50 protein-coding genes (1 of these 50 running past the window's edge) are annotated in these 57,671 nt (G+C 62.4%); 26 read left to right on the forward strand and 24 right to left on the reverse strand.

Features of this window, described 5'->3' with window-relative positions:
• Nucleotides 1-192: 192 nt before the first annotated feature.
• From rfbD to BMX62_RS04970, 3 genes are all read right to left on the reverse strand, one after another.
• A complete protein-coding gene (gene rfbD, locus BMX62_RS04960; protein WP_090205213.1) occupies nucleotides 193-1,101 on the reverse strand; it encodes a dTDP-4-dehydrorhamnose reductase in 909 nt (302 codons plus the stop codon).
• Nucleotide 1,102: 1 nt separating this feature from the next.
• Nucleotides 1,103-2,173, reverse strand: coding sequence for a dTDP-glucose 4,6-dehydratase (gene rfbB / locus BMX62_RS04965; RefSeq protein ID WP_090205216.1), 1,071 nt, complete (start codon nucleotides 2,171-2,173; stop codon nucleotides 1,103-1,105).
• A gap of 86 nt (nucleotides 2,174-2,259) precedes the next feature.
• Complete coding sequence (locus tag BMX62_RS04970; protein ID WP_090205219.1) at nucleotides 2,260-2,721, reverse strand: RT0821/Lpp0805 family surface protein; 462 nt, start codon at nucleotides 2,719-2,721, stop codon at nucleotides 2,260-2,262.
• Nucleotides 2,722-2,900: 179 nt separating this feature from the next.
• Between BMX62_RS04970 and BMX62_RS04975 the strand changes: the two genes are divergently transcribed.
• Nucleotides 2,901-3,467, forward strand: a complete 567-nt coding sequence (locus tag BMX62_RS04975; RefSeq protein WP_090205222.1) for a nucleoside deaminase — start codon at nucleotides 2,901-2,903, stop codon at nucleotides 3,465-3,467.
• 15 nt (nucleotides 3,468-3,482) lie between these two features.
• On the opposite strand, the gene phoU is transcribed toward BMX62_RS04975, so the two are convergent.
• The 8 genes from phoU to BMX62_RS05015 form a co-directional block, all read right to left on the reverse strand.
• Nucleotides 3,483-4,214, reverse strand: a complete 732-nt coding sequence (gene phoU / locus BMX62_RS04980; protein ID WP_090205225.1) for a phosphate signaling complex protein PhoU — start codon at nucleotides 4,212-4,214, stop codon at nucleotides 3,483-3,485.
• A gap of 130 nt (nucleotides 4,215-4,344) precedes the next feature.
• Nucleotides 4,345-5,202, reverse strand: a complete 858-nt coding sequence (pstB, locus tag BMX62_RS04985) for a phosphate ABC transporter ATP-binding protein PstB (RefSeq protein ID WP_090205229.1) — start codon at nucleotides 5,200-5,202, stop codon at nucleotides 4,345-4,347.
• Between the two features lie 24 nt (nucleotides 5,203-5,226).
• Nucleotides 5,227-6,906: a phosphate ABC transporter permease PstA gene (gene pstA / locus BMX62_RS04990; RefSeq protein ID WP_090205232.1), complete on the reverse strand. Its 1,680-nt coding sequence runs from the start codon at nucleotides 6,904-6,906 to the stop codon at nucleotides 5,227-5,229.
• A gap of 60 nt (nucleotides 6,907-6,966) precedes the next feature.
• Entirely contained in the window at nucleotides 6,967-9,264 is a 2,298-nt protein-coding gene (locus BMX62_RS04995) for an ABC transporter permease subunit (protein ID WP_238375863.1), read from the reverse strand.
• A gap of 109 nt (nucleotides 9,265-9,373) precedes the next feature.
• Nucleotides 9,374-11,851: a bifunctional diguanylate cyclase/phosphodiesterase gene (locus BMX62_RS05000; protein ID WP_202906205.1), complete on the reverse strand. Its 2,478-nt coding sequence runs from the start codon at nucleotides 11,849-11,851 to the stop codon at nucleotides 9,374-9,376.
• A complete protein-coding gene (locus BMX62_RS05005; RefSeq protein ID WP_162273496.1) occupies nucleotides 11,848-13,077 on the reverse strand; it encodes an urea ABC transporter substrate-binding protein in 1,230 nt (409 codons plus the stop codon). The genes BMX62_RS05000 and BMX62_RS05005 overlap by 4 nt, the downstream gene beginning before the upstream one ends.
• 162 nt (nucleotides 13,078-13,239) lie before the next feature.
• The gene (locus BMX62_RS05010) at nucleotides 13,240-14,211 is read right to left on the reverse strand and encodes a PstS family phosphate ABC transporter substrate-binding protein (protein WP_090205419.1); all 972 of its coding nucleotides are present in this window, start codon (nucleotides 14,209-14,211) and stop codon (nucleotides 13,240-13,242) included.
• A gap of 161 nt (nucleotides 14,212-14,372) precedes the next feature.
• Nucleotides 14,373-16,430, reverse strand: a complete 2,058-nt coding sequence (locus BMX62_RS05015) for a transglycosylase SLT domain-containing protein (RefSeq protein WP_090205240.1) — start codon at nucleotides 16,428-16,430, stop codon at nucleotides 14,373-14,375.
• 576 nt (nucleotides 16,431-17,006) lie between these two features.
• On the opposite strand from BMX62_RS05015, the gene BMX62_RS05020 reads away from it, so the two are divergent.
• The 5 genes from BMX62_RS05020 to BMX62_RS05040 all read left to right on the forward strand — a co-directional run bounded on the left by BMX62_RS05020 (nucleotide 17,007) and on the right by BMX62_RS05040 (nucleotide 23,052).
• Nucleotides 17,007-18,797: a hypothetical protein gene (locus tag BMX62_RS05020; protein ID WP_143339659.1), complete on the forward strand. Its 1,791-nt coding sequence runs from the start codon at nucleotides 17,007-17,009 to the stop codon at nucleotides 18,795-18,797.
• Nucleotides 18,798-18,859: 62 nt separating this feature from the next.
• Complete coding sequence (locus tag BMX62_RS12815) at nucleotides 18,860-19,798, forward strand: hypothetical protein (RefSeq protein ID WP_156055374.1); 939 nt, start codon at nucleotides 18,860-18,862, stop codon at nucleotides 19,796-19,798.
• Nucleotides 19,799-19,917: 119 nt separating this feature from the next.
• Nucleotides 19,918-20,775 (forward strand): HDOD domain-containing protein, encoded by an 858-nt coding sequence (locus tag BMX62_RS05030; protein ID WP_090205250.1) that lies wholly within the window; start codon nucleotides 19,918-19,920, stop codon nucleotides 20,773-20,775.
• Between the two features lie 37 nt (nucleotides 20,776-20,812).
• Nucleotides 20,813-21,742 (forward strand): pentapeptide repeat-containing protein, encoded by a 930-nt coding sequence (locus tag BMX62_RS05035; RefSeq protein ID WP_090205253.1) that lies wholly within the window; start codon nucleotides 20,813-20,815, stop codon nucleotides 21,740-21,742.
• Between the two features lie 92 nt (nucleotides 21,743-21,834).
• Complete coding sequence (locus tag BMX62_RS05040; RefSeq protein WP_090205256.1) at nucleotides 21,835-23,052, forward strand: TraB/GumN family protein; 1,218 nt, start codon at nucleotides 21,835-21,837, stop codon at nucleotides 23,050-23,052.
• On the opposite strand, the gene BMX62_RS05045 is transcribed toward BMX62_RS05040, so the two are convergent.
• The 3 genes from BMX62_RS05045 to BMX62_RS05060 all read right to left on the reverse strand — a co-directional run bounded on the left by BMX62_RS05045 (nucleotide 23,049) and on the right by BMX62_RS05060 (nucleotide 26,788).
• On the reverse strand, nucleotides 23,049-24,122 hold the full coding sequence (locus BMX62_RS05045) for a hypothetical protein (RefSeq protein ID WP_090205261.1): 1,074 nt from the start codon (nucleotides 24,120-24,122) through the stop codon (nucleotides 23,049-23,051). The genes BMX62_RS05040 and BMX62_RS05045 overlap by 4 nt on opposite strands.
• Entirely contained in the window at nucleotides 24,119-25,549 is a 1,431-nt protein-coding gene (locus BMX62_RS05050) for an adenylate/guanylate cyclase domain-containing protein (RefSeq protein WP_090205264.1), read from the reverse strand. The genes BMX62_RS05045 and BMX62_RS05050 overlap by 4 nt, the downstream gene beginning before the upstream one ends.
• 294 nt (nucleotides 25,550-25,843) lie before the next feature.
• A complete protein-coding gene (locus BMX62_RS05060; protein ID WP_090205270.1) occupies nucleotides 25,844-26,788 on the reverse strand; it encodes a GGDEF domain-containing protein in 945 nt (314 codons plus the stop codon).
• 53 nt (nucleotides 26,789-26,841) lie between these two features.
• On the opposite strand from BMX62_RS05060, the gene BMX62_RS13245 reads away from it, so the two are divergent.
• A complete protein-coding gene (locus BMX62_RS13245; protein ID WP_274377156.1) occupies nucleotides 26,842-26,976 on the forward strand; it encodes a hypothetical protein in 135 nt (44 codons plus the stop codon).
• Between the two features lie 20 nt (nucleotides 26,977-26,996).
• Here BMX62_RS13245 and BMX62_RS12625 read toward each other — a convergent pair whose 3' ends face one another.
• The gene (locus BMX62_RS12625) at nucleotides 26,997-27,179 is read right to left on the reverse strand and encodes a hypothetical protein (RefSeq protein WP_143339661.1); all 183 of its coding nucleotides are present in this window, start codon (nucleotides 27,177-27,179) and stop codon (nucleotides 26,997-26,999) included.
• Between BMX62_RS12625 and BMX62_RS05065 the strand changes: the two genes are divergently transcribed.
• Entirely contained in the window at nucleotides 27,165-29,072 is a 1,908-nt protein-coding gene (locus BMX62_RS05065; protein WP_090205273.1) for an ATP-binding cassette domain-containing protein, read from the forward strand. The two genes, BMX62_RS12625 and BMX62_RS05065, sit on opposite strands and share 15 nt — an antisense overlap.
• 9 nt (nucleotides 29,073-29,081) lie before the next feature.
• On the opposite strand, the gene BMX62_RS05070 is transcribed toward BMX62_RS05065, so the two are convergent.
• The 3 genes from BMX62_RS05070 to BMX62_RS05080 are packed head-to-tail and all read right to left on the reverse strand — an operon-like array spanning nucleotide 29,082 to nucleotide 30,967.
• Nucleotides 29,082-29,504: a flagellar basal body-associated FliL family protein gene (locus BMX62_RS05070; protein WP_090205276.1), complete on the reverse strand. Its 423-nt coding sequence runs from the start codon at nucleotides 29,502-29,504 to the stop codon at nucleotides 29,082-29,084.
• Nucleotides 29,505-29,528: 24 nt separating this feature from the next.
• Nucleotides 29,529-30,062 (reverse strand): DUF2058 family protein, encoded by a 534-nt coding sequence (locus BMX62_RS05075; protein ID WP_090205279.1) that lies wholly within the window; start codon nucleotides 30,060-30,062, stop codon nucleotides 29,529-29,531.
• Between the two features lie 26 nt (nucleotides 30,063-30,088).
• Entirely contained in the window at nucleotides 30,089-30,967 is an 879-nt protein-coding gene (locus BMX62_RS05080) for a M90 family metallopeptidase (protein ID WP_090205281.1), read from the reverse strand.
• Between the two features lie 113 nt (nucleotides 30,968-31,080).
• Here BMX62_RS05080 and gshA point away from each other — a divergent pair, with 113 nt between their 5' ends.
• A complete protein-coding gene (gene gshA / locus BMX62_RS05085; RefSeq protein WP_090205285.1) occupies nucleotides 31,081-32,652 on the forward strand; it encodes a glutamate--cysteine ligase in 1,572 nt (523 codons plus the stop codon).
• Here gshA and BMX62_RS05090 read toward each other — a convergent pair.
• The 4 genes from BMX62_RS05090 to BMX62_RS05105 are packed head-to-tail and all read right to left on the reverse strand — an operon-like array spanning nucleotide 32,649 to nucleotide 36,884.
• Nucleotides 32,649-32,948 (reverse strand): circadian clock KaiB family protein, encoded by a 300-nt coding sequence (locus BMX62_RS05090; protein ID WP_090205288.1) that lies wholly within the window; start codon nucleotides 32,946-32,948, stop codon nucleotides 32,649-32,651. The genes gshA and BMX62_RS05090 overlap by 4 nt on opposite strands.
• Complete coding sequence (gene kaiC / locus BMX62_RS05095) at nucleotides 32,945-34,615, reverse strand: circadian clock protein KaiC (RefSeq protein ID WP_202906206.1); 1,671 nt, start codon at nucleotides 34,613-34,615, stop codon at nucleotides 32,945-32,947. Before kaiC ends, BMX62_RS05090 begins: the two co-directional genes overlap by 4 nt.
• A gap of 2 nt (nucleotides 34,616-34,617) precedes the next feature.
• Nucleotides 34,618-35,772 carry a glycosyltransferase gene (locus tag BMX62_RS05100; RefSeq protein WP_090205296.1) on the reverse strand — a complete coding sequence of 385 codons (1,155 nt, stop codon included), beginning with the start codon at nucleotides 35,770-35,772 and terminating at the stop codon, nucleotides 34,618-34,620.
• Nucleotides 35,769-36,884, reverse strand: a complete 1,116-nt coding sequence (locus BMX62_RS05105) for a glycosyltransferase (protein ID WP_238375864.1) — start codon at nucleotides 36,882-36,884, stop codon at nucleotides 35,769-35,771. Before BMX62_RS05105 ends, BMX62_RS05100 begins: the two co-directional genes overlap by 4 nt.
• A gap of 21 nt (nucleotides 36,885-36,905) precedes the next feature.
• Between BMX62_RS05105 and BMX62_RS05110 the strand changes: the two genes are divergently transcribed.
• The gene (locus BMX62_RS05110; RefSeq protein ID WP_162273497.1) at nucleotides 36,906-38,051 is read left to right on the forward strand and encodes a glycosyltransferase; all 1,146 of its coding nucleotides are present in this window, start codon (nucleotides 36,906-36,908) and stop codon (nucleotides 38,049-38,051) included.
• Here the strand turns inward: BMX62_RS05110 and BMX62_RS05115 are convergent.
• Both BMX62_RS05115 and BMX62_RS05120 read right to left on the reverse strand, forming a co-directional pair.
• Nucleotides 38,048-39,310 (reverse strand): O-antigen ligase family protein, encoded by a 1,263-nt coding sequence (locus BMX62_RS05115; protein WP_162273498.1) that lies wholly within the window; start codon nucleotides 39,308-39,310, stop codon nucleotides 38,048-38,050. The genes BMX62_RS05110 and BMX62_RS05115 overlap by 4 nt on opposite strands.
• Nucleotides 39,303-40,865, reverse strand: a complete 1,563-nt coding sequence (locus BMX62_RS05120) for an ATP-binding protein (protein WP_090205312.1) — start codon at nucleotides 40,863-40,865, stop codon at nucleotides 39,303-39,305. The genes BMX62_RS05115 and BMX62_RS05120 overlap by 8 nt, the downstream gene beginning before the upstream one ends.
• Before the next feature lie 160 nt (nucleotides 40,866-41,025).
• On the opposite strand from BMX62_RS05120, the gene BMX62_RS05125 reads away from it, so the two are divergent.
• The 16 genes from BMX62_RS05125 to BMX62_RS05200 all read left to right on the forward strand — a co-directional run.
• Nucleotides 41,026-42,939 (forward strand): polysaccharide biosynthesis protein, encoded by a 1,914-nt coding sequence (locus BMX62_RS05125; RefSeq protein ID WP_238375865.1) that lies wholly within the window; start codon nucleotides 41,026-41,028, stop codon nucleotides 42,937-42,939.
• Between the two features lie 102 nt (nucleotides 42,940-43,041).
• Entirely contained in the window at nucleotides 43,042-44,730 is a 1,689-nt protein-coding gene (locus BMX62_RS05130) for a GspE/PulE family protein (protein WP_090205423.1), read from the forward strand.
• Nucleotides 44,723-45,955: a type II secretion system F family protein gene (locus BMX62_RS05135; RefSeq protein WP_090205316.1), complete on the forward strand. Its 1,233-nt coding sequence runs from the start codon at nucleotides 44,723-44,725 to the stop codon at nucleotides 45,953-45,955. Before BMX62_RS05130 ends, BMX62_RS05135 begins: the two co-directional genes overlap by 8 nt.
• 81 nt (nucleotides 45,956-46,036) lie before the next feature.
• Nucleotides 46,037-46,462, forward strand: a complete 426-nt coding sequence (gene gspG, locus BMX62_RS05140; protein WP_090205427.1) for a type II secretion system major pseudopilin GspG — start codon at nucleotides 46,037-46,039, stop codon at nucleotides 46,460-46,462.
• Nucleotides 46,440-46,916 (forward strand): GspH/FimT family pseudopilin, encoded by a 477-nt coding sequence (locus tag BMX62_RS05145; protein ID WP_162273499.1) that lies wholly within the window; start codon nucleotides 46,440-46,442, stop codon nucleotides 46,914-46,916. The genes gspG and BMX62_RS05145 overlap by 23 nt, the downstream gene beginning before the upstream one ends.
• Nucleotides 46,913-47,293: a PulJ/GspJ family protein gene (locus BMX62_RS13075; protein ID WP_238375866.1), complete on the forward strand. Its 381-nt coding sequence runs from the start codon at nucleotides 46,913-46,915 to the stop codon at nucleotides 47,291-47,293. Before BMX62_RS05145 ends, BMX62_RS13075 begins: the two co-directional genes overlap by 4 nt.
• The gene (locus BMX62_RS05155) at nucleotides 47,290-47,901 is read left to right on the forward strand and encodes a prepilin-type N-terminal cleavage/methylation domain-containing protein (protein WP_143339662.1); all 612 of its coding nucleotides are present in this window, start codon (nucleotides 47,290-47,292) and stop codon (nucleotides 47,899-47,901) included. The genes BMX62_RS13075 and BMX62_RS05155 overlap by 4 nt, the downstream gene beginning before the upstream one ends.
• Nucleotides 47,901-48,773, forward strand: coding sequence for a type II secretion system protein GspK (locus tag BMX62_RS05160; protein WP_090205325.1), 873 nt, complete (start codon nucleotides 47,901-47,903; stop codon nucleotides 48,771-48,773). Before BMX62_RS05155 ends, BMX62_RS05160 begins: the two co-directional genes overlap by 1 nt.
• On the forward strand, nucleotides 48,746-49,777 hold the full coding sequence (locus BMX62_RS05165) for a PilN domain-containing protein (protein WP_090205330.1): 1,032 nt from the start codon (nucleotides 48,746-48,748) through the stop codon (nucleotides 49,775-49,777). The genes BMX62_RS05160 and BMX62_RS05165 overlap by 28 nt, the downstream gene beginning before the upstream one ends.
• Nucleotides 49,774-50,340 carry a type II secretion system protein GspM gene (gene gspM / locus BMX62_RS05170; protein ID WP_090205334.1) on the forward strand — a complete coding sequence of 189 codons (567 nt, stop codon included), beginning with the start codon at nucleotides 49,774-49,776 and terminating at the stop codon, nucleotides 50,338-50,340. Before BMX62_RS05165 ends, gspM begins: the two co-directional genes overlap by 4 nt.
• A 25-nt stretch (nucleotides 50,341-50,365) precedes the next feature.
• The gene (locus BMX62_RS05175) at nucleotides 50,366-50,833 is read left to right on the forward strand and encodes a hypothetical protein (protein ID WP_090205338.1); all 468 of its coding nucleotides are present in this window, start codon (nucleotides 50,366-50,368) and stop codon (nucleotides 50,831-50,833) included.
• A gap of 28 nt (nucleotides 50,834-50,861) precedes the next feature.
• Entirely contained in the window at nucleotides 50,862-53,039 is a 2,178-nt protein-coding gene (gene gspD, locus BMX62_RS05180; protein ID WP_090205343.1) for a type II secretion system secretin GspD, read from the forward strand.
• Between the two features lie 249 nt (nucleotides 53,040-53,288).
• The gene (locus BMX62_RS05185; protein ID WP_090205346.1) at nucleotides 53,289-54,353 is read left to right on the forward strand and encodes a hypothetical protein; all 1,065 of its coding nucleotides are present in this window, start codon (nucleotides 53,289-53,291) and stop codon (nucleotides 54,351-54,353) included.
• A gap of 175 nt (nucleotides 54,354-54,528) precedes the next feature.
• Nucleotides 54,529-56,274, forward strand: coding sequence for a sialidase family protein (locus BMX62_RS05190; RefSeq protein WP_090205349.1), 1,746 nt, complete (start codon nucleotides 54,529-54,531; stop codon nucleotides 56,272-56,274).
• A gap of 120 nt (nucleotides 56,275-56,394) precedes the next feature.
• Entirely contained in the window at nucleotides 56,395-57,189 is a 795-nt protein-coding gene (locus BMX62_RS05195) for an ABC transporter permease (RefSeq protein ID WP_162273500.1), read from the forward strand.
• Nucleotides 57,179-57,671 carry the start of an ABC transporter ATP-binding protein gene (locus BMX62_RS05200; protein ID WP_090205357.1) on the forward strand. 707 nt of this gene lie beyond the right edge of the window, so only the first 493 of its 1,200 coding nucleotides appear in the window; the start codon lies at nucleotides 57,179-57,181; the stop codon falls past the right edge of the window. The genes BMX62_RS05195 and BMX62_RS05200 overlap by 11 nt, the downstream gene beginning before the upstream one ends.

Below are 57,671 nucleotides of genomic sequence, written 5' to 3' on the forward strand. Positions count from 1 at the left end.
GTCTGCAACCGGCTCCCGCTTTCGCGGCGGCTGGAACCTTCGGCGCTTTACCTTTCGCCAGCATGATCCCAGCCTTCCAGAGCGGCGGACTGAGGCAGCATCCGCCGGTGGGTCTTGACGACCTGTTGCAAACGTAGCGGACTTTCACCGCTCTCCCTGGTCAACCTGGCTTGCTCTCACAAGCCCCCGACTTCAGTCGGGGGTAGTTGACAGTCTCTCCGCAGACAGGCATTCCATCAGGGTCAACTGCAGCTGAGGTTCCCAATGGGGCAGTTGGATACCCAGATCAGCCTCCAGTTTGTTTACACATAACCGGGAATTATTGGGCCGTTTTGCCGGGGTCGGGTAGTGCTTGCCGGGGATGGCGGTCACCTGCTCCGGGGTTAATGTCAACACCATGCCCAGGGTCTGGGCCCGCCGAAAAATTTCACAGGCAAATCCGTGCCAACTGGTTTCTCCGTGAGGGGCAAGATGATATAGCCCTTCGATGCCCTGTCCCAGCTGTTGCCGGTAAACCGCCAGGGCAGTGACCTGGGCAATCAGCCGGGCCGGTGTCGGTGCCCCGATCTGGTCATGGACCACATTGAGGTGATCCCGCTCCTGGCCCAGCCGCAGCATGGTGCGCATGAAATTATTGCCCCGGGCACCATATACCCAGCTGGTGCGAAAAATCAGATATCCAGCCCCGCTGGCCATCACTGCCTGATCACCCGCCAGCTTGCTTGCGCCGTATACGGATAAAGGCCCGGTAGCACTGTCTTCCTGCCAGGGGCTTTCCCCATCGCCGGGATACACATAATCACTGGAATAGTGGATCAAAGGAATCCCGGCAACGTTGGCAAAGTGTGCCAGTTGTTCCGGCAGTTCAGCATTCAGGCGAAAGGCGGCCTCTTGCTGGGTTTCAGCGGCATCCACCCCGGTCCAGGCAGCGGCATTGACAATCAGTGCCGGACGGATGGTGCGCAATACGCCGGCCACGGCATCAGGACTGGACAGATCCAGCTGGGCACGGGTGGGGGCAATCAGTGCGCCCAGTGGGGACAGGGTGCGCAGCAATTCAAATCCTACCTGGCCTGTAGCGCCCAAAATCAGGATATTCATGTCACAACACCCCCAGTCGTTGGCTCTGATAGCTGCCGTCCAGTACATGCTGCCACCAGGATGGATGGTCCAGATACCACTGGACTGTCTTGTGCAAACCGGACTCAAAGGTTTCCTGTGGTGTCCAGCCCAGTTCCCCCTCGATCTTGCCGGCATCAATGGCATAGCGCCGGTCATGGCCGGGACGGTCCTGCACGAAGGTGATCAGATCTCGATAATGCCCGCCGAAGGCGGGGGGGTGCAGCGCCTGCAGCAGGTTACACAGGGTATGCACCACTTCCAGGTTGGTCTTTTCATTATGGCCGCCGATGTTGTAGGTCTGGCCGGGTTGCCCCTGGGTGGCCACCAGGATCAGGGCGCGGGCATGGTCCTCCACATACAGCCAGTCGCGGATCTGACCGCCGTCACCATAGACCGGCAGGGGTTTGCCCGCCAGGGCGTTGAGGATCATCAGCGGGATGAGTTTTTCCGGGAAATGGTAGGGGCCGTAATTGTTGCTGCAGTTGGTGACCAGGGTCGGCAGGCCGTAGGTGCGCTGCCAGGCCCGCACCAGATGATCGGACCCGGCCTTGCTGGCGGAGTAGGGGGAACTGGGGGCATAGGGCGTGGTTTCGGTGAACAGGCCGTCCGGGCCTTCCAGATCACCGTAGACCTCATCGGTGGAGATGTGATGAAAACGAAACCCGGCGGCCTTGTCTGGCTGGTGATGCTGTAGGTGTTTCCAGTAGCTGCGGGCCGCTTCCAGCAGGGTATAGGTGCCAACAACATTGGTCTGGATAAACGCTGCCGGGCCGTCGATGGAACGATCCACGTGGCTTTCCGCAGCCAGGTGCATGACAATATCCGGGGTCTGATCCCGAAAAACCGCCGCCATGGCCGAGGCATCGCAGATGTCGGCATGAACGAAGTGATAGCGGTCACTGTCGGCCACGGGGGAGAGGGATTCAAGATTGCCCGCGTAGGTGAGTTTATCCACCACCACCACCTGATGGCTGGTGGTCTGGATGAGTTCACGAACCACGGCGGAGCCGATGAAACCGGCGCCGCCAGTGACTAGAAAGGTTTTGGGCATGTGCGCAATCCGTCCGGGGATGACCCGACATGATAACCCACCCCCCCGCCGGGTTTCGATAACGGCTGCCTGTGCCGGATGGCAGGTTATTGATTCACCCAGCGCCCCTGGGCATCCCGGCAGGCGACACCGGTGATGGTCTCCCGTGATCCACTCATATTGCCCACCACGGTATATTCCCGACAATCTTGACCTGCGCTCTGGAAAGTGCGGGTGGGTGTGGCCTGAAAGGTGTGTCCTGTGTTGGGATTCTGCCAGGCCACCGGGCGATGGTCGGGGGAAGTTTCCAGTGCCCTGGAGACTTTCATCCGGTCCACTTCATCCATGGTCCGTCCTACGGAACCACCAATGGCAGCCCCGGCCAGGGTGCCGGCGATGATGGCAGCGGTGCGGCCCCTGCCGGCCCCCACCTGACCGCCCACCACACCCCCCAGGGCGCCGCCGAGTACGGCACCTGCCTGCTCCTGGGTGGGGCCTGTGGCGCATCCGGTGAGGGTGAACGCCATGCCCAGAATGGCGACTATACTGATCTTTCTCAGCGTTGACATGAGGATACTCCCGGTATCGTGGAAGAATGATTCTCTGGACAAGGTACAGTGGATTTGAGTTCTCGCCACGAGTATAGAGCAGGCCGCCTGAACCCAGCCTGACTCAAGGCAGAAAGACCGGAACCATTGCAACCACAGGCGGTATGGCGTTGCGCTTGCATCACCGCTAGGAGCGACTGATGGCATTACCTCAATTGACATTTGACCTGCCCGACTGGCTGCAGCGGCAACTGCAGGACCAGCCAGCCCCGGTGCTCACTTCTCCCGCCGCTCAGGTCCAGTTTGCCATTGCATTGTCCCGGCAGAATGTGACCCACCACACTGGCGGACCTTTTGGGGCCGCCGTGTTCGATGAAACCGGCACCCTGGTGGCTCCAGGGGTGAATCTGGTGGTCAGTCAGGGCTGTTCCATCCTCCACGGAGAAATGGTGGCCCTGGCTCTGGCCCAGCAGGTGGTGGGACGACATGACCTCAGTGAAGGTGGACGCCACCGCTATCGATTGGCGGTATCCGCCGAACCCTGTGCCATGTGTCTGGGTGCCCTGCCCTGGTCCGGCATCAGGGAACTGGTCTACGGGGCTTTGGATCAGGACGTTCGGGCCATCGGGTTTGACGAGGGGGACAAGCCGGCCCATTGGCAACAGGCTCTGGAACGGCGGGGCATTCAGGTGACAGGAGGGGTGCTGCGGGAGGAGGCGGTGGCCGTGCTTCATCAGTATCGGGCCGCCGGTGGTCAGGTGTACTGACCACCGGCCCAGCGGCTATTCCGCCCCGGGTGTCTCCCCCCGGGCTGCCCGTTCCATTTCCTCCAGGCTGACGTGGCGCACATCCTTGCCCTTGACCAGATAAATCACGTATTCACACATGTTGCGGGCATGATCACCGATGCGCTCCAGCGCCCGCAGGGCCCAGATCACATCCAGGGCACGGGTGATGGTGCGGGGGTCTTCCATCATGTAGGTGATGTGCTGACGCATCACGGACTCGTACTCCCGGTCCACGTTCGCATCTTCCCTGGCCACCGACAGGGCCACTTCCACATCCATGCGGGCAAAGGCATCCAGGGCTTCATGCACCAGCCGGGCCACCCGCTCTCCCAGGGACTGAATATCCGCATACTGGTTCTTGGGTCGGTCCTTTTCCGCCAGATGGACCGCCATGCGGGCCACTTTTTCTGCCTGATCGCCAATGCGTTCCAGATCGGTGATGGTCTTGACGATGGAGATGATAAAGCGCAGGTCACTGGCCGCTGGCTGATGGCGGGCCAGAATTTCGGCACATTGTTCATCGATGATGACTTCCAGGCTATTGACCCTGGCGTCGTTCTTGATGACCTGATCCGCCAGACGCACATCGGCACTCACCAGGGCATTGACTGCATCGGTCACCTGGGCTTCCACCAAGCCGCCCATGGCCAGCACCCGGTTACGCAGGGTTTCCAGTTCCTCGTTGTACTTTTCCAGGTAGTGGCCACCCAGTTTGTTCTTATCCATTGCTGTTGCCTCGAAAAACGTCGCTAAGGAACACGGCCCCGGACATCCGGAACACCGATCCCATGATTGAATCATCCGTCCCATCACGCCCTCCCTGGGGCCAGCCTGTCCAACAATCAGCCAAGGTCCGTCAGCCGTAGCGACCGGTGATGTAGTCCTCGGTGGCCTTCTTCCTGGGATTGGTGAACAGGGTCATGGTGTCACCGTACTCGATCATCTCGCCAAGGTACATGTAGGCGGTGTAGTCGGACACCCGGGCCGCCTGCTGCATGTTGTGGGTGACGATGAGGATGGTGTAGTCCTCCTTGAGTTCGTAGATCAGCTCTTCGATCTTCGCGGTGGAGATCGGGTCCAGGGCCGAGGCCGGTTCATCCAGCAGGATCACCTCCGGCTCGATGGCGATGGACCGGGCGATGACCAGACGCTGCTGCTGCCCCCCGGACAGCCCGAAGGCGTTCTGATGCAGACGGTCCTTGACCTCATCCCACAGGGCCGCGCCCCGCAGGGATCGCTCCACCACCTCGTCCAGCACCTTGCGGTCCCGCACCCCCTGCAGACGCAGGCCGTAGGCCACGTTCTCGTAGATGGACTTGGGGAAGGGGTTGGGTTTCTGAAACACCATGCCCACCCGGCGACGCAGTTCGGCCACGTCCACCTTGCGGTCGTAGATGTCCTCCCCCTCCAGCAGGATCTTGCCCTCGATACGGCAGGCATCCACCAGATCGTTCATGCGATTGAAACAGCGCAGCAAGGTGGACTTGCCGCAACCGCTGGGGCCGATGAAGGCGGTGACCCGCTTGGCGGCCACCTTCATGGAAATGCGCTTCAGGGCCTGGGCCTCACCGTAGTAGAGGTTGAGGTCCTGCACTTCCAGGGCAATGGTCTCGTCGGCCAGGCGCAGACGCTTGCGCTCGGTGTTCTCGAAGAGACCGGCGGTGACGCCGTGGGTCATGGTGTTCTGCTCTGTCATGGTTGTCATGCCGTCCATATTCTTGAATCTCTTCGACCGGGATCAATCCGACTCGCCGCGATATTTCTCGCGCAGATGGTTGCGAATGCTGATGGCGGTCAGGTTCAGTACCACGATCAGGACCACCAGGGTCAGGGCGGTGGCGTAAACCAGCGGCTGGGCCGCCTCCACGTTGGGACTCTGGAAGCCCACGTCAAAGATGTGGAAGCCCAGATGCATGATCTTGCGCTCCAGATGAATGAAGGGGAAGTTACCGTCGATGGGCAGGGTCGGCGCCAGCTTCACCACCCCCACCAGCATCAGCGGCGCCACCTCGCCCGCGGCCCGGGCGATGGCCAGGATCAGGCCGGTCATCATGGCGGGCGTGGCCAGGGGTACCACCACCTTCCACAGGGTCTCCGCCTTGGTGGCACCCAGGGCCAGACTGCCGTGACGGATGGTGCTTGGAATCCGTGACAACCCCTCCTCCGTGGCCACGATCACCACCGGCAGGGTCAGCAGGGCCAGGGTGAAGGAGGCCCACATCAGACCCGGCGTGCCGAAGGTGGGCGACGGCAGGGCCTCCGGGTAAAAGTTACGGTCAATGGCCCCGCCCATGAAATAGACGAAGAAGCCCAGGCCGAACACCCCGAAGACGATGGAGGGTACCCCCGCCAGGTTGTACACGGAGATGCGGATCACCCGCAGCAGCGGCCCCTGGCGGGCGTATTCCCGCAGGTAGATGGCCGCCAGCACACCGAAGGGGGTGACGATGATGGACATGATGAACACCATGGTCACGGTACCGAAAATGGCCGGAAAAATGCCGCCCTCGGTGTTGGCCTCACGGGGATAGCCGCTCATGAACTCCCAGAACTGCTTGAGATACAGGCCCGTCTTGCTCAGCACATTCATGTCGTTGGGCTGAATGGCGCGAATGATCTGGGCCATGGGAATTTCCCATTCCCGACCATCCATCACCTGGGCCACCAGCGTATCCCGGCGCACATCCTTGTACAGCGCGTCCAGACGCGCCTGCAGCACGGCGTATTCCTGGTCCAGCACCAGCCGCTGGGCCGCCAGGTCAGCCATGGCCTGATCCCGCTCGGCCACGGTGATGCGGCCTTCACGCAGTTGCAGGTCCAGGCGCCGCTCGCTCAGACGCACCCGCTCCATGCGGTGATTGACGTTGCCGATCTCCCGTCGCTCGATGCGGCGGATTTCATCAAAGATATCGTTGGCGCGGCGAATGCGCTGCTGCAGCTCCGGCCACAGCTGGTCTCCTTCCGCCACGGTGCGGCCCTGTTCCAGGATGCGCACGGGGAAGCCGTAGAAATCGCCCCATTCACGCCGCTCCAGGCGCATGGCATCCCTGGGATAGGTCCACTGGGTCATGCCCAGTTCCGGGTACCAGACAAAATCCCGCCCCCAGACATCCCGGTTACCCTGTTTGATCAGATGACGGGTGACCAGTTGGATATCGTCATCGATGGGCACCCCCGCGTCCCGCAGTACCTGGGCCGGCAGCACCTGGGAACGGGACAGTTCGCCAACGATGCGCATTTCACGACCATCATGGGTGGTCAGATCCGTCATCAGGATCGGCGAGGGCCAGAAGTGGGAGAAACCACGCACCATGATGAGGGCCAAAAGGCCCACCACCATGATCATGCTGATGGCGATGGCGCCGGCATTGAGCCACACCCAGGGGCTGCCGCTCTTGAACCAGTTCTTGAGAGTCATTGGCGTGTTCCCGGCAGGTTCCGGTCCAGTTCCAGAAAAATCATCATGTCATGCCCTCCCCTACAGATTGCTGTAACGCTGACGCAGGCGCTGGCGGATGATTTCCGCCGCCGTGTTCACCACAAAGGTGAGGATCAGCAATACCAGCGCAGAGAAGAACAGGATGCGGTAGTGGGTGCTGCCCACGGCGGTCTCGGTCAGTTCCACGGCGATATTGGCCGAGAGGGTGCGCATGCCTTCGAAGATGTTGAAATTGATCACCGGACTGTTGCCGGTGGCCATCAGCACGATCATGGTCTCGCCCACGGCCCGACCAAAGCCCATCATCACGGCGGCGAAGATACCGGGGCTGGCGGTGGGCAGTACCACCCCCACCACCGTCTGCCAGGGGGTGGCCCCCAGAGCCAGGGAACCCTGGGTCAAATGCTTGGGCACGTTGAACACCGCGTCCTCGGCGATGGAGAAGATGGTGGGAATGACGGCAAAGCCCATGGCGATCCCCACCACCAGGGCATTGCGCTGGTCGTAGGTGATCCCCACCTCGGTGAGCCATTGGCGCATGCTGCCGCCAAAGAACAGCACTTCCATCAGGGGACTGGCGGCAATGGACAGCCAGCCCACCAGCAGGATCACCGGCACCAGTATCAGGATTTCCATGCCCAGGGGAACGTACTGGCGCACGCTCATGGGCATTCGGGTCCAGGCGAAGCCTGCCACCAGCATGGCCAGAGGCATGAGAATGAGGATACTGAACACCGCCGGCAGATGGGACTCGATGAACGGTGCCAGCCACAGGCCCGCCAGGAAGCCCAGGATCACGGTGGGCAGGGCCTCCATGATCTCCACCGTGGGCTTGACCACGGTGCGCAGGTGGCGCTGCATGAAATAAGCGGTATAGATCGCACCCATGATGGCCAGGGGGGTGGCGAACAGCATGGCAAAGAAGGCGGCCTTCAGCGTCCCCAGGGTCACGGGAATCAGGCTGAACTTGGGTTCGAAGTCATCGGTGGCGCCGGAGGACTGCCAGATGAATTCGGGCTGGCTGCGCCCCTCGTACCATACCCGGCTCCACAGGGCCTGCCAGGACACCTGGGGATGGGGATTGCGCAGGTCCAGCAACAGCATGTTGTCGGCGTCATCCCGCACCAGCATGGCCTGGTTCACCGGGGACAGGCCGATGTCCCGGATCGGGCCATCGGTCACCTGACGCTTGAGCAGGGTCCGGTGGGAGGTGGCGTAGTGAATGCCCAATACCCCGGAAGCATCGCCCACATAAAAACCCTTGCGGGCCAGTTCCGGGGTGATGACGGTGATGGGCGCGGCATGGGACTGAAACTCCCGTACCCTGGTCAGATGATGCTGGTTGCGGTCATCCCGTACCAGAAACCATTGGGACACCGAACCATCGGACCCGCCCACAATGATGGACAGGGTGCCTACCAGAAAGTCCATGGCGGTGATCTGATGTCCTTCGGGCACCACCTGGCCGGAATCCACCCGCCGGGCCTGGGTTGGTGTAGAGATATCGTAGTAGTGGAGTTGTCCCAGATCATCGGCCACGAACAGGCTGCGATGATCCCCGGACACCAGAATCTGCCGGGTGTTACCGGGAGGCGAGGGCAACTGGAAAGCGTCCCGCCGAATGTCTACCGCCCCGGTAAACAGATTGGTGGTGCTGCGGACCCGGCTCATGAGCAGCCGGTTATCCTCGGTCAGCGCCGCCAGCACAAACCCCTGGGGGCCTTCCTGAATGGCGATCTGGATGATGGCGCTGCCTTGGGGGTCCACCACCACCGGCGCCTCTCCCAGGGGAAACTCTACCTTGGGTGTAATGTAACGGACATCATCGGGATAGCTCAGGTCATAGGCATGACGGCCAACAATGGCCCTGCCATCGGACAGACCATAGGCCACCAGCCGCTGACGGGCTTCGCCGTGGGCAAAACTGGTAATGGCCACCCCTTCAGGGATGGGCAGGGCAATCTGACGACGAATATGCCCATCATCGGCCTGAAAAAATGTCGCCACCCCCTGACTGGAGAAGCGCACCCCCAGTTCCTGATAACGCTCCAGGGTCAGAAACAGGGTATCGGCCTCTCTGTCGCCGGGAACGGTGTACCGGGTTTCCACCGAGACATCCGCCGGCACCAGCAGGGGGAACACCTCATAAAACAGGTACACAAAAATCAGGCCCAGGGCGAACACCACCCCGATGCCGCCGGCTCCCACGCCATAGCGGGACACACCGTCCTTGAAGTAGCGCCACTTGCGCAGGCGGGCGCGTTTTTCACCGCTGGGGAGCAGCGTGGCCGATGGCCTGCTGTCCTTGCCCGGGGCTGTGATGGATGCATCAGTCATGGGGAAATCGTCGTCCGAAGAGAGTGCACGTTGCGCGCACGGTACCCCATGAACATGACAGTATGTTGACATCCTGGCCCCGGCGGTCGCCGGGACTGAGTAGACCGGGTCAGACCTGGGTCAGGGTGGCTGCCCACTGGTCTGCTGGCAGGGGGCGACCATAAAGATAGCCCTGGAGCAAATCACATTGCAGCGATCCCAAAAAATCCGCCTGGGCCGTGGTTTCCACCCCCTCGGCCACCACCTGGATTCCCATGGTGTGCGCCAGGGTGATGGTGGCGGCACAGATGGCCCGGCTATTGCGGTTATCGGGGATATCCCGCACAAAGGACTTGTCCAGTTTCAGGGCCTGTACCGGCAGATGCTTGAGATAGCTCAGGGATGAATGACCGGTGCCAAAATCATCAATGGACAGACGGATACCCAGGTCCCGCAATGACTGCAACTGGCGCAGGCTGGAGGTGGGTTCCCGCATGGCGGTGGACTCGGTAATTTCCAGCTCCAGCCGATCCGGTGTCAGGTGATGGTATTCCAGCAGTCGGCTCACATGGCCAATGAGGGTATCGGACACCAATTGCCGGGCAGACAGATTCACCGCCACCCGCTCAATCCTCTGGCCCTGCTGTTGCCAAAGGCGCATTTGTCGGCAGGCCTCTGCCAGCACCCATTCACCCAAAGGCAGGATCAGGCCGGTTTCCTCGGCCACCGGAATGAAACGATCCGGGGGGATCAGCCCCTTTTGGGGATGCTCCCAGCGCAACAGGGCTTCGGCACTGACAAAACAGCCCTGCTGGCGATCCATCTGGGGTTGATAGACCAGATGAAACTGCTGTTGCTCCAGGGCCTGACGCAGATCGTTTTCAATTTCCATCCGGGCCTGGGCTGCGGTATTCATCTCTGCACAGAAGAAACGGAAGGTATTGCGGCCCTCGGACTTGGCCTGATACATGGCCGTGTCGGCATGTTTCATCAAGGCTTCAACGCTGGTGCCGTCATGGGGCGACAGGCTGATACCAATGCTGGGGCTGGAATGGAGCACCAGATCCATGATTCGGAAGGGTTTGGATAAACGGCCCTGAATCTTGTGGGCCACCATCCCGGCCTGGTCGGGGGTGTTGATCTGGGTCAGTATCACCATGAACTCATCCCCACCCAGACGGGCCACCACATCACTGTCCCGCACACAGTCCCGCAGTCGCTCGGCCACCTGGATCAGCAACTGATCCCCCACCTGATGTCCCAGGGTGTCGTTGATGTTCTTGAAATGGTCCATGTCGATGAACAGGACCGCCAGCCCCGGACCTTCCCGCTGGGACAGGGACAGGGCCTGTGCCAGTCGATCCGTCAGGCTGTACCGGTTGGGCAGATTGGTGAGGGTGTCATGGTGAGCCAGATGGTGCAGGCGGGCATTGGCATGTTCCAGGTCCAGGGTGCGGGCGGTCACTCTGGCCTCCAGCGCGTTTTGGAACTGGATCAGTTGATCGGTCATCTGATTGAAGGCGCGGGCCAGATGTCGCAGCTCCCGCGGCCCCTGTTCCACGGCCCGCTGCTGGTGATTGCCGGCACTGATTTCACTGGTGACCCGGGTGAGCCGGCGCATGGGCTGGATCAGACTGTGGGCAAAGACTGCGGCCAGCAGGACTGTAATCAGCAAAATGCCCCCCAGGACCATGGCGGTGAGCCGACGTAACTGATGCACTGGCGCCAGGGCTTCCGCCGCATCCATCTTCACCACCATGCCCCAGCGCAGGGCAGGCACATACCGCCAGGCCGCCACCACCGAAATACCGGCATAATCCAGGGTAATCCCCTGTCCCCCCTGCCCGGACAGGGCCGCCCCCATGGGGGGTGCAATATCGCTCAGCTCCCGACGATAGGTGTAGGCGGCTTCGGGGATATGACGCAGATTCACCATGTACAGGGCATGGTCCTGCGCTTGCTGGGCCATCACGATTTCTCCAGTGCTGCCCAGCCCCGTCCGGTCGTTGATCACCGGTTCCAGCAGAGACAGATTCAGTTGCACCGCCAGGGCGCCGATGAAACGGCCATCATGGAGCACCGGCGATACCATGAATGCAGCCACGGCATCGGCAGAAGGGGGGTAAGGATAAAAACCGGTCAAATCGGTGGTCAGCAATTGTCTGGCCCGCTGAAAGCCCTGGGCCAGAGCCGTGTCCTGATAGGGGCCGTGGAGCAGATTGGTGTTCAGGTCATCTTCTTCGAGAATGCTAAAGACCACATCACCCTGGGCATTGATCAGCAGCAGATCGTAATAGCCGGTCTGCTGCATGAAGGTATCGAGAAAGGACTGTACCTCATGGTCCTGCAATGTCTGGGGGGTATCCTCAATGGTACCGCGCACCTGGGCAGACTGGCTGAGTAACTGGGTTTCGTGCAGACGTTCCCGCAGATAGGTGTCGATTTCCCGATGTTTTTGGTCGGCCATGGTGGCCATGCCCTGAACCACAGCATGTTCCATGGCCTGTTCGTAGGCGTGGAGCATATAGCTGGTCAGCAGCAGGATGGGCAATACCACCAGCAGGCCCAGGCCCAGCAGCAGCCGCATGGTGATGCTGCCGGGTATCATGAGTTGATATCCGCACTCAGGCGCTGGGCGATCTGCTGCCAGACATGCAAGGGTCGATGCCCCGGAAAGGGCATGGGGCGGATGGGGTCGGGCAGGGAAAAGACGATATCGAACTGACCATCGGGACGGGCCTGGCCCACATAGGACATGCGCCAGGCATGGCGGGTGCCGCCATCAATACTGACAATGCCTGACGGGGCCGGGACACTTTGCAGCAGTACCGATTGATTGACCTGTTCAGGTGTGATGCTGCCGCTGGTCTGCACCGCCTGCGCCCATAGCTTCACGTTCACATAGGCCGCTTCCATTGGATCACTGACCGTCTCATCGGCACCAAACCGGGTCTGGAACTGCTGCACAAATGCCCGGTTGCCGGGGGTATCCAGGCTCTGAAAATAACCCCAGACCGCAAAGTGATTGGGATGATGGATGTCCGGCATACTGGCCAGTTCCCGTTCCGCCACACTAAAGGACACAATGGGCAGATGGGTCAGATTGGACTGGTGCAGGGCACGGAACAGGGCCAGATTACTCACGCCGTTGATGGTATTGACAATCACATCCGGTGACAACTGCGCCAGTTCCGCCATGATATCCGCCATCTGGTCATCCCCCAGGGGCACATAACGCTCCCCCACCACCTGACCGTCGACGGCCCGGATCAGATCCTTGATGATCACATGGGCGGTTCTGGGAAAGATATAGTCCGACCCCAACAGATAAACCCGGTTACCCCAGTGGTCCAGCGCCCAGCGGGTGCCGGGAATGATCTGCTGATTGGGGGCAAGCCCGCCATAGATGATATGGGGAGACTGTTCCAGTCCCTCGTACTGCAGGGGATAAAACATCAAGTGCTGGTGCCGTTCCACCACGGGTTTCACTGCCTTGCGGCAGGCGGAGGTCCAGCAGGCAAACAAGGCACTGACCCCCGCCTCCAGGATCAGTCGTTCTGCCTCCTGGGCGGCGATGTCCGGGTCCGACTGACTGTCCGCCACGATCATGGCAACGGGCCGCCCCAGCAGGCCGCCTTGCTGGTTGATCTCCTCCACCGCCAGAGTGATGCTCTGCACAAGGGGCAACTCGCTCACGGCCATGTTGCCGGTGAGCCCGTGAATCACGCCGATGAGGATGGGGTCTGGTGGTGGTGAACGGTGAAAATAAACCAGCAACCCTGCGCCCAATCCCAGCGCAAGCAGCCAGGCCAGCAACATACGCCGGTGGCCCATTGCCCATGTTGTCTTGACTGTGCCTGCCATCCAGTGCCTTTAGCACCATTACGGTATCAATCGCAACACTGTACCGCCGAAGCGTTCAGATGGCCACCCACCATGAATGCAACGGCCCCGCAAGGCGGGGCCGCTGTAAAGGCTTGAACGGACGGGGTGGGATTATCTGACGCCAACCCGCTCGCGGATCTGATCGGCAACGGGGGCCGGCAAGGGAATATAGCCGTCACGGAACACAATATGCTGGCCTTGTCTGGACAGGACCATCTTGACGAACTCGTTTTCCAGCGGCGCCAGACCCCGGTTGGGATGGGAGTTCACATAAACCAGCAGTTGACGGGCCAGCGGGTAATCACCGGTGGCGGCATTTTCGGCATTGGGTTCAAAGAACTGGCCCTCGTTCCTGCCGATGGCAATGGCCCGCACCCCGGCGGTCTGATAACCGATGCCGGAATAACCGATGCCGTTGATGGACTCGGTCACCCCCTGAACCACCGAAGCAGAACCGGGTTGTTCATTGATGCTGGGTTTAAAATCTCCCCCGCACAGGGCGATTTCACGGAAGAAGCCATAGGTACCGGAAACCGCATTACGGCTGTAGAGGGTGAAATCCCGATTGGCCCAGGCCCCGGTCAGACCCAACTGGCCCCAGCGGGTGATGTCCTCGGGATGGCCGCAGCGCCGGGTGGCGGAGAACACCGCATCGATCTGGGGAATGGACATGCCCTGGATGGGATTATCCTTGTTGACGAACACAGCCACCATGTCGATGGCTACCCCCACTTCCGTGGGGGGATAGCCGTGAACCTGTTCAAAAGCCTGGATTTCAGAAGAGCGCATGGCCCGGCTCATGGGACCGAAGTTGGCGGTACCCTGGGTGATGGCCGGCGGCGCGGTACCAGAACCGGCCCCTTGAATCTGGATATTGACGTTGGGATAGAACCGGTTGAACTCCTCGGCCCAGAGGGTCATCAGGTTGTTGAGGGTGTCAGAACCAATGGAGGAAAGATTGCCCGAGATGCCGGAGACGCGCTGGTAGTCGGGGAGGTTGGGGTCAACGGGATCCGCCATGGCGGGGGTGGAAACCATCAGGGCCGCGGCCACGCCGGCAACAAGAGCCTGCTTCAAGTGCATCATCAATGTCCTCTGTGGTGGTGGCGGCTGTTTCCGGCCAAACCGGAAACAGCCTTGACTCAGGCGCACTATGACAACCGGGTGTGTCAGCCCTGTGAAACGAGCATGACAGTTTGTTGACAATGCCTTTTGAGCACTTTCACAGCCCCCCAGGCGAGGGTCTATAGACAAGGCTTGTCGGTATAGCCTGGCGCATCACAAAAATCACTCACCGCCAGTTGGGCGCCTTCGGCCCCCTGCCACCGGGCCTGATGCTGTATCTGGGAACGGCTCAGACCCGCCGCCGGTGTCACCGGTGGCAAAATGCTGCTCAAGGTGGTGGGATTGTTGCCCAGACGAACCTCATAGAGCACCTTGTAAGTCAGCACCCGCTTCACATAATCCCTGGTTTCGGAAAAGGGAATCAGCTCGGCCCAGGCATCAGCCGGCATTTGCGCATCCCTGGGCAGCCAGGAACGCACCCGGCCCGCCCCGGCATTGTAGGCCGCCGTGGACAGCAGGGGATGACCACCGAACTGGTCCAGATTGCGGCGCAGATAATAAGTACCGATACTCAGGTTCAGGTCCGGGTCCAGCAACTGCTGGGTATGGCTCACCGTAGCCCCCACATGGGGCGCCATGGCCCGACCCGTGGCCGGCATGATCTGCATCAGCCCCATGGCCCCGGCATGGGAACGGGCATCCTGCATAAAGGCACTTTCCTGCCGGGCCACAGCCAGTGCCCAGGCCGGATTGATGTCCTGAACGGCTGCCTTTTCCTTCATCATCTCGGCATGGGCCAGGGGGAAGCGCAAGTCGATATCATCAAAATTACGGGCGCGGGCGGCTGCAAAGATGGCCCGATCATGCCAGCCGATCCGTCCGGCAATCACCGCCAGGGCTTCCAGGTCTGCCCGGTCCCCGCCCTGCTGCAGCCGGTTTTGCAGATGAATCCATTCCCGGCGGGCATCAATGAGCCGGTCCAGGGCGAGCATTTCCAAAGACCGGGCCAGCCCTGGGTCCTGCTGGACCCGCTGCATGTTTTCCACCGGAGGCATCATGGGCCGGTGGCCGATACGATAAGGCCGCCCCAGCCGGTCAGCAGCCAGAAAACCATAAAAATTACGCGCCTCACTGACCTGGGCATACAGGGCCAGGGCCTGGGACTCCTCGCCCATCTGCTCCAGGGCACGGGCGAGCCAGTATTGCCAGGCGTCTTCCTGACGGGCTTCTTCACTCATGCCGTTAACGGCTCTGACCACCGTGTCCCAGTCTTCCTGAATCAGGGCGGCCCGAAGCTGCCATTGCCGCAGCAGATCGTCAAACACAGCATCCGGCAGGGTGGCCAGATGGGGAAGGGCCTGATCCCGTTCCCGCAGGGTCAGGCGCAGGGCGATGAAACGCCGGGTCTCAAGGGCGCTGGCCTGATCCATGCCCCAATCCCGCCGATCCGATGCCCACAGGTTCAGGGTTTGCCGGGGATCCCGCCGGGCCAGCCGATTGAAAGCATGGGCGATGGCTGCCTGGGCGGCTGGATGGGCATCGGCCCGCCACTGAATCTGTGCCAGACCGTTGGGGTCGTCATGGAGGGCGAGCCAGCGGTCCGCCCAGACCCGATCGGCTTCGGGCAGATAGCGGCGCAGGTAGCGGGCCAGCCCCGGCTGACCGGCTTCCAGGGCCAACTGGAACCGATCCCAGGTGAGTTGGGGGGTAAGCCGGCCTTCGCTGCGCCATGCATTGAACACCGGATCGCAGGCATTGGGCTGGGAACGACCCACCAGCCAGAGGGTTTCCACGCCGGTCAGTGCCTCATCGCGGCGTCCGGTACGCAGCAGGGCGGTGTGGTAATGACAGACATGGGTGGTGCTCAGTCCGTCCTGGTAATGGCGCAGATAATCCGCCCATTGCCCCTGGGCGGCCAGATGGCTCAGCCAGCGGGTCCGCAACCGATGGCCCAGGGGGCTATCCCCCCAATGTTCCAGAAAATGATCCACCTCGGACTGGGGGATGCGGGGGAAGCGGGCATCCAGATCGGCGTAGAGCAGATAGGGCAACAGGGCATAGCCCTGGAGTGCCTGTACCCCCTGCTGAAAGGTAGCCCGCTGACCCTGCTGAAAGGCCCGTTCCGCCTGTAAAAACCGTTCCCGCTGAGCGTCAGAGCCAGTGGGCACTGCCAGGGTCGGCCCGGCTCCAAGGATGAACAGCGGGAGCAGCATACCCGCAAGACGATGCGCAAACATGATTAAAACTCCTTCCTGGCAGCAGGCATGGGGCACGGACCGTTAGACTCTAAAGCCGTGGGAACCTGTGGGGCAAGGGGCCAGGGATAAAAGACGAAAACTTGACCGGTGAGTTTAGCGGGCGGGATACTAGCCGGCGGAGCCAGTAGAGACATCTGGCCCCAGGCGCTGTTTCACCCTGGCGCCGCTTCCGTGCCGAGCAACACCCGCCCCGCAACGAGGATGCACACGACCATGCTAGCTGCTCCCCCTATTTTCCGCATCGGCCTTGTTTTGTTCTGTGCCCTGTTGCTGACGGCCTGTCTTGGCGGGGGGGACAATGGGGGTGGCTTTACCGGGCACACCCTGTCCCTGAGTGTGAATGTGGAACCGGACACGGTGCCGGTCAACACCGCCCAGGCCGCCGTCGGACCGGGCAGTCCCTATGCCGCCCAGATTGCCGTTCGGGTCACCGAGCGCAACACGGGGCAGCCGGAATCCGGCGCCGCCATCAGCGCATCCTTTGCCGGCCCCGCGGTGGGGGGATTCATCACCGAGCAGGAATTTCTCAGCGGCACCGGGATACCCCGGCCCAGCGTGCAGGTGACCGCCGGTGGTAACGGTGACGCCAGAATTTACTTCGTGGCCGGCGAGATCGGCGGCGAGGCCCATATCCGCATCCGGGCTGACCGGGGTGTCCAGACCCATCTGGGGGCGGAAACCACCCGCACCATCCGGGTATTGAGCGACGCCGGCCCGGTGGCTTCCCTGGAATTCACCGGCCCCTACATCGAGGCCATACGCACCAACCGGGTCCAGTTTGGCCCTGCGGTTGGCGAGAGTGTGGATTTTCAGAACGGCACCTACAGCCGGGTGGTTTCCATCACCGCCCGGGATGCCAATGGCAATCCGGTCCCCGTCAACACCCCCATTCATTTTCGCCTGATTGATGCGCCCCTGGTGGGGTATCCCCAGGAAGGATCGGGGCGTTTTGAAATCACCGGCAACAACGGCAACCCCCTGGAGGGCGGTTTTAATTTCAACGCCCCCAATGGCAATTTTCTCAACCGTGGTGCCAGAGTGGGTGACCGGCTGGTGCTGGACCCTGATCCCAACGGGCGCTCTTTTTACCATGCAGGCATCCGTACCATTGCTCAATTACCTCCTTCCCAGCGCGATACCCTGGTGATTCGCGCCGATGCCCAGCCCTTCCGGGTGGGCGAGGACCAGGGTGCCACGGTGCCCTATGTCATTGGCCGCGCCCAGGCGGGCAGCATTCAATCCCTGGCCTTCACCGACGGCACCGGCACCGCCAGCGCCCTGCTCACCTACCCCTTTAGCAACGTGGGCCGCACCGCCATCATCGTCGCCCATACCGAGGACTTTTCCGTCAGTCGGGTGTTCAATCCTGGGGGGGCGGTGTATCTGAGGATGCTCGGTGATGATGGGACCGTAACCTTGACCGCCTCTACCGCAGTGTTGCCTGCACAGACTGGAGGCATGGTCACGCTGTGTCTGCGCGATAAGAATGGAGTTCCCCTGTCGGGTCAACCCATTTTCTTCTCCACGGAAAACAGCTCTTCGGGTGCGACGGCAAATATCTTGCTGGATGGTGAGATCATTACCTCCGGATATTTTTTTGCAGGGCAGAGTGGGTGCGTCACCGTTGATGTGGAGGTGGTCAATCAATTCCCCGGTGACGATGGGTTCAAGATAACTTTCAACTCTCTTGACTCGAATGTGGTGGAAGTGGATGTGCTGGGGTTGGGTGCAGGAAATTTGATTCTGACTAGCCTTAGTTGTCCTCAGTCTGAGGGTGAGACAGGACGCGCTTCTTTCCTCTATGTTCTTCCCAATCAACAGCCTATTCCTGGTGTTTTGGTAACCTTGGACTCGTCCTCCCAGTTCCAGAGTTACTCATTTGAACCACCGTCAAATCAAGGGTCTCATGCAGGTGTAACAGGAAGTGCTGGAGAAATCGTTCTCAATTTTAATGGTTATGGTAATAGGGATGGGGAGGAATTGACTACCGCGTCAGGGGTCTCGGCGTCTTTTACCTGCCATCGTGATGACGGTGGTGGCACAAACGGTGGTGGTACAGGATCTGTGCCTGGTGATTTTTCTGGAACCAGTGGTGGGGTTATCCATCATTTTTCCGTGCTTGAAGATGGTCCTGTTTATTTCTATTTGAGTCATGAGGGTAGTTCTAACTTTATTGTTCGTTTGCTTAACTCTCAGGGGGACTCTTTGAGATCTTTGGCTAATGAAATAGGTGTTGTTACACCTCCAATAGAACGAGTTCAAAATCTTGATGCAGGTACTTATATGCTTGATGTAAGGAATGCTGATGGTGATTGGAGGATTCACGTAACTGATGTCAAACAGTGACAATGCCCTCAGTAGCGAATGGTTAAATTTATATTTTTAGCTCTCAGGTTCTGAGGATGACAATGCCTTCTTTCATCACAGCCCCAAAATCGTCCCCTTGGCTGACAGGGGTCTGCATCGCGCCCCTGCTCCTCACCGCCTGCGGTGGCAGCGGTTCCAGGGAAGAGCCAGTGGACTACGGCCTGAATGACGACTGGACCGCCAGGGTGCAGGATCAGACCCTGGCCAGTGCCACCTGGCTGATGACCGTGGATGGAGAAGACATCACCCGGATCTTCATCAACGGCCACGACTCCGGCGATATCGGCCTGATCTGGCAACAGGCACAACAGGTGTACGGCGTCAACCTGTTCCCCAGACCCCCGGAACCGGTGGAACCCGAAGAAGGGGAGGGGGAACTGCCGGATCTGGACGACCTGCCGGACCTGCCGGATGACCTCCCCGAGCCACCACTCCCGGAGGAGCCGGAAGAAGAACCGGAAATCCCCATCCTCCACGGGCGGCTGATCACCAGCACCGATCAATCCACCCTGATGCTGATCACCCCGGAATATGACGCCGGCGTGTTCCAGCGGGGCGAACTCAACATCTCCGATGCCACCCTGCTGGAACTCCAGGGCCATTGGCGAGGCCCGATGATCGGCAACCTGTTCGATACGGAAGGGGGACTGTATCGCCATGAATTTCACATCGACTGCGCCATCGGCACCTGCGTCATGACCGCCTGGCACACCGCCATGCATGACGATGGCCGCTACGCCATCCTCCATGACACGCACGGCAATCCGGTCAGGGACAGCGCCGGGATGCAGATCACCCTGTCCGGCATCGAACCCAGGGGCCGCCTGTTCTTCGATCTCGATTTCACCAACACCCTGGGCCATGCCGGCACCGGCGTCCTGATGATGAGCCCGGACCGGAACTGGATCGGCACCTACCTGTGCCGGCCCGATACGCCCATGGAAGCCTGTGACTTCGGACTCTTTGAGCGGCAAGATTGATGGCCCAGACCTCATCCCCACCCCCCCGGACAGCCCTCTGTGCTGCCCCTGGTCGGGGAACAGTACTGTCCTTTGCCCTACAGTGTATGATAGCGGGCAGACCTTTTTAGAGATCAGCAATGTCACTCAGCATCGAGCAACTGGTGAATGAGTCCGCGGGGCTGGTATCGCTGCCTGCTGTGACGGTCCGCCTCAACGCCATGGTCAAAGACCCGGCCAGCAAGGCCAGCGATATTGGCCGCCTCATCAGTCAGGACCCAGCCCTGACCATTCGCCTACTGCAATTGGCCAACAGCCCCTTTTACGGTCTGTCCCACCGGATCGACACCATCACCCGGGCGGTGACCGTGATCGGCATGGAACAAACCCGTGATCTGGTACTGGCCACTACCGTGGGTCAGGCCTTCGACGATATCCCCAATGAACTCATGTCCATGGAAGCCTTCTGGCGCCACAGCATCTACTGCGGCCTGATTGCACGGCTGCTGGCCGATGATCTGCGATTGCCCCATAGTGAGTCCATGTTCGTTGCCGGCCTGCTCCATGACATTGGCCGACTCCTGATTTTCAACCGGGAACCGGGAGAGGCCCATGCCGCCTTTTTGCTGAGCCTGCAAAACCTCAATACCCTGCCCCCCCATCAGGCAGAACGCACGGTGCTGGGCTACGACCATGCCCAGGTGGGCGGCGCCCTGGCGGCTCACCTTAGCCTCCCGGAAAAACTGCAGGACTGCATTCGCCATCACCACGAGCCCCTCAGCCCCACGGAGTATCCCGTGGAAGTGGCCGTGGTGCATATCGCCAACACTGTGGCACATATGGCGGAACTGGATACCCAGGACCCCTTTGATGCCCCTCCGGTACATCCAGAGATCTGGACGCGGATGGCCCTGTCCTCCGAGACGATCCGCAACCTGATCGAACGTGCCCAGCAGCAGGTGGTGGAAGTCGAATCCCTGCTGCTGCACGAAAGCTGACCCCCCCGGCGCTAAAGGACGGCATTTTTCCACAACCATGACAGAACCGGATACCACCAACTCCCTATGGTTCACCCGCCGGCAAGGACAGATTGCCGGACCTCATCCCGTGGGTCTGATTAGCCGTTATTTGCTGCTGGGCCGTTTGGATCTCAAAGACGAAGTCAGTCAGGATGGGGTCGCCTGGAGCCCCATCCATGAACACCCCCAACTGATTCCCGTGGAACTGTGGGGTGCCCACGGGCCAGAAGGCCATCTGCGCCTGTTGCAGGCCCGATTGCGGGAGGATGAACGCATCCGTGACCGCCGTCAGGAGGATGGGGCGGCCCATCCAGGGGGTGCCGATGCCCGTTCCGGCACCGACCGGCGCCGGCCTGAGCCGCCGGAGGTGATCAAGTTTCGTCAGCAACGGGCAGCATTGCTGGCCGAATCGGGACAACGGGGGGCAGCCCGCAGACGCTGGCCCTGGATGCTGGGGGGCGGGCTGGTGCTGGTGCTGGCGGTGTTGGGGCTGCTCTATGCCGCCAGCAATCGCCCACCGCCATTGCCGCCCCCCGACTGTCTGGCTCCGGCTGCCCCTGGGGTGAACTGGAATTATTGTGCCTTGGTCGGCGCAGACCTGCGCGGCGTTGATTTAAGTGGCGCCCTGATCCTGAGCGGCGATCTTCAGACCGCCCGCCTGGATCAGGCCCGAATGGTGGGGGCTGACCTGAGCTATGCCAATTTGCGGCAAGCCCGGCTTCTCAGTACTGATCTGGGGGGCGCCCGCATGATAGGCACCCGCCTGGTGTCCGCCCGCTTGACCCTGGCCCGTTTGACCGATGCAGACCTGAGTCATGCCGATCTGCGGGGGGCCGACCTGGCCGGGGCCGATCTGACCGGGGCCATCCTGGATCGGGCCATCTGGGTGGATGGCCGGACCTGCGCCGTCGGCTCGGTGGGGCGTTGCCTGGACCCTGAACCGTGAGTCCCCTGGGTATGGCCTGATGCCGGCGGCCCTGCTATGGTGGCGGCCCCGGCCAGACCGGCCCTGTTGGCTCCACTTTCGGACAGACCCCCATGGATTTTCCAGCCTCCGTCCACGATGACGAACAACCCCAGTTTACCCTGACCATCGACAACACCCGCATCACGGTGCTGGGGACTGCCCATGTATCCAGGGTGTCCGCCCAGGTGGTCTCACGCCTGTTGCAAAGCGGCGCCTATGACGCCGTGGCGGTGGAACTGTGTCCCAGTCGTCACCATGCCATTGTGGACCCCGATGCCCTGTCACGGATGAACCTGTTTCAGGTGTTGCGCCAGGGCAAAGCCCCCATGGTCACCGCCAGTCTGGCCCTGGGGGCCTATCAGCAGCGGCTGGCGGAACAGTTTGATATCGAACCTGGCGCCGAGATGCGGGCCGCTATTCACGAAGCCCGCATAGCTCACCTGCCGGTGCTGCTCATCGACCGGGAAGTGGGCACCACCCTGCGGCGCTGTTATCGCAGCGTACCCTGGTGGCGGCGCATGAACCTGTTTACCGGGCTGATGGCCGGGGTGGTGAGCAAGGAAAAAATTTCCGAAGAGGAGATCGAGCGACTCAAGCAGGGGGATGTGCTGGAATCCACCTTCAACCAGTTTGCCGAGGAATCCCAGGCCCTCTACAAGCCCTTGATCCATGAACGGGATGTGTACATGGCCGCCCGTCTGCGTCAGGAAGCACATACCGGGGCCTACCAGCATATTCTGGCTGTGGTGGGCGCCGGTCATCTGGCGGGTCTGCGACAGGCCCTCACCGAGCCATCCCCGGAGCGGCCCGGCGATCTGATCCAGCAACTGGACCAACTGCCTCCCCCTGCCCTCTGGCCCAAACTGCTGCCCTGGCTGGTGGTGGCGTTGATCCTGTTCGGGTTTGTGCTGGGGTTTTCCCGTAACCCGGACCTGGGATGGCAACTGGTGCGGGACTGGGTGCTGATCAACGGCACCCTGGCGGGTATCGGTGGCCTGATAGCTGGCGGCCATCCATTGACTGTGGTCACCGCAGCCCTGGCGGCGCCTCTCACTTCCCTCAATCCCACCATTGGCGTGGGGTTTGTGGCGGCAGCCATGGAAACCTTCCTGCGCAAGCCGACGGTGGGGGATTTTTCCCGTCTGCGCCGGGATACCGCCCATCTGCGGGGCTGGTGGCGCAACCGGGTGTCCAGGGTGTTGCTGGTGTTTGTGTTCACCACCCTGGGATCGGCCATTGGCACCTATACGGCGGGCTTTCGTATTGCCGAGCGCCTGTTGGGCAGTTAGGGCGGATCGTCGCTGGCTGTTTCCAGTCGGCGCAAGGATTCCAGCGCCCGTTCTGCCCGCTGTACATGGGACTGGAGTTCCGGGTGTTCCGGTTGCAGGGATTGCAGGTTGCGCCAGGTGTCCAGGGCTTCGGGAATACGGCCTTCCAGGTAGAGCTGGCGGCCATGTTCCAGCCCCTGGGCCACGGTCTTGTCTATGTTCCGGGCCAGTTCATACCCCAGTGCCCGTACCGATTCATCCTCCGGACGGGCCTGTTTCAGGGCCGCCAGATGGTGGTGGGCGGTGGCCAGATCCCCGGCGGTCATGGCCTCTTGAACCTGATTGAACAGGGTCTGGGTGCGTTGCGCCCATTGGGCCTGTCGCCGGGCCTGTCGCGCCTGGCGCTGGGCCGCCAGATATTGGGCCTGAGCGGCCTGGGCCTGATACAGGGCTGTCGCCGTGGTGGCTGAGGGTGACAGGGTCTGGGACAGGTCCAGAGCTTCCACCGCCAGATGATGTTCTCCCGCTGCCAGGGCTTCCTGACCCATCCGGGCCAGGGCCGCGGCCACCTGGGGGGCATCTTCTCCGGCCTGATACAGGGCCTGTCGGGCGGCTTCATCCGTGGGGTCCAGACGCAGGATCTGGGCCTGGATGGGGGGCAGTACGAGCAGGCTCTGTCCCTGGGCCAGCAGCCGCCGGGTATGCAGGCGCCGCAGATGGGTCTGCCGTTCCGCCACCGCCTGATCCCTGGCATGGCGCAGTACCGTACTCTCGGGCAGCATGGCCAGTCCCCGTGCGTAGCTCTGCCAGGCCTGTTCCCATTGTTCCCGCCGCAGATGTTCTGCCGCCTGCATCAGCATGGCCTGTTCCAGATGGGGCTGGACCGCCTTTAGCCAGGCCCGCAGTGCCACCTGCTCCTGGGGCATCTCGTCGGTGACCGGCAAGGTCTCCAGAATATCCCGCACCCGGGCGATATCCCCTTGTTGCAGGGCGGACTGCAACTGGTGTTCCGGGTCGTGATGGTAGATTTTTACCGTGCTGCAGGCGCTCAGCCCCAGGATCAGCAGCAGGATCAGACCCGGTCGCCTCATGCTCCAATGGCCTCCAGCAATGCCTGCAGCCGGTGTTCCATGTCTGCCTGATAGGGTGCGGTCATCTGGTCGACCACATAGCTGTAGACCGGAGCTTCCCGGCCCCGCAGCATCAGATTGCCGTGGGGTCGGGCCTGCACCCGTCGGGCCACCTCTGGTGCTGCCAGCAGGGTGGCCGGTACAATCACCTGCCCCGGCGCCCCGGAAGCCATGAGCCGGGCCGCCAGATTCACGGCATCCCCCACCACCGTATATTGCATGCGGTCTTCTGATCCCATGTTGCCGGCCAGCATCAGGCCGCTGTTGATCCCCACCCGAAACCGGACAGGACAAGGGGACGCCGGCTGTTTCTGGTTGAGACGGTGCATCAGTTGCTGCAACATGATCCCGCAAGCCACGGCATGAAAGCGATGGTCCGGGTCTTCCTCGGTCACCCCGAACACCACCATCACCCCATCCCCGAGAAATTTGTCGATGGTACCCCGATAGCTCTGGGCGATGCGACTGATATGGGTGAAATGGGTATTGAGCAGACGGGCCACCTGATCCGGTGGCATCTGTTCCGAGAGGCTGGTAAAACCGGCAATATCGGCAAACAGCACCGATGCCTCTACCTGATGTCCTCCCAGTTCCAGCCGGTCCAGATTGCTCATGATCTTGCGGGCCACCCCCACGGAAACGTAGCGATTGAGTGCCCCTTCCATCTGGGACTTTTCCTGCAACCCCTGGGCCATGCGGTTAAAGGCCGTCATCAGTTGTCCGATTTCGTCCCGGCGTCGATGACGGAGACGGAAACGGTAATCCCCCGCGCCGATGGCGCCGGTGGCCTGCATCAACCGGTCGATGGGACGGGACAGGTGGCGACCCATGAGAAAGGCGGCCATACCCGCCAGCAGACCAATCACCAGGGTGGACAGGGCGATGGCGGTGATGGCGTGACGCACGGCATCATCCTGTTTTTTGGGGTTCAGGGTCACCAGGGCGGTGCCCAGACGCAGATCCTGAAAATGGATCGGACCGGCATGGCCGGAAACCTGGGGGGGCAGGTTGGGGGTGCTGGGGATATTCAACTGTTCCGGTACCAGACCGGCCCTGGCCAGCGCCCGCCCATCCCGGTCATAGACTGCCGCCCCCATCACCACCCGGCTGCTCGCCAGATTCATGATCAGGGCATTGAGGGCTAGGCTGTCATTGGTCAGCACCAGTTCCTTGGAGGACTCTGCAAGCTGTTCCACCATGGTGCGACCAAAGCTGTCCAGTTGCTCATGGAGCAGTCGGCTTTGCTGGTTGATGATCACCAGACCCAGCAAGGCCACGCCGCCTACCATCAGCAACGAGATACTCAGGCCAAGTTTGTAAGCCACCGGCAGGTGGCTCGGCAGGGCGGCGATAATATGGCGCCTCAACCTGACAAGGGGAGATGCCATGATGGTCTCGGATGTTTGTGTGGATTCGGGATGGTCAGCCCATCATAACCTCTCCGCAAGGAAACCCGCGATTTCAATCGCGGGAGGAATGGCGGCCGCGGTCTTGCAGCCACAGTAAAAGGTGGGGCCTTCCAGAGCGGCGGACTGAGGCAGCATCCGCCGGTGGGTCTTGACGACCTGTTGCAAACGTAGCCCCTTTCGAGCGTCCTGCTCAGGCGGGCTCAGGCTGGTCAACCCGGCTTGCTCTCACAAGCCCCCGACTTCAGGGGTAGTTGACCGAGCTTTTAAAAAAGACTAATCCGCCCACTCAATCCGGTTGCGTCCGGTCTGCTTGGCCCGGTACATGGACTGATCTGCCCGTTGGAACAGGCTATGAGGGGTGTCCTCATCCCGGCACAGGGTACCCCCGATGCTGGCGGTCACCGGAATATGGTCGCCGTTACCCAGGGGCAGGGGATGGGCGCGGAGGGCCTCCTGAACCCGCATGGCCCCCTGGCGGGCAGCATCGGCATCGGTACCTGCCATCAAAATGACAAATTCCTCACCGCCAAAACGAAAGACCATGTCACTTTTGCGGGTGACTTCCCGCAGCCGCTGAGCCACCGCCATCAGCACCTGATCACCACAATGGTGGCCGTAGCGGTCATTGATATGCTTGAAGTGGTCCACATCCAGCACCAGCATGGCCAGGGGTTGACCACTGCGCCGGGACAGGGCCAGTTCCCGCTCCACCGCCCGATTCATGGCCGACCGGTTCTGCAGACCGGTGAGGGTGTCCGTCTCGGCAGCCCGCAGGGCGGCATGGTAAAGCAGGGCATTTCTCAAGGGGTACACCAGAGCGGTGAGGGCTTCCTCCAGGGCCTCAAGCTCCATGTCGCGGAATTTGCGTCCCCGCAGCAGCCGGATTTCTCCCAGTTCTGCATGATCCACCACCAGGTTGTAGCGGCAACTGTGACGGGACAGCCGTCCCCGGCTCAGGTGAATCCCCATATCCTCCCGGTCGAAGGTGAGGCCATCATGGGGAATACGCCAGGCAATGGCACTGGAGAAAATTTCAATCAGTTCATTCAGATCCAGGGTGGTCTGCAAACGATGCAGCAGCACCGGCGTGCTCACCACCTCCGGAGCCGGCGCCTGCCCCCTGACAGGCTCATGGTCCACAATCCGGGGATTGCAAGCCAATGCAGTGCCAGCCTGAAAGCTCGATTCAACCGGTGCCTGAATGATATGACGAATCATCAGTTCCTCCGCAAGAAACCCCGTCCTTCATGGCGGGGAGGTATAGGGGCTGCATGTTCACAGCCGCCGTAGTCAATGTGGGCTTCCACCACTGGTCCTTGAAGTGCTTTCCGGTCAAGGTGCTGATCCTGTGGGGCCGTGACCCCGGTTCCCCCCGGCGGGAGGCGTTGACAGTGTTGTCCCGGTAACACTCCTATGTGTTGAGGGTTTATGCGATTTTTGTGCCATCTAAAAAAATAACTTTTAAAAATAATGTTTTATATTTTTTATTATGGGGTATGGCGAAAAAATGACGCTCTGCACCCCAAAAATGGCCGATGGATTCGTCAAAAAACCGTGCTGCGATCCTGGCAGGCAGGCTGATACACTTCGGGCCATGCTCAGACTCCACACCCTCTCTCTTCGGCGCGGTCCCAGGGTTCTCATCCGGGACGCGGACATCACCATCCATCCCGGCTGGCGGGTGGGCCTGACCGGCGCCAACGGCACTGGAAAATCCAGCCTGTTTGCCCTGTTGCTGGGCGAACTGGCCCCGGACCAGGGGGACTGTATGCTGCCCCCGGACTGGGTGATTGCCCATGTGGCCCAGGAAGTGGCGGGCAGCGACCGCAGTGCCCTGGACTACGTCATGGACGGAGACGGAGAGCTGCGTCGCCTGCAGGCGGCCCTGGCCCGGGCCGAGGCCGCCGGAGAGGGCACCCTGGTGGGGGAACTCCATGCCCGGCTGGATGCCATCGACGCCTGGACGGCCCCCAGCCGTGCTGGCCGCCTGCTTCATGGTCTGGGATTTCAGCCGGGAGATGAGTCCCGACCCATGGCCACCTTTTCCGGTGGCTGGCGGATGCGTCTGAACCTGGGCCGGGCCTTGATGTGCCGATCCGACCTGCTGCTGCTGGACGAACCCACCAACCATCTGGACCTGGAAGCGGTCTTGTGGCTGGAACAATGGTTGATCGCCTACAGCGGTACCTTGCTGCTGATTTCCCATGACCGGGATTTTCTCGACCGGGTCGTGACCCATGTGGCCCATGTGGAACAGGCTCATCTGCGGCTCTACACCGGCAACTATTCCGCCTTCGAACTGGCCCGGGCCGAAGCCCTGGCCCAGCAGCAGTCCCTGCATGAGCGTCAGCAGCGGGACATTGCCCACATGACCCAGTTCGTCGCCCGGTTCCGGGCCAAGGCCAGCAAGGCCCGTCAGGCCCAAAGCCGGCTCAAGGCCCTGGAGCGGATGACCCAGGTGGCCGCTGTCCATGCCGCTTCCCCATTTCGTTTTGCCTTCCGCCCTCCCCGGCGGCTGCCCGATCCCCTGTTGCAACTGGATCATGTGGCCGGCGGTTACGGGGCCGATCCAGTGATCCAGGGGGTGAATGTTTCCCTCCATCCCGGCGCCCGTCTGGGACTGCTGGGCCCCAACGGGGCGGGCAAGTCTACCCTAATCCGCATCTTGGCGGGTGAGTTGTCGCCCCTGTCCGGCCAGCGGGAATCATCCCCGGATCTGGCCGTGGGCTATTTTGCCCAGCATCAACTGGAACAACTGGATCCCCAGGCCAGCCCCCTGCTGCATATGCAGCGCCTGGATGAGCGGGCGCGGGAACAGGAACTGCGGGATTTTCTGGGGGGATTTGGTTTTGTCGGCGATCAGGCCCTGGCGCCGGTGGCCCCGTTTTCCGGGGGAGAAAAGGCCCGGCTGGTGCTGGCCCTGCTGGTGTGGCAACGGCCCAACCTGCTGCTGCTGGACGAACCCACCAATCACCTGGATATGGACATGCGGCACGCCCTGGAACAGGCCCTGCAGGAATTTACCGGCGCGGTGGTGCTGGTGTCCCATGACCGTCACATGCTGCGCAGTGTCTGTGATGATTTCTGGCTGGTGGCAGAGGGTAGGGTGACCCCCTTTGAAGGGGATCTGGATGATTACCGGGACTGGCTGGCGGCCCGTGATCGTCAGCCCGGCGAGGGCGCGGAGGGGGAAGAGGGGGCTGTCCACAGTGCCGCTGCCCGCAAGGCCCGCAAGCGGGACGAGGCGGCCCTGCGCCGACAACTCAAGCCCCTGCGGGATCAGGTGACGCGGCTGGAACGGGAACATAGCCAACTGGAACAGGCCCGTCAGAGCCTGGATCAGGCGCTGGCGGACCCGGCCATCTACGAAGCGTCGGCCCGGACACAGTTACAGACCCTGCTTGGCCGTCAGGCAGACCTGGCCCGACAGCTGGCGGCCACAGAAGCGGCCTGGCTGGAGGCCAGCGAAGCCCTGGAGGCCGCCGAAGCGGCGGCCCGTTAATGCCAGAGGCTATTGCACGATAAAACCGGTGAAGTACAGACCGCTGATGGTGGTACTGCCGGTATGTTCCAGCATGATCTGCTGCAATTCCTCCAGGGCCTCGGTTCGCAACTGTTCCCGGATCGAACTGGTCTGCATCACTTCCGGGTCACGGCCACCAAAATGCAGGAGCAGGTAATGGCGAACCAGGGGCATGTGATGCTCCAGGGTCTGGGCATCGGTGGCGTTTTCCACATAAAACTGGGCATTAAGCTGCAGGTACTGGGCCCGGCGGGGATTATCCAGGTTCACCACCAGGGCCGGTTCCAGAGGAATAAAACCGGGCCAGGAACGGCCATCCTTGGGGGGGGCGGCCAAGGTGGTCTGACTCCAGACCAGCAGGAGCAGCAGGGGCAGCATCAGGGTAGTGCGTCGAACAGGATGAGATGACATATAAAGAACCTGTGCAAATGGAGTTTAAGGGCCGGATGACGGATCGGGGGCATCATGGCCGGGGAAGATCACCGTGCGACTGGGGTCAAGACGCAGGATGGCCTGACCCTGTTCCACCGGCAGCAGATTGCGGCGGCCATCGAGAAACGCGATACACAGCCGGCCTGCCGCCAGATCCGCCTGTTGCTGGGCGGTGACATACAGATGCTTGATGGTTTTGCCCACCTGAAAATGATAGGGCAGATCCGCGGTTTCGCTATTGAGGCGGTGGGCCGCCACCAGTTGCCGTAACTGCTGCTTGAGGGCACGGGCCTCGGCGCTGGGGGTGGCTGGTGGCCGGGGTGCGGGGGCTGGCTTGCTGGCGGTGGAGGGCCGCCGCCCCTGACGCCGGCCCCGGTCCTGAGTGCCGGACTTGCCCGGCTGACCGGATTTGCCTTTGCGTGGCGCCCGCCGCTCGCCGGGCCGGTTGCCGGACGTCTTGGCCTGTTCCACCTGTTTGACCTGCTCTTCGGTGACAAGTCCGGCTTGGAGCATCTGCTCACGGAGGCTCTGGGTCATCAATTTTGCGCGATAAACCCCGTCCTTCAGGTCGGGGAGGGATGGCGCATCGTGCGCGGCACGATCACGCGGCCCTGGTCGCGTCCTCCTGTATCGGTTGGGGTTGAAGGGTTGGGCACCTGCGCCTGACCGTCCGGGTCATGGGTCACCGGTGGCAGCCGGGCCAGGGGGTCCTGACGATAAAACTGGCAAAACTGCCGGTAGACATCAGGATAATGCCGGGCCAGGGTCCAGGGTTCCACAAAGAAATATTCATTCATCACCGCAAAAAATTCACCCGGATCACTGGCCCCGTAGGGGTCCAGGGCCGTGGGTTCTTCCCGCTGCAACTGGGTATTGAGGTTATCGTAGGCGCTGCCCAGGGCCTGGGTCCAGTCCTGGATGGACATTTCCGGGTGCAGGGGGGGCATACCATTGGCCACGCCGTTGCGCAGATCCAGGGTATGCACACATTCGTGGATGATCAGTGGCTCTCCTGCGGCAATGGCCGCCCAGGACAGCAGCACCGGTCCCCGCTCCCAGGCTTCGCCACTGTAGGGGCTGTCGTCCAGGTGCAAAATGCCGTGATCGTCCATGATTTCCCGCCGGGGCAAAAAGTCGTCCGGATAAATGATGAGGGTAGACCACTGATCATACCAGTCGATCCCCAGACGAAGAATGGGCAGGCAGGCCTGCTGGGCAATATGCAGGGCCATGGTGGGAGTGACTGTTAGCCCCTGGGCGCCGTGGATGGCCTTTTCATGTAAAAACAGGGTCACCCACTGGCGCAGCGCCGCCCGCTCGTTCCCGTTCAGGCCAGCGAGCATGGGCTGGGCCGCCAGCCGCTCCCGCCAGGCATCGTCCGGGATAGCCGTTCGGGCCAGGAGGCGCCGTCGGCGCCAGGACTTGAACACGGGGGGAATCATCGGGGGCAGCAACCGGGTTGGGCATAGTATGATGGCAAGGCTCGATCCCGTGAACAGGACGCGCCGTTTTGCGGGATGGTGAGCGGTCTCGGTGCCAAGTTAAGGAGTCCACGTTGTACACCTATTGCGAAACACGCCTGCGGCAGATTCTGGATCTGGGGGGCGCCCAATGTCTGCGGGGTACCCGCATCGGCCTGGAAAAGGAAAGTCTGCGGGTTGAATCCGATGGCAGCATTGCTCATACCCCCCATCCCCCTGCCCTGGGTGCGGCATTAACCCATCCCTGGATCACCACCGACTATTCCGAAGCATTGCTGGAGTTTATCACGCCCCCCTGCAACAGTCCGGGGGAGGCGCTGGCGTTTTTGCAGGATCTGCATGTCTTTACCTATCCCCGCATCGGCACTGAATACCTTTGGGCCACCAGTATGCCCTGTGTGCTGCCGGGGGCGCAGGAGATTCCGGTGGCCCACTATGGCCATTCCAATGCCGGGCGGATGAAAACCGTTTACCGTCTGGGGCTGGGGCATCGTTATGGCCGTCTGATGCAGGTGATTGCCGGGGTGCATTTCAATTTTTCCATGGGGGACTGTTTCTGGCCCATCTATCAGCAGGCATTGGGAGTGCCGGGGGAGGAGGCCCGCCGGTTCCGGGACCGGGCCTATTTCGGCATGATCCGTAACCTGCAACGCCTGGGCTGGCTGATCCCCTATCTGTTCGGGGCATCGCCGGCGGTGTGTAAATCCTTTTTGGCCGGTCGCCCGACCACCCTGGCGGAGTTTGATGCCCATACCTTCTACGAACCCTGGGCCACCAGTTTGCGCATGGGAGACATCGGTTATCAGAACCGCAAGGAGGAGGAGAGCGGCATCAAGGCCAACTATGACAGCCTGGACGCCTATATCCGGGGCCTGTCCCATGCCATCAGCACCCCGTCGCCGGAATATGCACGCATCGGAGTGGAGGTGGATGGAGAATACCGCCAGCTCAATGCCAACATCCTGCAAATTGAAAACGAGTATTACAGCACTGTACGGCCCAAGCCCCTGACCCAGGGGAATGAGCGTCCCACAGTGGCCTTGGAGCGTCGGGGTGTGGCCTATGTGGAATTGCGTTCGGTGGATGTGAATGTGTTTGATCCCCTGGGGGTCAACGAGTCCCAGTTGCGGTTTCTGGAGGCGTTGATGATCCATGCCCTGTTGCTGGACAGCCCCCCCATCAGCGATCTGGAACGCTTTGCCATCGACCATAACCAAAGTGCCACTGCCCATCGGGGGCGGGACCCGTCGCTGGTGCTGATGCGGGGAGGCGAGCAGGTGCCCTTGCGGGTCTGGGCCACGGAAATTCTGACCCAGATGGCGCCCCTGTGTCAGGTGCTGGATGCCGGTCATGGGGACCGGCCCTATTCCCGGTCCCTGGCGACACAGCAGGCCAGGGTCGCTGATGGGGCGCTGACCCCCTCGGCCCGCATGCTGGATCTGATGCAGGCCCAGGGTCAGGGGTTTCATGAGTTTGCCCGGCAGATGTCCCTGGCCCACGGTGCTCACCTGCGGGCCGTGGATCTGGCACCTGAACGGGAGGCGGTGCTGAAGGCCAAGGCCCGGACGGCCCTGGAGCGGCAGCGGGCTTTGGAGGCCGAAGATACGTTGTCCTTTGCTGAATACCTGCGCCACTACTTTCGTTAGGGATCGAAGATGTCGTCCCGGATATCCAGCCCCACCAGCACCCGCTCCCGTTCCGACAGATCCCCCACCACCCGCCGGATGGGGGGTGGCAGTTTGCGGATCACCACCGGGGTGGCCAGGATACGTTCATCTTCCGCCAACTGGGGGCGCTGGAGGATATCCACCACCTGAATGTCCACCTGTTCTCCCTGCTGCCCCAGGTCTGTAGCCAGGGCGGTCAGGTTGTCGATGGCGCGGCGGGCAGCCGGGGTCATGCCGGCGATGTAGAGTCTGAGCTGATAGTGGCGAGTGGTCACAGGCGGCTCCTGGAAACAGTGGACTTGGCGCTATGGATCATTGCCAGCCGGCGTTCCAGATTGGCAATATTGCGGTCGATGGCCATTGCCCTGGCATCCCGCTCTGCCCTGGCCAGTCGTTCGGCGGCAGCATTGATTTCATCCAACTCCTCCCGCTGGCGCAAGGCTTGGGACAGTGCTTCACGCAGTTGGACCAGGGTCTGTTCATCCCTGGACTGCAGGGCATGCCGATTGGTGCCATAGGCGATCCCGCTTTCTCCCATATAGGGGTCTTCGATTTCCAGCCCCTGGGGGGTAAAACGAAACTCCTTGACCTGACTGGAAATGGGCAGACCCCGGGCCTTGACCAGGGTAATCAGGCGGTTCATCTCTCCGTTGTCTTCATGGCGCCGCAGCTTGATCCAGACATCAATCATGGACGAAACATCCAGGTGACTCACCCCCTGACTGTCATCCGCCAGCAGTTCCGTGGCGATGGCAGTGATTCCGACTTCCTTGATGAGATGAATCAGGCGCAGCAGCATGGCCTTGGCATGATCCTCCCGGTGTCGTCCCGCCAGACTGCTGATGGGATCGAGTACCACCACATCCGGCTGGTGTTTGCGGATGGCGCGCATGATCCGCATCAGATGTTCTTCCAGCCCCAGTTCCACAGCACGCACCGGCATCAGGACCAGGCATTGTCCGGCCTGGGTGGTTCCGGTGAACCGACCCAGATCAGTACCGATACTCAGCTGATTGCGCAGCAGTTCGTCCACACTTTCTTCAAAGCTGACATAGAGCACCTTCTCTCCCCGTTGGCAGGCACTGTTGGCCAGGGCAGCGGCCATGCTGGTTTTGCCGGTCCCGGCCTGTCCAGAGAACAGCAGGGTGGACCCCCGGTAGGGGCCATTGCCGCCCAGCATGGCATCCAGTCCGGGGATACCCGTGGACAGCCGTTCGCTGGACACCTTGGCCGAAAGGACCGATCCGGTGACCGGAATCATGAAAATACCCTCGCTGTCCAGCAAAAAGGGAAATTCGCTGGTGCCGTGGGCGCCACCCCGGCGCTTGACAATCCGCAGCAGCCGGGTCATCACCCGATGCTCCAGGGACTGTTTAAGGGCGATCACACAATCTGCCACATAATCCTCCAGACCGTGACGGGCGCTGAAGTTATCCTGTTCACCGACGGTGATCAGGGCGGTGGCTTGATGTTCCCGCAGCCAGTCAAACACCCGACCCAATTCACTGCGCAGGTGGGTATCGGTGGCAAAGGCGCCCTCCAGTACATCCATCGCATCCACCACCAGCCGCTGGGCCTGGGTGGTTTTCAGGGCATGGTCGATGCGGGTCATCACTGCGGTGAGTTCAATGGCATGGCCGGAGACATCATCAGGATTGGGGCGCATGTCCAGAATCTGCAGCCGTCCCTCCCGGACAAACTGCTCGGCGGGAAAACCAAAGCCGGTAGCATGCTGGATCAGGGCTTCGGGTGCTTCATCGAAGGTGGCCATCACCCCCTTGTCTCCCTGGGCGATACCGTGACAGAGAAAAGTCAGGGCAATGATGGTCTTGCCCGTCCCTGGGCCGCCTCGCAGGACGCTGGGGCGACCCAGGGGCAGACCACCTTGTAACAGGAAGTCCAGCCCCTGAATGCCAGTGGCGGCGGTATCAGGATGTGCCATAGTCACGGGAAAGTCTCCAGATGGGATGTATTGGCATCAGGTGCGCCATTGAACAAAATGGCCAGATACCGTTGGGCACTGGTCCGGGCCCGGTATTCTGCCACTGCTGCCTGTATGTTGTTGGCTGGCAACGGTGCTGCCAGGGTTTTGACCATGGCCTCCGCCAACTCAGTGACCGCCCCCACCGGCACCAACGGCCCGTAGCGTCCCTCCTGGAGAATTTCCCTGGGGCCACTGCGACAATCCGTGGCCACCACCGGCAGCCCCAGGGCCATGGCTTCGGTGAGGGCATTGGGCGAGCCTTCCCAGGCGGATGACAGCACAAACAGCCGCGCCCGACTCAACCAGGCATAGGGGTTGGCGGCAAAACCGGGCATCAGCACCCGATCCGCCACACCCAATGAACGGCTCAGGCCCGTCAGGGCTTCCCGATCCCCGCCTTCCCCCAGGATGATCAACCGCGCCGGCTGCCGGGTTGACACCTGGGCAAAGGCCTGCAGCAGGGTGGGAAAGTCTTTTTGCCGGGTCAGTCGCCCCATGCCGATGATCACCGGGTCCCCCCCATCCGCCAGCCAGGGATGGGGCACCGGCTCGGCGGCCAGGGCGTCCAGATCGGCGGTGATCACCGGATTGCGCACCACATGCACCGCCTCTTCGGGCAGGCCGGTAATCCCGCGCACATCATCGGCCACCCCCCGGGACACCGCGATGATGCCATCCGCCAGGGGATAGAGCCGCCGCATGGGGCGGTAACGCAGCCACTTTCGCCATTTTGAACGCCCCTCCAATGCCTCCGACAGGGTGGTGCCCAGACGGATGAAGACGGGGATATCCACCCCGGCCAGCCGTCGGGCCTGGAGTGCCGCCCGACCGGCCCGATCCTTGGCGGCCAGCAGCCGGGCCGGACGTCGCCGCCGCAGATAGCGGGCCAGAGGCAGGATGGCCAGGGCGCTATGGCGGGTGCCCAGGCGGATGACGTTGACGTTCTCCGGCAGCGCCTGCAGATGCCGGCTTTCCTCCCGGATCAGTACCAGATCCATGGACAGGCCCATGGCCGCCAGTTCCCGGACCAGGTTGAGCACCATGCGTTCGACGCCCCCCTCGCCGGAGAGGGAGATGAGAATGGCCAGATGGGGTGGGGAGAGATCGGGTTTCACAGCCCAATGGCCTCCCGGTACGCCCTGGCGCTATCGGCCACCCGGTATCGGGTCACCGCACTTTTCAGGGTCCGCGGGTCGGCGGGATGATCCAGATAATGACAAATGCCCGCTGCCATGGCCTGGGCATCCCCCACATCCACCAGCCTGCCCAGGCGTCCGCCGTCCAGCACCTCCCGGGGACCGCTGGGGCAATCGGTGGACACCACCGGGATGCCCAGGGCCAGGGCCTCGATCAGGGCCACCGGCATCCCCTCCCAGCGGGCGGCATGGGCAAAGACCTGCGCCCGGCTCAGGCAGGCATAGGGGTTGGCCACGAATCCGGGCAGACTCACCCGCTCGGTGATGCCCAGTTCCCGGGCCAGGGCCTCCAGGGCCGGCCTTTCCCGGCCCTCGCCAAGAATCACCAGCCGGGCCGGGCGCTGTGTCAGCACCAGGGCAAAGGCCCGCAGCAGGGTGGCGTAATCCTTGCGTCGGGACAGTTCCCCGATGGCCACCACCCAGGGATCGTCACCGTCCATGTCCAGGGGCAGGGCGGTTGGATCGGCGGCCCGCGATGCCAGATCGTCACGGATGATGGGGCTGGGCACCACCTGCAGGCGGGTGATGCGCCCGGCGGAAATCTGTCGCAGATCCTCCGCGCAACCGTGAGAGGGGACCAGCACCCCATCGGCCCGGGGATACAGATGACGGATGGAGAGCCGTTGCCGCCATCGTTCCAGTGGCTTGCGATCCGCCAGATTGACGGAGACGGTGGTGCCCACCCGCACATACACCCGGGTCTTCACGCCCGCCAGGGCACGGGCCAGGATGGCGGTGCGATTGACCCGGTCCTTGTCGGTGAGCAGCACCAAAGGCTGGTGCCGCCGCAGATAGCCCGCCAGGGCCGGCAGGGACGTGCTCACATGGGCGCGGCCCAGGGGCACGATCCGCAGGCCCGGCGGGGGATCGGGCAGATGGGGACCATGCCCCTCAAGGGTGAGCAGGTCCACCGACAACTCCTGATCCACCAGGGCCGGCAGCAGGTTGCCCATGATGCGGTCCACCCCGCTGTGGCCGGAGGTGGCGAGGAAAACCGCCAGTGACGGCGTATGAATAGGCATGGAAGACATGGGTGTATTATGCTGCAAACCATGTCACAAACCATCGATTCCCGGTCCAATGATCCTCTGCATCTGGCCTTCATGATCGCCCGCTATGGTCGGGGCGGCGTGGAGCGCATGATGCTCAACACTGCCGTTGGTCTGGCCCGGCGGGGGCATCGGGTGGATTATCTGGCCCCGGCACGGGGCGCCTATCTGGACGGGCTGGAGGCGGGCATCCGTCTGCATCCTCTGCCTGATCGCGCCAAAGACCGGCAGAAATTCTTGCGGGATTATCTGAACCAGATATCCCCCCGGTGTCTGGTGGTGGCCAAGGACCGGGATCTGGACCTGGCCCTGTCCGTCCGCCGTCGAACGGGCAGTTCAGTGCGGATTGTGATGCGTCCGGGCACCACCCTGTCCGCCCGACTGGCGGGGCAGCCCTGGTTCCGGCGCTGGCTGAGCCATTATCGCACCGCCCGGCGCCATATCCAGGCAGACGCCGTGGTGGCCAATGCCGAGGCCGTGCGCCAGGATGTGGCCGCCATCATGGGGCGACCGGAGGCAGACATTTTTCTGGTCCCCAATCCGGTCATCACCCCCGCCATGCTGGCCCAGGCCGACATGCCCCCCACCCACCACTGGCTTTGTGAACCGGGGCCGCCGGTGATACTGGGGGTGGGCAATCTGCATCGGGTCAAGGATTTTGCCACCCTGATTCGCGCCCTGGCCCTGGTCAGGGCGCAACAGCCCGCCCGCCTGATCCTTTTGGGGGACGGTCATCTGCGGGAAGAACTGTTGTCCCTGGCCCGTGATCTGGGTGTGGCGGAAGCGGTGGACCTGCCGGGTTTTGTGGAAAACCCCTATCCATTCCTGCGGGCAGCCCAGGTGTTTGTGCTGTCGTCCCTGCGGGAAGGCTCTCCCAACGCCCTGACCGAAGCCCTGGCCCTGGGCACGCCGGTGGTGGCCACCGACTGTCCCGGCGGCCATCGGGAGATCCTGGGGCGCGAGGACATCGGTGCCCTGGTGCCCGTGCAATGTCCCCACACCATGGCCCAGGCCATCCTGACCACCCTGCACAGCCCCCCGGCCGCCGCCCGGCTGCGGGATGCGGTGGCGGCCTACACCCAGGACAACACCGCCCTAGCCTACGAGGCCCTGCTGCGCCGGGTCTGCGACGCTGGCGTTTCCCGTTAGCGGTACCGGGCCAGATGGAAGGTCAGCCCACTGGCCAGCAGCATGATGCCGTAGGCGCGCATGTCCGCCTGTTCCAGCCGCACATTGGACAGGCTCCAGATCAGGGCCATGGCCGAAGCCCCCAGCAGCAGGAAATACAGATCACGGGGGAGTTCCCCGGTCTGATACAGCCGCCACCACCCCAGCAGGATCACCGTGCCGGTCATCAGGGCCAGTCCCAGCCCCACCAGCCCGAATTCCACCAGAATCTGCAGATAGGTATTGTGAAAATGCTGCAGACTGCTGACCTCGGCCACGGGATGCGTTGCGATCAGGGCACCACTGCTGCCGCCCCCCCATCCCCAAAGGGGGTGTTCCTGGGCCAGGGTCAGACCGTGGAGATTGACATGGTAGCGCAGGCCCACGGAGTCCGTGGCCACCTGGGCCGTCTCCAGGGCCAGGATATGTCCCAGGGTGTCCGCTTCCTGGGCCACCCGTTCCTGAATCCCCCCTCCATTGAGCCACAGGATCAGCACCAGCGGCAGCATCAGTCCCGCCCCCAGCATGCCCAGGATGGCGGGACCGGGGCGATGTCGATGGAAGAACAGCACCAGGGTCACCGGCGCCACCAGCAAAAAGGCCAGCCAGGTGGCTCGGGACTGGGTCACCATCAATGCCTGGGCAAAAAGCAGGATCAGGCCCGTCAGCAGCCACCAGACCAGCCCATGCTGCCAGCGGGACTGGAGCCAGCCGGCCAGTCGCGGCATGAACAGGGCCAGCCCCAGCAGGGCCGTGGCCAGATAAAGCCCCAGGGCAATCTGAGCCATGCCAAAGCCGTGGGAGGGGCCGAAAAAACTGACCAGGGGATCAGGCCAATGGGTGTTGTACAGCAGTCTGACCAATAGGCTAAGACAGGCCAGGGTCAGCATGATCATGACCCGGCGGGGCTGGCCGGCCAGAAACCAGAGCACAGCCACGGTCGGCAACAGCCATTGGGCATGACTGATCCCGGTATCGACCAGGGTCTGCCAGGCGCCGGGATCAAGCCAGACATGGACCCCGCTGTGCAGTATGAGAAACAACAGAACCGCCCCCAGCATCTGGATGGCGGGTATCTGCATCAGCACCGGCCAGGCCCTGGGCATCTGTACCAAAAAGGCCAGGCAGGTCAGACTCAGCCCCAGGGCGGCGGGGGAGGGGCCGGACCAGGCAAAGGCAGCAAACAGATAGATGCCGCCCACGCCGACGCGGTCAGCCCATCCGGTGGTCGTCTCAGACACTCTCACACTCAAACCCCACCACCTGTCGCTGTTGTCTGGAAAACTCCACCCCCACCAGATGCACCGGCTTGCCCTGGCCCCGGTACTTGTCCCCATAGCCCCGGTCCTTGAGCTGTTGCAGCGCCTTGCCCTCGGGCACCTGTTCCACCACCTTGAACTCGAACAGCCAGATATGGCCGTTGAAATCCACGGTCATGTCCACCTTGCCGGTATTGGAGGCATCCTCCACCACGATATTCAGCCCCAGGGCCGCCAGATGGCTGTAGAACACACTGGCATAATGGCCCTCGTAACGGGCGATGGGGTTATTACGGTACCAGTCATGGGGCAGGGCGGCATACAGGGCGCGCAGATGGGTTTCCAGGGCGGCCATGTCATTGGCTTTGAGGGCCCGCAGGGCATTCATCTGATAGCGCTGGGCCTCCGAGGGATCCAGCCCCAGGGCCGGCAGCAGGGCCTGATTGAGACTGGCCTCCACCTCCAGATTGGGATAACCCAGGGTATACAGGGGATAGCCCGGCACCGGTTCCTCCAGGGCATGTATGGTCAGATAACCGGTCTGGAACAGAAGGGCCTCGGTGCCGATGCGATCCACGTCGAACTGCCCCAGCAGGCTGACATGGGACTCCATCCGCTCCAGACGAGGGGTGTACAGCCCCCGTTCCGCCAATAGCTTCACCAAAAAGGTGGGCGTGGCCGACTCGAACCAGTAAGGGCGGAACAGACGTTTCTGGAACAGCAGCAGCATGTCGAAGGGGTTATAGACCGAAACGGTGCTCTGACTCCCCCAGCGATAGCCGTTGTACCAGCGGCGGATCAGATCCCGGTCCAGCCCCGGCAACTCCGGCGCAAACACGGTATCCAGATCCTCATCCGTATAACCGCAGATGTCTCCATAGGGCGCATCCAGAGTGATGTCATTAAGATTGTTCAGCCCCGAAAACAGGCTCACCTTGCTGAACTTGCTCACCCCGGTAAGCAGGCAGAAGTGCAGATGGGGGTCCGCGTCCTTGAGCACCGAATAGAAATGTTTCAACCCCTCCCGTAGCGCCGTGGCCCGCTCCGGGTCGGTGATGTTATCCAGAATGGGCTTGTCATACTCGTCCACCAGCACCACCACCCGCTGACCATGATGCTCATGGGCCTGGCGGATCAGCTCCGAGAACTCACCGGGGATATCCGTCTCCCGGTCCAGGGTCAGACCCAGGCGGTGGCGATGCCGATGGAGTTGATCGCGGATACGGGCATCCAGCGCCTCCCGAGTGGTGAGCACCCCGTCGGCAAAGCTGATGCGGATGACCGGATGCCGGACCCGCCAGTCCCAATGGTCATGGACATGCAGCCCCCGGAACAGGACTTCCTCCCCCTCGAACAGGGCGCGCAGGGTGTCGATCAGCAGACTCTTGCCGAAACGCCGGGGGCGGGAGAGGAAATAATAGCTGCCATCCCGGACCAAGCGCAGGATGTGGGCGGTCTTGTCCACATAATAAAAGTCGCCCTCGCGGATCTTGTCAAAGGCTTGAACGCCGATGGGCAGTACACGTTTTTCAGTCATCAAAATAACGCTCCGGACGCAGGTCGTAGCGGGAATCCCGTCCCTGGCATGACAGGCACGGGACAGCCGGGGCTGCCGCGGGTATCATACTGCACCAGCACATCATGGCACTGGTGCGCGACGCCCAGGACACACCCAGGCCCAGGAGGAGTTCAAGCTCGTGAGGTTTCCCATCATCACTGCTTTTCGGATCGGCCTGAAACGCACCCTGGCTTTTCTCCATGATCTGGCCTGGATTCCCCTCGCCCTGCTGCTGGGTTATCTGGCCCAGGCCAACTTCCAGGGGCTGGGGGTCGAGGACGGGAGCAGTCTGCTGATCCTGCTGCTGCTATGCCTGCCCATACAGGCCGCCGCCTTCTGGAGCTTCGGCCTGTACCGGGGCATCTGGCGCTTTGCCTCCCTGCCGGATCTGATCCGCATCTTCAAGGCCGTGACCACGGGCACCCTCGTCATCACCTCCCTGGTGTTCCTGTTCCAGTTATCCGGCGTCCCCCGGACGGTGCTGGTGCTGTACCCGGTTTTCCTGCTGGTGGGGCTGGCCGGTCCCCGTTATGTCTACCGCTGGATCAAGGACCAGTTCCACGGTCACCGCCGCCGGGAGGGGCAGCGAACCCTGGTCATCGGCGCGGGCCGGGCGGGAGAAATGATGGTGCGGGATCTGGTCAAGGACAGCCATTACCAGCCCATCGCCTTCCTGGACGATGACCCGGCCAAACGGGGCAGTGAACTGCACGGGGTCCGGGTGCTGGGGTCCATCTCCCTGCTGGCGGCTCTGGTGGATGAACTGTCCATCGAGGTGGTCCTGATCGCCATGCCCTCTGCTTCCAGCGACCTGATGCGCCGGATCACCGACATCTGCCGCCAGCGACAGGTGCCCTGCCTCACCCTGCCCACCCTGCAGGAACTCCACGGCCATCCCGTCCGCCTCTCCCAGATCCGGGGCATCCGCATCGAGGATCTGCTGGGCCGTCAGCCGGTGAAACTGGACACCGCCGTGCTCCATGCCTTCCTCGACGGCAAGCGGGTACTCATCACCGGCGCCGCCGGTTCCATCGGCTCGGAACTCTGCCGTCAGGTGGCCGGCTGTTACGCCCCGGAAAAGGTCATCATGCTGGACCATAGCGAATACGGCATCTACCGCATGGACGAGGAAATGCGCCAACTGGCTCCGCCGGATCGTATCGTCACCCTGTTGGGGGATGTGCGGGATCCTGGCCGCATGCGTCAGGTGTTTGCACAATGGCAACCCCAGGTGGTGCTCCACGCCGCCGCCTGCAAGCATGTCCCCCTGGTGGAGCTCAACGCCGCCGAAGGCATCAAGACCAACGTGCTGGGCACCCGGCTGGTGGCGGATCTGGCGGTGGAATACGGGGTGGAAAAATTCCTGCTGGTGTCCACCGACAAGGCCGTCAACCCCTGCAATATCATGGGCGCCACCAAGCGGGCGGCGGAGATCTACTGCCAGGCCCTGCAGCACCGTTCCAACACCGCCTTCATCATCACCCGGTTCGGCAATGTCCTTAACTCCGCCGGTTCGGTGGTTCCCCTGTTCGAGCGCCAGATCGCCGCTGGCGGCCCGGTGACCGTCACCCACCCGGAGGTCACCCGTTTCTTCATGACCATTCCCGAGGCGGTCAGTCTCATTCTCCAGTCCGCCGCCATGGGGGACGGCGGAGAGGTGTTCGTACTGGACATGGGGGAACCGGTCCGCATCGTGGATCTGGCGCAACAGATGATCCGTCTTTATGATCTGGACCCGGAGATTGATATCGGTATCGAATTCATCGGCCTGCGCCCCGGTGAAAAGCTCCACGAGGAACTGTTCCACAGCCAGGAAGCTCTGGTGGGCACCGCCCACGCCAAGATCCTGCGGGCTCAGGCCCGGCAGGTGGAATGGGAATGGTTGCAGCGGCGCATGAGCCAGCTGGTGCTGGCCTCCCGGCAGGATGACCCCCAGGTGGCCCGGGTGGCCTTGCATGCCCTGGTGCCTGAGTTTGTCGATGGCGATGCCCGTGCCACTGTGGCGGCACCGTCCCCCTTAACCAGACCCACCCCTATCAAGGCGGTGGGATAAGCCCGTCGTGGTCGATCTGTTTCGTTGTCCTGGAGTCCCTTGTATGTGGTCCACAGCCCCCTTCCTGCCCTCATCCCCCTTGCCGGGGGAGAGGTCCGGCCCATGAACCGGACCCCGCTGGGAGAGCGCCTGGTTGCCGCCGGACACCTGTCTTCCCGGGATCTGGAAAAAGCCCTGTTCGCCCAGGGAGAAATGGGCGGGCTGCTGGGGCAGGTGCTGATCCGGCTGGGACTCTGTGCGGAACTGGACGTGGCCCGCGTGCTGGCGGCGCAACTGGAGGTGCCCCTGGTCACCGCCGCCGATTACCCGGAAGCCTTTCCTGCCCTCGAAGGCGTGGCCCTGGATTTTCTCCAATCCCATCGGGTGTTGCCCCTGACGGTCACTGACCACACCGCCCGCTGCGCCCTGGCCGTGCCCCAGGATGCCTATGTCCTCAAGGCCCTGGCCCTGGCCAGCCGGAAAACCATCCAGCCGGTACTGGGCCTGGAATCGGAGATCATGACCGGTCTGGAACGGTTGCAGGCCGGTCCGGAGGAGGACAGCCTCCTGCCGGAGGATCTGGCGGCGGCGGATGCGGACAGTGAATTTGTGGAGCATCTGCGGGATCTGGCCAGCGAAGCACCGGTGATCCGGATCGTCAACACCCTGGTGGCCGATGCCATCGACCTCAATGCCTCGGACGTTCACCTGGAGCCGTTCGAGGGGGTACTGCATCTGCGCTACCGGGTGGACGGGGTGCTGCAGGCGGCGGAATCCCCCCCCTTCGGCCTGAGTGCCGCCATCACCTCCCGGATCAAACTGCTGGCCCGCCTCAACATCGCCGAACGCCGGCTGCCCCAGGATGGACGGATTCGCATGCGTCTCAAGGGACGGGACCTGGACCTGCGGGTGTCCACCGTGCCCACCGTCCACGGCGAAAGCGTGGTCATGCGGGTACTGGACAAGGGCAACGTCCGCCTCAGTCTGGACACCATGGGCTTTGACGACGATCTGCTGGGCCAGTACGCACAGCTGCTGGACCGGCCCCACGGCATCCTGCTGGTGACCGGTCCCACCGGGTCCGGCAAGACCACCACCCAGTACGCCTCCCTGAACCGTCTGGATGCAGACCACCGCAAGATCATCACCGTGGAAGACCCGGTGGAATACCAACTCCCCGGCATCAACCAGATCCAGGTCAAAAGCCAGATCGGCCTGACCTTTGCCAATGCCCTGCGGGCCATCCTGCGTCAGGACCCGGACATCATCATGATCGGCGAGATGCGGGACACGGAAACCGCCCAGATCGCAGTGCAATCCGCCCTCACCGGCCATCTGGTGTTGTCCACCCTGCACACCAACACCGCCACCGGCGCCATCATCCGTCTGGAAGACATGGGGGTGGAGCGTTACCTGATCACCTCTTCGGTGATCGGTGTTCTGGGGCAACGGCTGGTGCGTACCTTATGTGCCCACTGCCGCCAACCGGCCACCGTCACCGCTGCCCTGAAGCAATCGACCCCCGCCCTGGGCCGGTTCTGCCGCCCGGGCGATACCATTTACCGGGCCAACGGCTGCGACCATTGCCGCCACACCGGTTACAGTGGCCGTACCGCCATCCACGAACTGCTGGTCATGACCGATCCGTTGCACCGGGCCATTCTCGCGGGTGCCGATGCCACCCATCTGCAGCAGGAAGCCTGTGCCCAGGGTATGACCACCCTGTTCGAGGATGGTCTGCGCAAGGTGGCCCAGGGCATCACCAGCCTGGACGAGGTGATGCGCGTGGCCCAGGAGACTGACAGTGCCTGAATTCACCTACCGGGCCATCCAGGCCGATGGTCGGCAGATCCGTGGCACCATCAGCGCCGCTTCCCGCGCCCTGGCTCTGAGCGAGTTGCAGCGACAGGGCATCATGCCCCTGCAACTGGAGTCCGGCCCCTCCGGGTCGGCCCGCCCCCCCACCGAGGGGCTGTTGGCCCGGCTGGGTCGCCGCCGGGACCGGATCACCCCCCAGCAGATACTGGGGCTGACCCGGGATCTGGCCACCATGCTGCGGGCCGGCCTGCCCCTGGACCGGGCCTTGCAGGTGCTGGGCCGAATGAGCCGTGACCCGGCCCTGACCCGCCTGCTGACGGAATGGCTCGAAGGGGTCAAGGCGGGCAAGGGGCTCAGTCAGGCCCTGGAACCCCGTCAGGCCCTTTTGGGGGACTTTTACATCAATATGGTCCGGGCCGGAGAGGCCGGGGGACAACTGGCCACCGCCCTGTCCCGACTGGCGGAACACCTGGAACAATCCCGCCAGTTGCGGGCCAGCGTGGTGTCCGCCCTGACCTATCCCGCCATCCTGATGGTGGTGGCCGCCCTTTCCGTGTTCATCATGCTGGCCTTCGTGGTGCCCCAGTTCGAGGCCCTGTTCGACGACATGGGGGACGGCCTGCCCCTGGCCACGCAAATCGTGGTGGCCCTGGGGGATCTGGCCGCCGAAGGGTGGTGGGCCTTCATGCTGCTGCTGCTGGCACTACTGATTGCCATTGACCGTATTCCCCGCAGTGAGGCGGGGCGGCTATGGCTGGATCGCCAATGGCTGGCCCTGCCCTGGATCGGACAGGTGATCCGCACCCTGGAAACCGCCCGTTTTGCCCGTACCATGGGAACCTTGCTGGGTAGTGGCGTGTCCATGCTGGAATCCCTGAAGATTGCGGTGGATACCGTGGGCAACCGCCATCTTCGTGGCGCCCTGGCAGACATGCCCGCCCGGATCAAGCAAGGGGGCGCCATGACCGCCGCCATGGAACCCACCGGACTGTTCTCCCCCCTGGCCATCCAGATGATTCAGGTGGGGGAGGAGTCCGGCAAACTGGAACCCATGCTGCTGGAACTGGCCAGGGTCCAGGACGATGAAGTCCAGGCCGGGGTCAAACGGGTGGTGTCCATCCTGGAACCGGTGTTGATCCTGGTGCTTGGGATCGTCATCGCCGGTATCATCCTGGCCATTCTCATGGGCATCATGTCGGTCAACGAACTGGTGGCCTGATCCGCCCCAGGGATACCTGTTCCCCCATCAACCCGGATTGACACATCCTTTGTAGTCAGGAGTTTAATCGTGCATCAATTCATTGCCCATCGTCAGTTGTCCCGTACCGGCGGATTCACCCTGGTGGAACTGCTGGTGGTGCTCGTCATTCTCGGCCTGCTGGCTGGCCTGGTTGGCCCCATGGTCCTCAACCGTCTGGGGGGGGCCAAGAGCGACACCGCCCAGGTCCAGATCCAGGACCTGGAACGGGCCGCCGAACTGTTCAAGCTGGATACCGGCCGCTTCCCCAGTACCGAAGAAGGGCTGCAGGCCCTGGTGCGCCAGCCGCCGGGCGTGGCGGGCTGGAATGGCCCCTACCTGCGCCGTTCGGAACTGCCCAAGGACCCCTGGGGTCGTGATTTCCACTACGCCAACCCCGGTCAGCGCGGTCCCATTGATATCTGGTCCAATGGGGCCGATGGTCAGCCCGGTGGGGAAGGGGAAAATGCCGTCATCGGCAACTGGTAGGCCACGGGTTCATCGGGGATTTACCCTGGTGGAACTGCTGGTGGCCCTGGCCGTGATGGGCCTGATGGTGGCCCTGGTTCCCATGGCCTATGACCGGCTCCGGGAAACCACCGATTACCAGGGGGCCGTGCGCGCCCTGGCCACCGAAATGCGGCTGGCCCGGAATCTGGCCATGCAATCGGGGCAATCCCAGGCCCTGACCATCGACCTGCACCAGCGCCACATCCAGCTTGCCGACCGTCAGCCCCTGTCCATTCCCCGCCGGCTTCAGGTGGAGGCCGAGTTTGCCCGCATCGAGCAGACCGCTGACCGGGTCGGCGCCATCCGCTTCTATCCCGATGGCAGCAGCACCGGCGGCAGCGTGAGCCTCATCCGCCCGGCGGGGAACGGCACCCGCCTGCGGGTGGACTGGCTGCTGGGCCGTGTCACCCAGGAACCGGTGGCCCCATCATGAGCCGCGAGCACGGTTTTTCCTTGCTGGAAGTGCTGGTGGCCTTCGTCATCATGGCCCTGTCCCTGGGGGTGTTGTATCAGGCGGTGACCGGCAGTGTGGCCAATATGGGCATCACCGAACGCCATACCCACGCCTTGCTGCTGGCTGAATCCCTGCTGGCATCCCATCAAAAGCTGCCCCCATCGGGGGTGCGGGACAACGGCCATACCGCCGACGGTTACCACTGGCAGCTACAGACCCATTCGGTGGTCGATACCCGTGTGGATCAGGATGGCATCAGGGACGATGTTCTGCTGCTGGAGGCCACAGTGGAATGGGGTAGCCCCCGCCCCCGTCAGATCGTGTTGCAGACCGTGTTGCCGGTTATCCGTCCGTGAACCGCCGTTCCCGATCAGCCATGCCGATTGCAGGATTCACCCTGGTGGAAGTGCTGGTGGCCCTTACCCTCACCAGCCTGTTGTTGCTGTCCCTCATAACCGGCCTGCGGGGTATCAGTGATGCGGCCACCCGCACCGATGCCCTGGCCCAACGGGTCACTGAAATGCGGCTGGTCAGTGATTTTTTGCGTCACCATGTGGCCGGCGCCCTGTCTGTGACCTACGCTGACCCGGATCAGGACGCCACCCCGCCCCGGCATTATTTCCAGGGGGATGCCCGGCGTCTGCAATGGGTGGGGGAACTACAGGCCGTCCATGCCCCCGGTGGTCTGTTTGTATTTCGCCTGCAGGCCCTGCCGGATCAGGGCATCCTGCAACTGGGTTACATGCCCTATCCGGGGCGTCAATGGCATGGCGACTGGGCAGGAGAGCAGCGGCATGTCCTGATCCAGGGACTGGATCACTGGGCGGTACGTTACCAGGATGCGCGGGGCCAATGGCATGACCAGTGGCAGGACTCATCCGGCTTGCCCACTCTGGTCAGTATCATGATCCAGGCCGAAGGCCGTCACTGGCCGGAACTGCTGATTGCCCTGGGGGGGCCGTGATGGCCTGTCTGTCATCCCCTCGCCCGCATCGTGGACTGGCCCTGCTGGCAGTGCTCTGGATCACTGCGGCTCTGTCGGTTTTGGTGGCCGGCATGGTCTATCAGGTTCGGGGCGAGACACAGATGGCCCGGATGCAACTGGAACGGGCCACGATCCAGCCACTGATGGCCGGCGCCCTGCGGATGGCAGCCAGGGATCTTCCTGCCCGTCCCGAAGCCGGATCCAGGGCTGTGACTCTGGTTTACCGGATCGGCGATCACCACCTCACCGTGGAGGCCATTCCGCTGAACGGTTTTATCAGTCTGAGCAGTGCCGGCGAATCACTGCTGGTGGACATGTTCGTTTACGGCGCCCGGCTCGATCCCGACGGCGCCCGCCTCCTGGCCCAGACGCTGGTGGCCCATCGCCAGACCCTGCCCGAAGGTTTTGTCAGCCGGCGACAGTTGCACGATATCCCCGGCATGGAGCGGGACATTTATGATAGCATCGCCCCGCTGGTCGTCCCTCAACGGGTCACCGGGGGCCAGATCAACCCGGAAGCCGCCCCGGCGCCGGTGTTACGGGTGCTGGCCAGAGGTGACGACGCCGTTGTCCAGCGCATTCTGGAAACCCGCCGCAACCCGGACGGTCAATGGCGTACCGATGGCCTGGAAACCCGCCATCTGCTGGCCAGTCGGGCCAGGGCCTGGGTGGTCCATGTGGAGTATCATCAGGCCAACTGGCGTTGGCGACAGGGCCAGATCCATGCACCAGCGGGCTTGCCCGGTGGTCGTCATTGGCAGCTTCTGGACCCCCTGCACCGCATTCAGGCACATTCATCAATCACCGCTTTATCGAGCGTTCCATGCTGCAATCCCTCAAACAAGGTCTGACGACCGGCAGCGCGGCCGCCCTTCTGTCCCGTTGGCATCGGGGGTGGACCCTGCTGTGGGCAGCGCGGCCAGCAGGGTTGCGCCCGCCCCGCCAGATCTTGCGTCTTTGGGTTCCGGGTGAACCCCCCCAATGGCTGCAGTGGCCCGAAGGTTGTTTGCTGGCCCAGGAGGACAACGACACCCGCCCCGTCCAGGCCGGCCAGGGACTCTGGCTGCCCGAATCCTGTCTGCTGAGCCAATGCCGCGAGATGCCCTGGGCCAGTCGGGCCGATACCCAGGCCATGATCCGGGTCATGGTGGAAGCGGCCTCCCCCTTTGCACCCGAAGATCAGGTCTGGGCCTGGACCCGGTTGCCCACTCTGCCCGATGCCCCCCGGCAGCGCATTCTCTGGGTACTGACCAGCCGCCGGGACATTGCTGAACAACTGGCCCGATTACCTTCGGTACCGGAGACCGATACCCTGGAAATCTGGACCAGGGTACAGGGGCAGTGGCTGCTGCTGCCCGGTTATGGAGAAGCCCCCCGTCTTGATCGTCTTCGCCGTCATCGCCTGATCCAGCTGGGACTGCTGGCCCTGACGGCCCTGTTGCTGGCCCTGTGTATTGCCAGTCCGGTGCTCCAAAAGCGCATGGAACTGATACAACTCAATACCCAGATGGCCCATTGGCAACAACAGGCTGCCCCGGCCCTGCAGGCGCGAGAAGCATTGCAACGCGGGGTGGCCCAGGCACAATCCCTGGAACAGGTGCGTGCAGATGCCCTGGACGTGGTGGAAATCCTGGACCTGATCACCGCCGTCGTGCCCGAGGATGGCTGGCTGGATCGCATGGACATCCGGGGAGGGCGGGTTGTGATCAGCGGGCGGGTGAACAATGCTGCTGCCCTGCAACAAACCCTGAACAGTCTGCCCCGGTTTGCCCACGTGCGGGCCATCAGTCCCATCGCCAGGGAACCTCGTTCCGGCAAGGAACGGTTTGCCTTCGAGATGGAGCTGTTGCCTTGACCCGTCGATCCATCACCTTGACTGATCAGACCTGGGTGGCACTTATTCTGGTGGCCGCCCTGTTGTTGCCCTGGATGTGGCTGGTGGGGACCGCCTGGGCCAAATGGTCCCAGTACCACGACCTCATCCAGCGGGATCTGCCCCGGCTGGCCCGTCTGCAGGGGCAGGTGGACATGGAAGCTCCCCTGCGACAGCAGTTACAGCAGGTGCGGGACCATCTGGCGGGGCAAACCTATCCGGCACAGTTGAGTGGCACCCAGGTGTTGGGAGATCTGCAGGCCAGGGTACGCGGGCAGATTCAGGCGGCGGGGCTGGAACTACAGGGGACCGATCAACATTCACCCCGCATGGAAGGAACATTCGAGCGGTTTTCCATCACCCTGAGTATCGGTGGTACCCTGCCGCAGGTCATCGGTTTTCTGCAGGCCCTGGATGGGGAATCGCCGGCCATTTTCGTGGAGCAGGTCCAGCTTCAGCCGGCAATCCTGGTCAGCGATCCTGAGGCCACTCCGCCCCAGCGGGTCAATATGACCCTGCGGCTGGCGGTCATGCGACAGACGTGATCGGATTGCAGCGAGCATTCATACCATGTTGATCAAGGGTCTGATACTGACCAACATACTGCTGATTCTGGTTCTGGTGGGCACCTGGCAGCCTTCCCAGGGCGTGCAGACCGAGGCCCTGCCGCCCCAGCTTTCTCCATTGACCCTGCCCGCCTCCCATGGCCCCGGGCCGGTGGGTGGGCTGGACGCCTTGGCCCGGCCCGTGTTCTGGCCCCAGCGACGGCCCTCCACGGACGGCGGGGACCAACTGGCCGATGGAACGGCACAACCTATTGAAGGGCTGCGGGGGGTGATGGGTTCCGGGGAGCAGGGTGTGATCCTGGTCCATCGGGACAATGGCATACAGCGGCTGCGGGTAGGGGATACCCTGGACCAATGGACCCTGGTGGGCATCGAGGGTAACGCGGTGATCCTGCGGGGACCGGCCGGCACCATTCTCCACCAGACCCTGCCCCAGCCGGCATCGGACCCGGGGCCACCCCGGCGCCCCTGATCCAGGGACAGTCAAGAGCACATTATCCATGTTGAAGACCATCACCCAGTTTCAATCCCTGCCCATACATTGGTTCATTCCCGGGGCTTTCATCATACTGCTTTTGGCCGGTTGCGCTGCTGGTCCTGACCGGCCAGGGCCAGCGCCCCTGCTGGAGCGGGGATTCCATCTGATGGACCCGCCGGAAATGTTGCCGGTTCAGGATGCGCCAACGGTGGAACCGGCACCGGGCGCCGTGGACGACTCTCGCCCCCAGCCCCTGATCTTTCGTGGCAATGACCGCACCTACATCCAGTCCCTGGGGCCGGGGCGTCATCCACCGGTACAGGATCGGGGGGATCAGATCACCCTTAACTTTGAACAGGCCCCCCTGCAGGAAGTGGTTCATGCCATTTTGGGGGATTTACTTGGCCTGGATTACACCGTCGATCAGCCCCTCACCGGCGAGGTCACCCTGCGTACCCACGCACCGATTCCCAGAGATAGCCTGATCGACGTTCTGAGCGCCATGTTACAGGCCAATGGTGCGGTACTGGTCAAGGATGCCCAGGACATCCACCGCATCACCCCGGCAGACCGTCCGGCCCGTACCGGTCGGCTGCATCGCCGGGGAGAGTTGCCCGGTGGTCACGCCACGGTTATCGCCCCCTTGCGCCATATCGGTGCCGTAGAAATGGCGGATATTCTGGCCCCCCTGGCTCCTGACGACAGCATCCTGCGGGTGGATACCCTGCGTAACCTGCTGGTACTCCAGGGGGGACGGGACCAGTTGGAGGCCTGGTTCAGCGTTATCGACAGTTTTGATGTGGACTATCTGGCAGGCATGTCCGTGGGACTGTTTCCCCTGGAATATGCCGCCGTAGCCGAAGTGCGTGACGCCATTCGCGCCCTGCTGGGCGAGATGGGCACAGGGAGTGCCGGGGAAGGTGCTCCACCCACCTCGATCCGGGGAGTGGTGCGGGTACTGCCCATTGAACGGCTCAACAGCCTGCTGGTCATCACCCCTCGCGCCCATTATCTGGACCGGGTGGCCCAATGGGTGGACCGTCTGGACCGGCCCATGGACAACGACCTGGAACCCCGTCTCTATGTCTACCCGGTGCAGAACGGCACCGCCACCCATCTGGCCCGCCTGCTCAGCGAACTGTTCGGTGCCGGCGATCCGGGGGCCAACGGTGTCCAGCCGGGTACCAGTGACAGTGGACTGGCACCCGGTCTGACGCCGACCCGGATCAGCGACGGCGGCAACGGTCAGGGCTTCATGGATCTCTCCGACCTGCCGGAGGCTGGCGCCGGCGGCGCTGCCCTGGCCGGTCGCAGCCTGGGCAAGTCCGTGCGGGTGGTGGCCGACGAACACAACAACGCCCTGCTGGTGCTGGCCCCTCGCAAGGATTACCGCAAGATCGAATCTGCCCTTCGGCAACTGGACCGGGCGCCCACCCAGGTACTGATCGAAGCCAGCATCGTCGAGATCACCCTGCGGGACGGCCTGGAATTCGGACTGGAATGGCACCTGCGCCAGTCCAGTTCCGGGTTCTCCGGCAATGCGCTGCTTAACCCCAGACTCACGGGAGGCATCTCCCCGCAACAGCCCGGCTTTTCCTATGCCATTGCCAATCCTGCCGGCCAGTTGCGGGCGGTGTTTAACGCCCTGGCCTCCGACTCCCTGCTGCGGGTCCTGTCCAATCCCTCCATTCTGGTGCTGGACAACCACACCGCCAGCATTCATGTGGGCGACCAGCAGCCGGTCCGTTCCGCCCGCACCCAGACCGATGGGGGGCTGACCACCGAATCCATCGAATACAAGGATACCGGCATCATGCTGTCGGTGACCCCTTCCGTGAACGCGGGCGGCCTGGTGACCATGAACATCACCCAGACCGTCACCGATGTGGGTTCCCCGGACGAGGCCACCGGCCAGCGTACCTTCCTGCAGCGTCAGGTCCGCAGCCGCATTGCCGTGCGCTCCGGCGAGAGCATTGTCCTGGGCGGCCTGATCCGCGACAACCAGGTCAACCGCAACAGTGGCGTACCGGGGCTACGCAACGCACCTCTGGTGGGCGGCCTGTTCGGCAGTACCGAGCGGGGCAGCGAGCGGACCGAGCTGCTGGTGATGATCACCCCCCGCGCCCTGCAGAACGATGCCGAGCTGCGGGCCGTCAGCGAGGAAATGCGTACCCGGATGCAGGGGCTGAGGCTGCCATGACCGGCATTTTGGCTGCCTCTGCGGTTGACTCGTTCACAGGGACTGTGTTCAATGATGTAGCGCCCCAGGCCGGGCTGTACCGGGAGTTTGGGGCGGCCATTTCCGCCTTGTGGGTTGTTGTCTTTTCCCTGGGGATGGTTTAATGTGCACCCCGTACCTTCCCGGTCCCGTCAATACACCCCTTGACTCAATGCGTGAGGAAAGATTGCGATGAAAATGAAAAGGATTGCAGTAGGCGTAGCAGTGGCCATGGCAGCGACCACCTCCGTCGCCCAGGCTGACGCCCTGCTGTTCCCCTATGTGGTGAGTGGTAGCAACGTGACCACCATCGTCAGCACGATCACTGATGCCAACTACAACGGCTATACACCTGCTGGTCAGCCTGGTGGTACCCGCCTGCATTGGACCATGGTGTCCAAAACTGGTGAAAACGCTGTAGACAACATGGCCGTTTGTGGCGAAGTGAATTACTTCCTGCCCACCTCCGCCAATGACCTGCAGACCGTGGACCTGGGTGGCCATCTTTCCAATGACGGCGATGCTGGTGTTCTGTTCAATGATCCCAGCGACAACAACAACTGGCGCGGTGGCCTGGGTCCCCTGACCTACGCCATGGCCCTGGCTTCCGCTGGTGGTAACCCTGACGTACCGGTCAGAGGCTATCTGATGGTTGATGATGCCACCACCAATAGTGCACTCGCTCCCCGCCTGTCCGGTGAAGCCATGGTATTTGATTTCACCAATGGTGCTGCCTGGGGTTACCGTGCGTTTGCCACCAGCAACACAGACACCGCCGTGCCTGTGAGCAATGCCACTCGTGATGATTTCGACTTCCGTGGCGCCAGCATGGTCGACGGTACCCAGGTTTCCTTCATGCCTCTGGCTGAAGCCACCACCGCGTTCTTCGTGACCCCGCTGAATCGTAACAACGGCGAAGCGCCTTCTGCAGCCGCTGCCATTGCCGATATGAACCCCTATGATGCGGACAAGCGCTTCGAGCGTCTGGTCACCACTGTCTCCATGCGTACCGGTGCCGGTGTGGCCTACGACCGGGATGAAAACCTGGTTTCCGGTACCACTCCCCGCAATGTGACCTGCGTTGGCCGCCTGGAACTCAGCGAACTGATGTCCCCCGGTGCTGCCACTGTACTGGCTGACGGTGGCTGGGGTCAGCTGCAGACCGATAATCCGGGCGCTCAGCCTGGTCGTGTCCCCACCTCCAATGCCCATGTCATCAAGCTGGAGTACAATGCCGCAGGTTCCTTCCTGGGTAACTCCATCAATGGCGCGTTCAACAACGCTACCCAGCTGTAATCAGGCAGTTCAATCCGCTTGAGCGGGAAAAAGGCCACCTTCGGGTGGCCTTTTTGTTGGAACGATGACACCTCCTCGCGGTCTACATCTCCCCATTCACCGGCTGCTTTTCCCGAGTGGCACGCTATCCCCGCCTGGCTTTTGTTTAAGGTCAGGACTTTTTGCGGAGACACTGATGAAGCATGGCATTACCAGTAAGTTCCCACTTTTTACCCTCACAGGCTGTTTACTGGCGTCGCCATTACTCCTGGCCCAACCCACCCCTTATCCTGTCACGGAACGGGCCATTCCCTGGCAATCCGCCTGGCAGTTGACCGCGGATCAGGAAGGGCAATGGGTCATGGCCTGGCATGGCCAGCGTCCTGAATTGGTGCTCCGTACCGAAGGCGAGGCCCCCATCACACTCATCAGTCGGGATGACATGGAACAGGCCCCCTCCGGCCTGGGTCTGGTCACTACGCCCGAGGGAGCCTGGGTGGCCTATCGCAACAAGCAGCCGGAGCGGGGCGTCTATCTGGAGCGTCATGGTCCTGGGGGACAATTGGGGCCGATTAACCTGAGTGAAGATGCCCTGCCCCTGGCCAGACTTCGTTTACATGCCCACGGGGATGAAGTGCGGTCCATCTGGTATGGAGAACGCCCCAGTGAACAAGGGGGTATGGAATATCATATCCACTACCGGGATATCCTGGACGACGGCACCTTGCGGGAACAGCAGTTCAACCTGCTCTCCGGTATCTACCCTGTCTGGCTCAATGATGCCCAGGGCAATGTGGCTGTCTTTAGTTGGGTAGTGGACGATGAACAATCCACTATTCAGGTACGGGTGCGTCAGGAAGACGGCAATTTTGCTCCACCGGTAGTGATTCAGGACGTGACTCCCCAGATCACCATTCCCTTTGACGCCTTTGTGTCCGGTGACCGTTGGTTCGTGTACTGGATTGCTCAGTATGGAGACGGCAACGAGTATCTGGTGGAAGGTGCCTATAGTGATGATCAGGGAAAGACCTGGGACGCCTTTGCCCTGGAGTCCACGCGTGGTCTGGGAGTCGAATCCCTGTCCGTGGTGGGTAACGGGGAACAGGTGACCATGGCCCTGGCCGTGGTGGATCGTCACCATCCCCGTCGGGACTTCATGACAGTGAAGCTGGTTCAGTCTGCCGATAATGGCAAGACCTGGGGTGAACTGATGCCGGTCCGCGATGAGGATCAGGTGGGTTATGCCCGTGCCCGCGCACCCAAACTGGCCCTGTTGCCCGATGATCATGTCCTGCTGATGTGGGAGGATTGGCGGGAAATCCGTAGCCGGGTACGTTATTCCCTCTCCAGTGATGGGGGCAAACACTGGGATATTGTGCAGGATGGCCGTCTGCCCGTGGGACGTGAGCATAATGTCATGGTCAATCTGTTTGCCAATGACATTGTGGTGACCGACGATCGGGTCATCCTGGGACTGGAGTTCTTCGATGATGCCTTCAGCACCAAGCAGCTCAAGGTGATGACGCTGACCCTGGAGGATCTCAAGACACCGGATGAAGACGTGAAAGTGTCCAAGGATGGGTTGCAGGAGCGGCTGGATGCCTACTGGAAAGCCATGATCGAGGAGGACTTCCGGGGCGCCTACAACCTGTTTGATCCTTTCTACCGCGCCCGTGTTCCTTTCAGTGAGCATCTCAAGGCCATGGGACGAATCCAGTATGAAACCGCTGAAACCGAGGCCATCGAAAGCCTGGGCCATGTGGCCTTGTCCGCCTCCACGGTGACGGTCTCCATTCCCACCTTCACCAGTCCGGCGGGGGCCACCATCGAGTCCCCCACCCAGACCCGTACCCTGACCTTGCGCTGGGTCCATGTGGACGGTGAGTGGTATGTAGACTACGCCTCCGAAGCCAGGGGTGGTGTCCGCTTTACCCGCCACTAGGCCGGATGGTCCGGTCCCCGGTCCCCTGCTATCATGGTGACTGCTCTGGCCGGTTTGACTCTGCTGTATTGATGACGACGGCATCCTTCGTGGATGCCGTCCTTGTTTTCGGAACCCCCCGTGCTGATCCGTTTGAACACGCTGCGGCACATGCTGCCCGTCTTTGTCTGGCGCGAGCTGCGCGAACAATATGCCGGCACCCGCCTGGGGCTGGTCTGGAACCTGCTGCAACCTGCCATGATGGTCTTCGTCTATTGGTGGGTCTTCGGCTATATATGGGCCATCCGCCTGCCTGGTCTGGGGGAGGGTGGTGATGTGCCCTTCATCCTGTTTCTGCTCTGCGGTCTGCTGCCCTGGCTGGCTTTTAGCGATGCCCTGAACCGGTCCGCCAATGCGGTGCTGGGCCGGGCCGATGTGGTGCGCCACGGCAACTTCCCGGTGCTGATCTTCCCCCTGGCCAGGGTACTGGCCGCCCATCTGGTCTTTATCCCGATCATCCTGGGCTTCATCCTGTTTCTATGGCTATCGGGCTGGCAGCGGGATCCGGTGCTGGTGCTGTGGGTTTTGCCCTTGCTGGGCCTGCAATGTGCCTTCGCCATCGGCCTGGGGCTGCTGCTCTCCGCCCTGTCGGTGTACGTCCGGGATGTGCCCCATGTACTGAGCATGGTACTGCTGGGGCTGTTTTTCACCGCGCCCATTCTCTATCCCCTTGCCCAGGTGCCCGAGGCCCTGCAGACCCTCATCTGGGCAAACCCCTTCACGGTATTTGCCGAGGGATATCACCGTCTGCTGCTGGAATCCCGCTGGCCCGGCTGGGGCCTCTGGCTAGCGGCCCTGACCTATGCCGCTGCGGCCCTGGTAGCGGGTGGTCTGTTCTTCCAGCGTTTGCGACCGGGGTTTGCCGATGTCCTGTGAAATCCCCTCCGGCACCGCCCATGCCCTGACCCTGCGGCAGGTGAGCAAGACCTACGCCCTCTATGACCGCCCCCTGGACCGGGTGCTGGAACTGCTGACCCGCCGTCCCCGACACCGGGCCTTCACCGCCCTGCACCCCCTGTCCCTGGAGATTCCCCAGGGCATGAGCCTGGGCATTGTGGGGGACAACGGCGCAGGCAAAAGCACCCTCATGCACCTGATGGCGGGCAGTCACCAGCCCACCACCGGCACCCTGACCCGGCAGGGGCAGGTGCTGGGTCTGCTGGAACTGGGAGTGGGGTTTCACCCGGAATTCACGGGCCGGGAAAATATCTTCTTCCACGGGGACATGCTGGGCTTGCCCAGGGCCTATGTCCGCGACCGCTACGAGGACATCCTGGCCTTTGCGGAACTGGGGCAGTTCATCGACCAGCCCCTGCGGACCTACTCCACCGGGATGCGGGTGCGGCTGGCTTTTGCCC

Source organism: Ectothiorhodospira magna (assembly GCF_900110965.1).
GTDB lineage: Bacteria > Pseudomonadota > Gammaproteobacteria > Ectothiorhodospirales > Ectothiorhodospiraceae > Ectothiorhodospira > Ectothiorhodospira magna.

What these genes read in the sequence shown, in the direction of transcription:
- BMX62_RS13075 (WP_238375866.1), top strand. Translation starts at nt 46,913, where the DNA reads ATGAGCCGCGAGCACGGTTTTTCCTTGCTGGAAGTGCTGGTGGCCTTC.
- BMX62_RS05185 (WP_090205346.1), top strand. Translation starts at nt 53,289, where the DNA reads ATGGCAGCGACCACCTCCGTCGCCCAGGCTGACGCCCTGCTGTTCCCC.
- BMX62_RS05005 (WP_162273496.1), bottom strand. Translation starts at nt 13,077, where the DNA reads ATGGGCCACCGGCGTATGTTGCTGGCCTGGCTGCTTGCGCTGGGATTG.
- kaiC (WP_202906206.1), bottom strand. Translation starts at nt 34,615, where the DNA reads ATGGCACATCCTGATACCGCCGCCACTGGCATTCAGGGGCTGGACTTC.
- BMX62_RS05035 (WP_090205253.1), top strand. Translation starts at nt 20,813, where the DNA reads ATGACAGAACCGGATACCACCAACTCCCTATGGTTCACCCGCCGGCAA.
- gspD (WP_090205343.1), top strand. Translation starts at nt 50,862, where the DNA reads ATGTTGAAGACCATCACCCAGTTTCAATCCCTGCCCATACATTGGTTC.
- rfbB (WP_090205216.1), bottom strand. Translation starts at nt 2,173, where the DNA reads ATGCCCAAAACCTTTCTAGTCACTGGCGGCGCCGGTTTCATCGGCTCC.
- BMX62_RS05065 (WP_090205273.1), top strand. Translation starts at nt 27,165, where the DNA reads ATGCTCAGACTCCACACCCTCTCTCTTCGGCGCGGTCCCAGGGTTCTC.
- BMX62_RS13245 (WP_274377156.1), top strand. Translation starts at nt 26,842, where the DNA reads ATGTTCACAGCCGCCGTAGTCAATGTGGGCTTCCACCACTGGTCCTTG.
- BMX62_RS04975 (WP_090205222.1), top strand. Translation starts at nt 2,901, where the DNA reads ATGGCATTACCTCAATTGACATTTGACCTGCCCGACTGGCTGCAGCGG.
- BMX62_RS05050 (WP_090205264.1), bottom strand. Translation starts at nt 25,549, where the DNA reads ATGGCATCTCCCCTTGTCAGGTTGAGGCGCCATATTATCGCCGCCCTG.
- BMX62_RS05040 (WP_090205256.1), top strand. Translation starts at nt 21,835, where the DNA reads ATGGATTTTCCAGCCTCCGTCCACGATGACGAACAACCCCAGTTTACC.
- BMX62_RS05070 (WP_090205276.1), bottom strand. Translation starts at nt 29,504, where the DNA reads ATGTCATCTCATCCTGTTCGACGCACTACCCTGATGCTGCCCCTGCTG.
- BMX62_RS04970 (WP_090205219.1), bottom strand. Translation starts at nt 2,721, where the DNA reads ATGTCAACGCTGAGAAAGATCAGTATAGTCGCCATTCTGGGCATGGCG.
- BMX62_RS05060 (WP_090205270.1), bottom strand. Translation starts at nt 26,788, where the DNA reads ATGATTCGTCATATCATTCAGGCACCGGTTGAATCGAGCTTTCAGGCT.
- BMX62_RS05105 (WP_238375864.1), bottom strand. Translation starts at nt 36,884, where the DNA reads ATGTCTTCCATGCCTATTCATACGCCGTCACTGGCGGTTTTCCTCGCC.
- BMX62_RS05120 (WP_090205312.1), bottom strand. Translation starts at nt 40,865, where the DNA reads ATGACTGAAAAACGTGTACTGCCCATCGGCGTTCAAGCCTTTGACAAG.
- BMX62_RS04995 (WP_238375863.1), bottom strand. Translation starts at nt 9,264, where the DNA reads ATGACTGATGCATCCATCACAGCCCCGGGCAAGGACAGCAGGCCATCG.
- BMX62_RS05080 (WP_090205281.1), bottom strand. Translation starts at nt 30,967, where the DNA reads ATGATTCCCCCCGTGTTCAAGTCCTGGCGCCGACGGCGCCTCCTGGCC.
- BMX62_RS05010 (WP_090205419.1), bottom strand. Translation starts at nt 14,211, where the DNA reads ATGCACTTGAAGCAGGCTCTTGTTGCCGGCGTGGCCGCGGCCCTGATG.
- BMX62_RS05045 (WP_090205261.1), bottom strand. Translation starts at nt 24,122, where the DNA reads ATGAGGCGACCGGGTCTGATCCTGCTGCTGATCCTGGGGCTGAGCGCC.
- BMX62_RS05130 (WP_090205423.1), top strand. Translation starts at nt 43,042, where the DNA reads ATGAACCGGACCCCGCTGGGAGAGCGCCTGGTTGCCGCCGGACACCTG.
- BMX62_RS05075 (WP_090205279.1), bottom strand. Translation starts at nt 30,062, where the DNA reads ATGACCCAGAGCCTCCGTGAGCAGATGCTCCAAGCCGGACTTGTCACC.
- BMX62_RS05000 (WP_202906205.1), bottom strand. Translation starts at nt 11,851, where the DNA reads ATGATACCCGGCAGCATCACCATGCGGCTGCTGCTGGGCCTGGGCCTG.
- BMX62_RS05030 (WP_090205250.1), top strand. Translation starts at nt 19,918, where the DNA reads ATGTCACTCAGCATCGAGCAACTGGTGAATGAGTCCGCGGGGCTGGTA.
- pstB (WP_090205229.1), bottom strand. Translation starts at nt 5,202, where the DNA reads ATGGACGGCATGACAACCATGACAGAGCAGAACACCATGACCCACGGC.
- BMX62_RS05160 (WP_090205325.1), top strand. Translation starts at nt 47,901, where the DNA reads ATGGCCTGTCTGTCATCCCCTCGCCCGCATCGTGGACTGGCCCTGCTG.
- rfbD (WP_090205213.1), bottom strand. Translation starts at nt 1,101, where the DNA reads ATGAATATCCTGATTTTGGGCGCTACAGGCCAGGTAGGATTTGAATTG.
- BMX62_RS05145 (WP_162273499.1), top strand. Translation starts at nt 46,440, where the DNA reads ATGCCGTCATCGGCAACTGGTAGGCCACGGGTTCATCGGGGATTTACC.
- pstA (WP_090205232.1), bottom strand. Translation starts at nt 6,906, where the DNA reads ATGACTCTCAAGAACTGGTTCAAGAGCGGCAGCCCCTGGGTGTGGCTC.
- BMX62_RS05015 (WP_090205240.1), bottom strand. Translation starts at nt 16,430, where the DNA reads ATGTTTGCGCATCGTCTTGCGGGTATGCTGCTCCCGCTGTTCATCCTT.
- BMX62_RS05175 (WP_090205338.1), top strand. Translation starts at nt 50,366, where the DNA reads ATGTTGATCAAGGGTCTGATACTGACCAACATACTGCTGATTCTGGTT.
- BMX62_RS05110 (WP_162273497.1), top strand. Translation starts at nt 36,906, where the DNA reads ATGTCACAAACCATCGATTCCCGGTCCAATGATCCTCTGCATCTGGCC.
- BMX62_RS05165 (WP_090205330.1), top strand. Translation starts at nt 48,746, where the DNA reads ATGCTGCAATCCCTCAAACAAGGTCTGACGACCGGCAGCGCGGCCGCC.
- phoU (WP_090205225.1), bottom strand. Translation starts at nt 4,214, where the DNA reads ATGGATAAGAACAAACTGGGTGGCCACTACCTGGAAAAGTACAACGAG.
- BMX62_RS05190 (WP_090205349.1), top strand. Translation starts at nt 54,529, where the DNA reads ATGAAGCATGGCATTACCAGTAAGTTCCCACTTTTTACCCTCACAGGC.
- BMX62_RS12815 (WP_156055374.1), top strand. Translation starts at nt 18,860, where the DNA reads ATGCCTTCTTTCATCACAGCCCCAAAATCGTCCCCTTGGCTGACAGGG.